Source organism: Streptococcus suis, assembly GCF_046032115.1.
Classification (GTDB): Bacteria; Bacillota; Bacilli; order Lactobacillales; family Streptococcaceae; genus Streptococcus; species Streptococcus suis_AJ.
Genome location: NZ_JARQOZ010000005.1, coordinates 1 through 57,671, shown reverse-complemented (window position 1 = coordinate 57,671; position 57,671 = coordinate 1). Strand labels below are relative to the sequence as shown.

General features: G+C 42.4%; 58 protein-coding genes and 1 pseudogene (1 of these 59 running past the window's edge). 14 read left to right on the top strand and 45 right to left on the bottom strand.

Features of this window, described 5'->3' with window-relative positions; translation table 11 throughout:
• From mltG to rsmH, 24 genes are all read right to left on the bottom strand, one after another.
• Positions 1-598: the beginning of an endolytic transglycosylase MltG gene (gene mltG, locus P7J36_RS02980; protein ID WP_408551098.1), read on the bottom strand. Its footprint begins 1,220 nt before the window's first position; the window shows 598 of its 1,818 coding nt (coding positions 1-598); its start codon is at positions 596-598; the stop codon falls past the left edge of the window.
• Positions 599-669: 71 nt separating this feature from the next.
• The gene (locus P7J36_RS02975; protein WP_024375822.1) at positions 670-1,155 is read right to left on the bottom strand and encodes a GNAT family N-acetyltransferase; all 486 of its coding nucleotides are present in this window, start codon (positions 1,153-1,155) and stop codon (positions 670-672) included.
• Between the two features lie 55 nt (positions 1,156-1,210).
• Positions 1,211-2,542 (bottom strand): UDP-N-acetylmuramate--L-alanine ligase, encoded by a 1,332-nt coding sequence (gene murC / locus P7J36_RS02970; RefSeq protein WP_029944131.1) that lies wholly within the window; start codon positions 2,540-2,542, stop codon positions 1,211-1,213.
• A gap of 1 nt (position 2,543) precedes the next feature.
• Positions 2,544-3,206, bottom strand: a complete 663-nt coding sequence (zapJ, locus tag P7J36_RS02965; RefSeq protein ID WP_044690367.1) for a divisome accessory protein ZapJ — start codon at positions 3,204-3,206, stop codon at positions 2,544-2,546.
• A gap of 78 nt (positions 3,207-3,284) precedes the next feature.
• Entirely contained in the window at positions 3,285-6,377 is a 3,093-nt protein-coding gene (locus tag P7J36_RS02960; protein WP_408551097.1) for a pilus expression-regulating Snf2 family helicase, read from the bottom strand.
• Positions 6,378-6,515: 138 nt separating this feature from the next.
• A complete protein-coding gene (locus tag P7J36_RS02955) occupies positions 6,516-6,824 on the bottom strand; it encodes a hypothetical protein (RefSeq protein ID WP_044767374.1) in 309 nt (102 codons plus the stop codon).
• A 1-nt stretch (position 6,825) separates the two neighbouring features.
• Complete coding sequence (locus P7J36_RS02950) at positions 6,826-7,164, bottom strand: MFS transporter (protein ID WP_408551096.1); 339 nt, start codon at positions 7,162-7,164, stop codon at positions 6,826-6,828.
• Positions 7,165-7,241: 77 nt separating this feature from the next.
• On the bottom strand, positions 7,242-8,552 hold the full coding sequence (der, locus tag P7J36_RS02945) for a ribosome biogenesis GTPase Der (protein ID WP_408551095.1): 1,311 nt from the start codon (positions 8,550-8,552) through the stop codon (positions 7,242-7,244).
• 18 nt (positions 8,553-8,570) lie between these two features.
• Positions 8,571-9,284: an NADPH-dependent oxidoreductase gene (locus P7J36_RS02940; RefSeq protein WP_408551094.1), complete on the bottom strand. Its 714-nt coding sequence runs from the start codon at positions 9,282-9,284 to the stop codon at positions 8,571-8,573.
• The gene (gene dnaI, locus P7J36_RS02935; RefSeq protein WP_044752054.1) at positions 9,281-10,180 is read right to left on the bottom strand and encodes a primosomal protein DnaI; all 900 of its coding nucleotides are present in this window, start codon (positions 10,178-10,180) and stop codon (positions 9,281-9,283) included. The genes P7J36_RS02940 and dnaI overlap by 4 nt, the downstream gene beginning before the upstream one ends.
• The gene (locus tag P7J36_RS02930) at positions 10,180-11,331 is read right to left on the bottom strand and encodes a replication initiation and membrane attachment family protein (protein WP_408551093.1); all 1,152 of its coding nucleotides are present in this window, start codon (positions 11,329-11,331) and stop codon (positions 10,180-10,182) included. The genes dnaI and P7J36_RS02930 overlap by 1 nt, the downstream gene beginning before the upstream one ends.
• Positions 11,318-11,809, bottom strand: coding sequence for a transcriptional regulator NrdR (gene nrdR / locus P7J36_RS02925; protein ID WP_408551092.1), 492 nt, complete (start codon positions 11,807-11,809; stop codon positions 11,318-11,320). Before nrdR ends, P7J36_RS02930 begins: the two co-directional genes overlap by 14 nt.
• Before the next feature lie 71 nt (positions 11,810-11,880).
• Complete coding sequence (locus tag P7J36_RS02920) at positions 11,881-13,011, bottom strand: AI-2E family transporter (RefSeq protein WP_002942701.1); 1,131 nt, start codon at positions 13,009-13,011, stop codon at positions 11,881-11,883.
• Between the two features lie 89 nt (positions 13,012-13,100).
• A complete protein-coding gene (locus P7J36_RS02915; protein WP_012027645.1) occupies positions 13,101-13,790 on the bottom strand; it encodes a response regulator transcription factor in 690 nt (229 codons plus the stop codon).
• A gap of 81 nt (positions 13,791-13,871) precedes the next feature.
• Entirely contained in the window at positions 13,872-15,299 is a 1,428-nt protein-coding gene (gndA, locus tag P7J36_RS02910; protein WP_002942698.1) for an NADP-dependent phosphogluconate dehydrogenase, read from the bottom strand.
• A 96-nt stretch (positions 15,300-15,395) separates the two neighbouring features.
• Positions 15,396-15,935 carry a YceD family protein gene (locus P7J36_RS02905; protein WP_408551091.1) on the bottom strand — a complete coding sequence of 180 codons (540 nt, stop codon included), beginning with the start codon at positions 15,933-15,935 and terminating at the stop codon, positions 15,396-15,398.
• Between the two features lie 9 nt (positions 15,936-15,944).
• Positions 15,945-16,862 carry a thioredoxin-disulfide reductase gene (gene trxB, locus P7J36_RS02900; RefSeq protein ID WP_002942687.1) on the bottom strand — a complete coding sequence of 306 codons (918 nt, stop codon included), beginning with the start codon at positions 16,860-16,862 and terminating at the stop codon, positions 15,945-15,947.
• Positions 16,863-16,875: 13 nt separating this feature from the next.
• Positions 16,876-17,100, bottom strand: a complete 225-nt coding sequence (locus tag P7J36_RS02895; RefSeq protein ID WP_002936682.1) for a DUF4059 family protein — start codon at positions 17,098-17,100, stop codon at positions 16,876-16,878.
• Positions 17,101-17,117: 17 nt separating this feature from the next.
• On the bottom strand, positions 17,118-18,461 hold the full coding sequence (locus tag P7J36_RS02890; RefSeq protein ID WP_408551090.1) for a DEAD/DEAH box helicase: 1,344 nt from the start codon (positions 18,459-18,461) through the stop codon (positions 17,118-17,120).
• Positions 18,462-18,540: 79 nt separating this feature from the next.
• Complete coding sequence (locus tag P7J36_RS02885) at positions 18,541-19,374, bottom strand: hypothetical protein (protein WP_408551089.1); 834 nt, start codon at positions 19,372-19,374, stop codon at positions 18,541-18,543.
• A gap of 92 nt (positions 19,375-19,466) precedes the next feature.
• Complete coding sequence (mraY, locus tag P7J36_RS02880) at positions 19,467-20,465, bottom strand: phospho-N-acetylmuramoyl-pentapeptide-transferase (RefSeq protein WP_408551088.1); 999 nt, start codon at positions 20,463-20,465, stop codon at positions 19,467-19,469.
• 1 nt (position 20,466) lies between these two features.
• On the bottom strand, positions 20,467-22,716 hold the full coding sequence (pbp2x, locus tag P7J36_RS02875) for a penicillin-binding protein PBP2X (protein WP_408551087.1): 2,250 nt from the start codon (positions 22,714-22,716) through the stop codon (positions 20,467-20,469).
• On the bottom strand, positions 22,716-23,039 hold the full coding sequence (ftsL, locus tag P7J36_RS02870; protein WP_002937992.1) for a cell division protein FtsL: 324 nt from the start codon (positions 23,037-23,039) through the stop codon (positions 22,716-22,718). Before ftsL ends, pbp2x begins: the two co-directional genes overlap by 1 nt.
• A gap of 10 nt (positions 23,040-23,049) precedes the next feature.
• On the bottom strand, positions 23,050-24,000 hold the full coding sequence (gene rsmH / locus P7J36_RS02865; protein ID WP_408551086.1) for a 16S rRNA (cytosine(1402)-N(4))-methyltransferase RsmH: 951 nt from the start codon (positions 23,998-24,000) through the stop codon (positions 23,050-23,052).
• A gap of 271 nt (positions 24,001-24,271) precedes the next feature.
• Between rsmH and P7J36_RS02860 the strand changes: the two genes are divergently transcribed.
• The 8 genes and pseudogenes from P7J36_RS02860 to P7J36_RS02825 all read left to right on the top strand — a co-directional run bounded on the left by P7J36_RS02860 (position 24,272) and on the right by P7J36_RS02825 (position 27,384).
• On the top strand, positions 24,272-24,460 hold the full coding sequence (locus tag P7J36_RS02860) for a helix-turn-helix transcriptional regulator (RefSeq protein WP_099810976.1): 189 nt from the start codon (positions 24,272-24,274) through the stop codon (positions 24,458-24,460).
• Positions 24,461-24,475: 15 nt separating this feature from the next.
• The gene (locus P7J36_RS02855) at positions 24,476-24,601 is read left to right on the top strand and encodes a hypothetical protein (RefSeq protein WP_408551085.1); all 126 of its coding nucleotides are present in this window, start codon (positions 24,476-24,478) and stop codon (positions 24,599-24,601) included.
• 17 nt (positions 24,602-24,618) lie between these two features.
• A pseudogene (locus P7J36_RS02850) lies at positions 24,619-24,843 on the top strand (DUF3278 domain-containing protein); the annotation flags it as partial.
• A gap of 71 nt (positions 24,844-24,914) precedes the next feature.
• Positions 24,915-25,115 (top strand): hypothetical protein, encoded by a 201-nt coding sequence (locus P7J36_RS02845; protein WP_408551084.1) that lies wholly within the window; start codon positions 24,915-24,917, stop codon positions 25,113-25,115.
• Positions 25,116-25,128: 13 nt separating this feature from the next.
• Positions 25,129-26,211: a DUF3278 domain-containing protein gene (locus P7J36_RS02840; RefSeq protein WP_408551083.1), complete on the top strand. Its 1,083-nt coding sequence runs from the start codon at positions 25,129-25,131 to the stop codon at positions 26,209-26,211.
• A gap of 10 nt (positions 26,212-26,221) precedes the next feature.
• A complete protein-coding gene (locus P7J36_RS02835; RefSeq protein ID WP_408551082.1) occupies positions 26,222-26,551 on the top strand; it encodes an MFS transporter in 330 nt (109 codons plus the stop codon).
• Positions 26,552-26,555: 4 nt separating this feature from the next.
• Positions 26,556-26,903, top strand: a complete 348-nt coding sequence (locus P7J36_RS02830) for a hypothetical protein (RefSeq protein WP_408551081.1) — start codon at positions 26,556-26,558, stop codon at positions 26,901-26,903.
• 52 nt (positions 26,904-26,955) lie between these two features.
• Positions 26,956-27,384: a NusG domain II-containing protein gene (locus P7J36_RS02825; protein WP_398582719.1), complete on the top strand. Its 429-nt coding sequence runs from the start codon at positions 26,956-26,958 to the stop codon at positions 27,382-27,384.
• A 41-nt stretch (positions 27,385-27,425) separates the two neighbouring features.
• On the opposite strand, the gene menA is transcribed toward P7J36_RS02825, so the two are convergent.
• From menA to P7J36_RS02800, 5 genes are all read right to left on the bottom strand, one after another.
• Positions 27,426-28,382 (bottom strand): 1,4-dihydroxy-2-naphthoate polyprenyltransferase, encoded by a 957-nt coding sequence (menA, locus tag P7J36_RS02820; RefSeq protein ID WP_408551080.1) that lies wholly within the window; start codon positions 28,380-28,382, stop codon positions 27,426-27,428.
• Complete coding sequence (locus tag P7J36_RS02815; RefSeq protein WP_408551079.1) at positions 28,375-29,424, bottom strand: FAD:protein FMN transferase; 1,050 nt, start codon at positions 29,422-29,424, stop codon at positions 28,375-28,377. Before P7J36_RS02815 ends, menA begins: the two co-directional genes overlap by 8 nt.
• A gap of 73 nt (positions 29,425-29,497) precedes the next feature.
• Positions 29,498-29,977, bottom strand: coding sequence for an FMN-binding protein (locus P7J36_RS02810; RefSeq protein ID WP_105150697.1), 480 nt, complete (start codon positions 29,975-29,977; stop codon positions 29,498-29,500).
• Positions 29,978-30,055: 78 nt separating this feature from the next.
• Complete coding sequence (locus P7J36_RS02805; protein WP_408551078.1) at positions 30,056-31,045, bottom strand: polyprenyl synthetase family protein; 990 nt, start codon at positions 31,043-31,045, stop codon at positions 30,056-30,058.
• An 18-nt stretch (positions 31,046-31,063) separates the two neighbouring features.
• A complete protein-coding gene (locus tag P7J36_RS02800; protein WP_408551077.1) occupies positions 31,064-32,956 on the bottom strand; it encodes an FAD-dependent oxidoreductase in 1,893 nt (630 codons plus the stop codon).
• A gap of 183 nt (positions 32,957-33,139) precedes the next feature.
• Between P7J36_RS02800 and P7J36_RS02795 the strand changes: the two genes are divergently transcribed.
• The 4 genes from P7J36_RS02795 to P7J36_RS02780 all read left to right on the top strand — a co-directional run bounded on the left by P7J36_RS02795 (position 33,140) and on the right by P7J36_RS02780 (position 37,425).
• A complete protein-coding gene (locus P7J36_RS02795; RefSeq protein WP_398582725.1) occupies positions 33,140-33,679 on the top strand; it encodes a Gx transporter family protein in 540 nt (179 codons plus the stop codon).
• A 270-nt stretch (positions 33,680-33,949) separates the two neighbouring features.
• Positions 33,950-35,299, top strand: coding sequence for a TrkH family potassium uptake protein (locus P7J36_RS02790; protein WP_024406622.1), 1,350 nt, complete (start codon positions 33,950-33,952; stop codon positions 35,297-35,299).
• 11 nt (positions 35,300-35,310) lie between these two features.
• Positions 35,311-35,976, top strand: a complete 666-nt coding sequence (locus P7J36_RS02785; protein ID WP_408551076.1) for a potassium channel family protein — start codon at positions 35,311-35,313, stop codon at positions 35,974-35,976.
• A 111-nt stretch (positions 35,977-36,087) separates the two neighbouring features.
• Positions 36,088-37,425: an MATE family efflux transporter gene (locus P7J36_RS02780; protein ID WP_408551075.1), complete on the top strand. Its 1,338-nt coding sequence runs from the start codon at positions 36,088-36,090 to the stop codon at positions 37,423-37,425.
• Between the two features lie 152 nt (positions 37,426-37,577).
• Here P7J36_RS02780 and P7J36_RS02775 read toward each other — a convergent pair whose 3' ends face one another.
• From P7J36_RS02775 to P7J36_RS02700, 16 genes are all read right to left on the bottom strand, one after another.
• Positions 37,578-37,961 carry a hypothetical protein gene (locus P7J36_RS02775; RefSeq protein WP_408551074.1) on the bottom strand — a complete coding sequence of 128 codons (384 nt, stop codon included), beginning with the start codon at positions 37,959-37,961 and terminating at the stop codon, positions 37,578-37,580.
• Positions 37,962-38,101: 140 nt separating this feature from the next.
• On the bottom strand, positions 38,102-38,359 hold the full coding sequence (locus P7J36_RS02770) for a DUF896 family protein (protein WP_002942632.1): 258 nt from the start codon (positions 38,357-38,359) through the stop codon (positions 38,102-38,104).
• Positions 38,360-38,368: 9 nt separating this feature from the next.
• Entirely contained in the window at positions 38,369-40,405 is a 2,037-nt protein-coding gene (glyS, locus tag P7J36_RS02765; RefSeq protein WP_408551073.1) for a glycine--tRNA ligase subunit beta, read from the bottom strand.
• A complete protein-coding gene (glyQ, locus tag P7J36_RS02760) occupies positions 40,405-41,322 on the bottom strand; it encodes a glycine--tRNA ligase subunit alpha (protein ID WP_002939388.1) in 918 nt (305 codons plus the stop codon). Before glyQ ends, glyS begins: the two co-directional genes overlap by 1 nt.
• A gap of 368 nt (positions 41,323-41,690) precedes the next feature.
• Positions 41,691-42,452 carry an elongation factor Tu gene (locus tag P7J36_RS02755; RefSeq protein WP_024380535.1) on the bottom strand — a complete coding sequence of 254 codons (762 nt, stop codon included), beginning with the start codon at positions 42,450-42,452 and terminating at the stop codon, positions 41,691-41,693.
• Between the two features lie 308 nt (positions 42,453-42,760).
• Positions 42,761-43,465 carry a B3/B4 domain-containing protein gene (locus P7J36_RS02750; RefSeq protein ID WP_408551072.1) on the bottom strand — a complete coding sequence of 235 codons (705 nt, stop codon included), beginning with the start codon at positions 43,463-43,465 and terminating at the stop codon, positions 42,761-42,763.
• Positions 43,466-43,647: 182 nt separating this feature from the next.
• Complete coding sequence (locus P7J36_RS02745; RefSeq protein WP_029179347.1) at positions 43,648-44,340, bottom strand: methionine ABC transporter permease; 693 nt, start codon at positions 44,338-44,340, stop codon at positions 43,648-43,650.
• Positions 44,341-45,405, bottom strand: a complete 1,065-nt coding sequence (locus tag P7J36_RS02740) for a methionine ABC transporter ATP-binding protein (protein WP_105114022.1) — start codon at positions 45,403-45,405, stop codon at positions 44,341-44,343.
• Positions 45,398-46,765 (bottom strand): M20/M25/M40 family metallo-hydrolase, encoded by a 1,368-nt coding sequence (locus P7J36_RS02735; RefSeq protein WP_408551071.1) that lies wholly within the window; start codon positions 46,763-46,765, stop codon positions 45,398-45,400. Before P7J36_RS02735 ends, P7J36_RS02740 begins: the two co-directional genes overlap by 8 nt.
• 155 nt (positions 46,766-46,920) lie before the next feature.
• On the bottom strand, positions 46,921-47,778 hold the full coding sequence (locus P7J36_RS02730; RefSeq protein ID WP_408551070.1) for a MetQ/NlpA family ABC transporter substrate-binding protein: 858 nt from the start codon (positions 47,776-47,778) through the stop codon (positions 46,921-46,923).
• 154 nt (positions 47,779-47,932) lie between these two features.
• Positions 47,933-48,622, bottom strand: coding sequence for a gamma-glutamyl-gamma-aminobutyrate hydrolase family protein (locus tag P7J36_RS02725; RefSeq protein ID WP_408551069.1), 690 nt, complete (start codon positions 48,620-48,622; stop codon positions 47,933-47,935).
• Positions 48,623-48,706: 84 nt separating this feature from the next.
• On the bottom strand, positions 48,707-49,588 hold the full coding sequence (locus P7J36_RS02720) for an ATP-binding cassette domain-containing protein (protein WP_408551068.1): 882 nt from the start codon (positions 49,586-49,588) through the stop codon (positions 48,707-48,709).
• A complete protein-coding gene (locus P7J36_RS02715) occupies positions 49,581-50,441 on the bottom strand; it encodes an ABC transporter ATP-binding protein (protein WP_408551067.1) in 861 nt (286 codons plus the stop codon). The genes P7J36_RS02720 and P7J36_RS02715 overlap by 8 nt, the downstream gene beginning before the upstream one ends.
• The gene (locus P7J36_RS02710; RefSeq protein ID WP_408551066.1) at positions 50,441-51,271 is read right to left on the bottom strand and encodes an ABC transporter permease; all 831 of its coding nucleotides are present in this window, start codon (positions 51,269-51,271) and stop codon (positions 50,441-50,443) included. The genes P7J36_RS02715 and P7J36_RS02710 overlap by 1 nt, the downstream gene beginning before the upstream one ends.
• Entirely contained in the window at positions 51,268-52,230 is a 963-nt protein-coding gene (locus tag P7J36_RS02705; RefSeq protein WP_408551065.1) for an ABC transporter permease, read from the bottom strand. The genes P7J36_RS02710 and P7J36_RS02705 overlap by 4 nt, the downstream gene beginning before the upstream one ends.
• A 90-nt stretch (positions 52,231-52,320) precedes the next feature.
• Positions 52,321-53,892 carry an ABC transporter substrate-binding protein gene (locus P7J36_RS02700; protein WP_408551064.1) on the bottom strand — a complete coding sequence of 524 codons (1,572 nt, stop codon included), beginning with the start codon at positions 53,890-53,892 and terminating at the stop codon, positions 52,321-52,323.
• Positions 53,893-54,185: 293 nt separating this feature from the next.
• Here P7J36_RS02700 and metE point away from each other — a divergent pair, with 293 nt between their 5' ends.
• Together metE and metF are read left to right on the top strand one after the other, a co-directional pair.
• On the top strand, positions 54,186-56,435 hold the full coding sequence (gene metE / locus P7J36_RS02695) for a 5-methyltetrahydropteroyltriglutamate--homocysteine S-methyltransferase (RefSeq protein ID WP_408551063.1): 2,250 nt from the start codon (positions 54,186-54,188) through the stop codon (positions 56,433-56,435).
• A 3-nt stretch (positions 56,436-56,438) separates the two neighbouring features.
• Entirely contained in the window at positions 56,439-57,299 is an 861-nt protein-coding gene (gene metF / locus P7J36_RS02690) for a methylenetetrahydrofolate reductase [NAD(P)H] (protein WP_105206862.1), read from the top strand.
• Positions 57,300-57,671: the final 372 nt, after the last annotated feature.

Here is a 57,671-nt window from a genome sequence, read left to right as displayed (position 1 = left end):
TAGCCGTTGTCTTTGGAGCTATAATTGTTTCTTCCAGTGAGATAACCTCTGTATCACCCGTTACAGCTGATACATCTTCCGTTGGAAATTCCAAAAATGTATCTTCCAAAGAAGACTTCTCTGAAAGGACAGGCTCAACTGGTTCGGAAACCAACGAGCTTGATGGAGCCTCATCAAATTCTACAGTATTAGCAGCTACAAGGTTTCGTAGCTCTTCCAAGTTCCGCTCCACCGTATCTTGAGGAACCGGACTTGAAATGACTTCTTTTTCAATCTCAAAAGTCTCTGGAGTAGCCAAAGTTTCTGATGTTGGCTCTTCAATACTTTCCGTCATCACTTCTGATTCTTGCTGTTCTTCTGGCAAGTATGAATCAGGAAAAGCAATACCTTCTACTTTTACAATTTCAGGCTCTCTATGGAGGGCTTTTTCTTCGGCAAGACTAGGCTGGAGCTCGTTGATAATTTCGTTACGCTTATCAACAAGAACATCCGCTGATTGTTCCGCCAAACGTTTCACCTTCAATTCTTCCAAATCTCGTAAAATTTGAGCGCGGAAGCTTGAAGACTGCGTGTTTTTTTCATTCGTATCCTTTGTCACGCTGTTACTCCTTTCACACAGTTACTATACATTATATCTTAAAGGCTTATGAATTGCAAGAACTTCCCTTTCTACAAGGCTTTCCAGTACATATCACTCCACATTTGTCCTCCAAATTGCGACAAGGAGGGGCCAAAGTCTTCAAACTGGTTCATTTCATAGTAGCCAATCAAATACTCCTTACAGGTTAGAGCAATGCCTTCAAATCCTCCCGCTAAAGCCACTTCTTTTATGGCTGCCAACAAAAGAGTTCCCACTCCCTGTCCCTTATAGGTATCCGCTACGGAGAGACTGGCAATAGCTAGGTGACCGCCTGTCGGCATGTCACTCTCTGTCAAGTAAAAAATATCGTCTGTAACAGTCTGCGAAACAGAGGGACAGGATAATAAATATCCTGCTATTTCCCCATCGTGTTCCATTATTAAACAGGTTTTACTCAAAGCATTCAGATAAATGGCAAGAACAGACTCAGCTATCCGTTCCTCTTTAGAAAAATTGGCATTTTCAATCAAAACAACTTGTTCTAAATCCGAAGGAGTAGCAAAACGAATTTCCATAATTTTCTCCCTTATATAGCGGAAAAACAGGGGCCATAGGCCTCCGTCTTTCTTTTTATTGGACGTTATTTGTAAGATTTGACAAGAGTCTTTCGAAGGAATATTCATAGGACTGAATATCACCAGCGCCCATAAATACATATACTGCATTGTCATGGTCTAAAAGTGGTGAAGTGTTTTCAACTGTAACAAGTCCACCTTTTTTGTTGATTTTAGCCGCCAAATCTTCTACCTTAACCTGACCATTGTCTGTTTCACGCGCTGAGCCATAAATTTGAGCAAGGTAAACTGCATCTGCTCCATTCAAAGCATCTGCAAACTCATCGAGAAGCGCAATGGTACGAGTGAATGTATGTGGTTGGAAGATGGCTACCAACTCCTTGCTAGGATACTTCTGACGTGCCGCATCAATGGTTGCAATGATTTCCGTTGGATGGTGAGCAAAGTCATCAATGATAACAGTATCATTGACAATTTTCTCCGTAAAGCGACGTTTGACACCTCCAAATGTCTTCAAGTGTTCTGCAACCAGTTGCAAATCAAATCCAGCAATATAGAGATTAGCAATAACAGCTGTTGCATTCATCACATTATGCTTGCCAAAGGTTGGAATTTGGAATTCTCCCAACTCTTCTTCACCATGGCGAACTTTGAATTGTGAACCACTTGTAGAAGGCTTCAAGTCATAGGCAACAAAATCATTATTGTCTTCCAAGCCATAATAGTAGATTGGAGCATTTGCCGTGATACGACGAAGTTGCTCATCTTCACCAAAAACGAAGAGAGCTTTTTTTACTTGCTTCGCATAATCATTGAAAGCATTGAAAACATCCTCTAGACTAGTGAAATAATCTGGATGGTCAAAATCAATATTGGTAATGATGCTGTATTCAGGATGGTATGGGGCAAAGTGGCGTTCGTATTCATCGGATTCGAACACAAAATACTGAGCATTTGCCGAACCGCGACCAGTACCATCACCAATTAAGAAGGTAGTATCTGTGATATTGCGCATAACATGTGCCAATAATCCCGTTGTGGAGGTCTTACCATGGGCACCAGCAACACCGAGGCTCGTAAAACCTTTCATAAATTCACCTAGAAATTCATGGTAACGTTTGTAGGTATAGCCCTGGGCATCAGCATAAGCGATTTCCACATTGTTATCTGGACGAAAAGCATTACCAGCAATCAATTCAACATCTGCTGTAATATTTTTCTCATCAAACGGTAAAATCTGAATCCCAGCTTGTTCAAGCCCACGTTGTGTAAAGTAGTATTTCTCTACATCACTACCTTGAACCTTGTGCCCCATTTGATGCAACATAAGAGCAAGTGCGCTCATACCTGATCCCTTAATTCCGATAAAATGATAGGTTTTTGTCATGTTATCCCTCTTCTATATGTGTCAAATTCAATTCTTGTGCCACTTGGCGATCTCGTTGTTGTCTGCGCTCAGGATAATTGTAAACCTGACTCTTTCTTAAAAAGTCATACGAATTTTTCTTTATAATCTGCTCCTGTTCTCTATCTTCTTTCTTCAAAGAATAGACAGCTGGCATATCAGCGAGAATATAGTCTGTCTGACGTAGGTTGTCCGCCAAACGTGTCAACCGACCTGCCTTAGATTCAGTTGTTGAAACGACAGGAGGTTTCACCACAACTTTAGCTGGTGCTGGTTTTTCATCTCTTAAGTAGGTTGCTGATCGTTTTTTCTTCAAGTCTTCTCTAGCCTGTTCGCGAGCCAACTGCCCCTGTGTTTTCACTGGAGAAGGCTTCGTTTTAGTCAGTTGCTGAAGGCGTTCCTTGCGAGAATAATGGCTTGGCTTAGCTTCAAACAGAGGAGGCAGGAGCTCATCTTCCGTTTGTGCTACTGGTTTTGCCGACGCAACTCGCTGTGAATCGGTAGACCAGCTAAATTCCTTTTCTTGATAAGGTCCCCTGATATTGCTAATCAGGTCGCTCTCATCATATAAACTCATAATTGGATTTTCTCCAACTAGTACCTCATCATCTGCGACTAGTGGAAATCTTTTTTCATGTCTAATCATAAGTCATCCTTTCGAACCCTTATTATACCATACTTAGGCCTTATTTCCTAATTCTACGCTGAGTCAACTGATTCCATATCACTCAATCCCTAAAATCTCACGAATATCCTCAACCGTCAAATTCGCTCGGCTTTCATTGCCATCAAGGACTGTTTTGACAAGGTTCTTTTTATTTTCTTGTAATTCTTGAATCTTCTCTTCGATTGTCCCTCTAGTAATCAGGCGATAGCATTCAACCTTTTCAGTCTGCCCCATGCGGTGAGCCCGACTGATAGCCTGTGCTTCCACGGCAGGATTCCACCAAAGGTCAACTAGGATGACTGTGTCTGCACCTGTCAAATTCAAGCCAACGCCACCTGCTTTCAAGGAAATGAGAAAGGCATCTCGACTTCCTGCATTGAAGGCCTGTGTCATTTCTTGGCGTTGGTTAGCAGGGGTTGAACCAGTCAAAGTATAGGATGTCATCCCAATTTCTTTTAGCTGTTCTTCTATTTTTTCCAGCATATTTCTGAATTGGGAGAATATCAAGACCCTGTGTTCACCTTCTTTTAGCTGCAAGAGTAATTCTTTCAAACTATTAAGTTTGCCACTCTCACCACTAAACTCTTCCATGAAAAGGCTGGGTGTATCGCAGATTTGACGTAAGCGAGTAATTCCTGATAGGATTTCTATCTTGCTACGATTGATTTGAGCATCATCTGCGCCAGCTATTTGAGTCCGCATTTGTTGAAGCTGGGCTAGGTAGATAGCTTTTTGTTCATCTGTTAGTTCATTAAGCACATTGACCTCTATCAAATCAGGCAATTCCTGAAGAACGTCTTCCTTATGACGTCTGAGAACGAAGGGTTGAATGGTCCGCGCAATGTCCTTGGCTGCTAATTTACCGAAGTCTTGTTTGCCTGGCAATAAACCTGGTAAGACAATTTGGAAAATGGACCAGAGTTCCGTCAAATGGTTTTCAATCGGCGTACCTGAGAGGGCAAAGCAATTACCAACCTCAAACTCACGCAGTAGCTGTGCAATCTTAGATTGGGCATTCTTCATGACCTGAGCCTCATCTAAAATGAGGTAGTCAAAGCGTTCCTGTTTATAGAGTGCAACATCCTGTCTGAAGGATGGATAGGAGGTAACTAGGACTTGGTGACCATTGGCAATGATCTCTTCACGCTGGTCCTTGTTTCCATGGACAACAGCCACATCTAAACTTGGAGCAAACCGCTTGCACTCATCTAACCAGTTATAAATCAAGCTAGACGGTGCCAATACTAAAACTTTGGAATCTTTTGTCATCCGACTGGACAGAAAGGCGATAGTTTGCAAGGTCTTTCCAAGCCCCATGTCGTCAGCTAAAATTCCACCAAAACCATACGTATCCAGCATAGTCAACCACTTAAGCCCTGTCTGCTGATAATCCCTAAGCGACGTTGTTACTTCCACAGCAGGAAGCGGGAACAAATCTGGCTGAGCTAGATAGCTTGCCATTTCCTCAAATTCCTTGGAGAAACTGACTTGGTTGAATTGTGACAAGGATTGAGCCAATTGGTAACTGGCAAGAGCATGGACTTGTACCTGCCCCTCCTTACCATGACGGGCCCGCAGATAGATTAAGGTTTGACTGATTTTCTTGGTTTCCTCATCAAAAACAAATACCTTACCGCTCGGGCTAGTATAGTGATCCTCTTGATTCAACAAGGCTGTAATCGCCTGATCGATTTCAGATTGTTCAATACCTGATAAGTCAAACGAAATATCCAAAAGTGAGCCGTTACGCACAATTTCTAATTGAGGTTTGGCTTCAATATATAAAGCCTGGAGCTTTTCTGCTAGATGAACCTGCCCCATTTTTTGTAATATAGGCAATTGTTGTTGGAAAAATGGATAGAGCTCCTGCTGACTAAGAGCTGCTCTCTGGGCATGATATGTCCCCCTAAAGCCAGCTAGACGAATAGCCTGATAGACCCTCTCCAAATGTTGGAAATGGCTGGCAAAAGGCAGGAGAGCCAAATCCTCTTCACTCCTTACCTGACGTCCATCAAAATCCAAAACCAATTGGAGTGATAAACTTTCATTTGCCTCCATCTGAATATGAAATTCTGGCTTGAAATCATGAATGATAAAGCGTTTAGGTGCCTTAACAGTCCCAATTGTCTGCAAATCCAGCAAGCTTAAAGCCAGACGATTTTGGTCAGGGAAATCCACCTGCACTTTTCTCAAACCTGATTCGGTTGGAACAAGTTCTGAAATTTGGTAAATCAGATGTTCTTGATGGCGATTGACACTATAAACCGTGCCATTTACTAAGAGATAGCGCCCATGAAAAAGAGGTCGGACTGTTTTTTCGTGAATAACCATTTCAATCATCTGCGTGTGAACGGTCACCTCAAAATGATAAAGCCCTTCCTCCCCTGTCAACGGAAGAACCATCAAGGAGGAATAGGACTGCTGTTGATAGGAAAAGTTAAAATGTTCTAGCTGATTTAACAGCTCCAACCCCTCCTCAAAATAGGCTTGTGGCAGACGAAAATGTCGTCCAAAATGAGTAAGAATATCCGAATCTATACCAACTTTCTCTGGTACCAAGGCCCAGAGAAAATCCAGGAGAGCCTGACTTGGTTCATCAAAATTTTCATAAGTAACTTGCTCATAATAATTTTTACCTATCTGATAGTGACCGTTGGCTTTCACAATGCGCAAAAAAGCTCCGATGTCCCGCACAATGTACGAACGTGTATCTGGCAAGCGGGTAATTTTCAAGGTCCAATCTATCTGACGATCATAAGGCAATAAGCTCCCTTCAACTGATAACTGATACTTAAGCCCCAGTTCAGGTTCTGGCCGCAAAATTTCATCTAAAAAGAGACCGCCAAAATATGTCCGACGGACGGTTTCCTTATGTTGTTCACCATCTTCTTTCAAAGACTGCTTCATATCCTTGCCTGAGGCATCATTTTTTAAAAAATACTCCGTGGCAGCTAGGTGTTGACAGTAGCCCTTACTTTGAAATAACTGGCAACTACACTGTAAATCGCTATCTGCATCGCCATAAGTAAAGCGCTCACCAGCAATATCCAGCACCATCTTTCCATTCTCACTATGAAGAACAGTCAGTTTTCCAGCCTCGTACAAATCAATTCCTTCTTGGCGAATCCGCCCTGGCATCATGCGACCCATTCTAACTCCTTTATCCTTCAACCAATCATCAGCTCTTCTGTAAAATATATCTAAAATATTATCTTTTCATTATAGCATATTTTCAATTTGAATTGTTTAAATAGGTATCAAAAAACACCAGTTGGTAAACTGGTGTCTCTAATGAATAGCTAAATAATAAATCGTTGCTTGACACATTTTCAAAATTGTTTTTCCGCTTTTCCAAAGCCAAAATAGGGCAAATAGCAGGAAAACAACTGCCACTACTACGTTAATCAAGCCTTTTCCATCCAAGAAAAACTTGAAAAAGAAGACGGTCACACAAGTGAGCAAGGCAAGGAGTAAGACATGAATCAGAACTCCCAACCAACCTAGCCAGTAGCGAATTCCAAAGGGAGGATGTTTCTTTTCATCGAAGTCTGCTAGACCAGTCAAAAACTCAACTAGCAACTCACCAAAAAATTCCATACTAGACTTCCTTTCCGACCTGTCGATAATATTTGGTTCGTCGAATCATCATCTTGATAGCTTTAAAGGAAAGTAAGGTTAGCATACTAGCCACGAATAGACAAAAAAGGAATGTCACGACCAGTGGCAGTTTATACTGATTATTGACCATAATCGAACCGCCTGTATAGGCGATAAAATAGGATACCAAAGTCACAAAATGGAGCCAGATACAAGCTGCTAATCCCAGCCAATACCGAAAGCCAAAAGGTTTATACTGACTATCTTCATAGAAAATAAAATAAAAAGTGGAAATAGAAAGCAGTATAAAGAACAATCGCCAAATCGGAAACGCTACCATAAAATCACCTCCTAGTCCCATTCTAACATATTTGCGAATAGTTGCAAAGAAAAAAGAGGTTGCCCTCTTTTCATTTCTTACTTCCGTTTCCGTGCAATCAAGTGAATCGGTGTACCTTCAAAGACAAAGGCCTTGCGGATTTGATTTTCCAAGAAACGCATATAGGAGAAGTGCATGAGCTCTTCTTCGTTGACAAAAACCACAAAGGTCGGTGGCTTGGTCGCAACCTGAGTCGCATAGAAAATCTTGAGGCGTTTACCTTTATCAGTCGGTGTTGGATTGATAGCAATGGCATCCATGATGACATCGTTAAGAACAGCCGACGGAATACGGGTATTCTGGCTTTCACTAATAGCCTTAATCATCTCAGGCAACTTGTGCAAGCGTTGCTTGGTCAAGGCTGACACAAAGATAATCGGTGCGTATGATAAATACTGGAACTGGTCACGAATATCATCTTCCCACTGCTTCATGGTGTGGTTGTCTTTTTCAAGCGTGTCCCATTTGTTGACCACGATAATCATTCCCTTACCAGCTTCATGGGCAAAACCTGCGATGCGTTTGTCATACTCACGAATGCCTTCTTCTGCATTGATAACCATCAATATGACATCCGAGCGTTCAATGGCACGCATGGCACGCATAACAGAGTATTTCTCGGTATTTTCATAGACCTTACCAGACTTGCGCATCCCTGCAGTATCAATCATGGTAAATTCTTGACCATCTGGGTCTGTAAAGTGCGTATCAATCGCATCACGAGTCGTTCCGGCAACAGGCGACGCAATCACGCGCTCTTCACCCAAAATAGCGTTAATCAAACTGGATTTACCAACGTTTGGACGACCAATCAAGCTGAACTTGATAATATCTGGATTTTCTTCTGCTTCCTGAGCTGGTAGGTTTTCAATGATAGCGTCCAAGACATCCCCTGTTCCGATACCGTGTACAGAAGATACTGGATAAGGATCTCCAAGACCAAGCGAATAGAAATCGTAGATGTCATTACGCATTTCAGGGTTATCGACCTTGTTGACAACCAAAATAACTGGTTTGTTTGTCTTATAAAGGATACGCGATACATACTCGTCAGCATCCGTCACACCTTCTTTGCCTGATACGACAAAGACGATAACGTCCGCTTCATCCATGGCGATCTCAGCCTGATGCTTGATTTGCTCCATGAAAGGTGCATCCACATCATCAATACCGCCTGTATCAATCAAGGAAAACTTACGATTGAGCCACTCACCAGTAGCATAAATACGGTCACGGGTCACACCTTCAACGTCTTCTACGATAGAAATGCGTTCCCCCGCAATACGGTTAAATAAGGTTGATTTACCAACATTGGGACGTCCAACGATGGCGATAGTTGGTAGAGCCATAGCTCCTCCTCTTCTAGTTTACAATAATTTATTTTTTTCTAATACAGCCCTCGTTTCAGGCTGCTCTGGCTGACCAAACTGGGCAACCATACGCTCCGACCAAGTTTCTGTCTGACGGGCACCTGCATAGTCTGTCTGAACTTGGTCGTAGGCTTGGATGACTTCCACGCCTTGCTCCACATATTCTTCCTGGAAGACAATAGCTTCACTTGCCAAACGTGGTTTGACAGGATGGTTTTGGGCTGGTCGACCCAGGGCAATGCAGAAAATTGGATAGGTATAATCTGGCAAGTTGAACAGCTCTGCTATTGCCAAGGCCTTATGGCGAATCATACCGATGAAGACACCACCATAACCCAGGCTTTCAGCTGCTAAAAGGGCATTTTGCCCTGCCAGAGCCGCGTCGACTGAAGAAATCAGGAGATTCTCTGTTCCTTTGGCATCAAAGTCTGAACCATGGAGTTGAGCCGCCTTGCTGGCACGATTATGGTCGCCCACAAAAACCAGAATGGCCTGAGCCTGTAAAATAGCTGGCTGAGGCACCAAATCATAGAGAGCCTGTTTTTTCTCCTCCGACTGCACCACAATGATGGAATAAGACTGGAAATTCTTCCAGCTAGAGGCCGCTCGCCCAGCTGAAAGAATAGCTTGCAGATGTTCCGCCTCAATCGGCTCTTCCGTAAAACGACGGACGGAAGTATGGTTCAGCATCAACTCAATGGTTTCATTCATCTGCGGTTATTTCCTTTCAAATGCAAATCGCGAGCCAGATAGCGAATCCGCTCCATAACCCGTTTGGCCTGCCAGGTCTCATCACCAGACTTGCCAGATGCAAAATGTCGCTCCAAATCATCAAAGGAGAAATTGGACGTAAAGAAGGTCGGTAGATTCTCCTGCATACGGTATTGCAGAATGACCTGCAGGACATCGTCTCGTACCCACGGACTATGTTGCTCCGCTCCGATGTCATCTAGCACCAAGACCTGAGCCATCTTGATTTCATCAATTCGCTCCTTGACAGAACCATCTTTGATAGCATTTTTTATATCGACAACAAAGGTCGGATAGTGGAGCATAGTGGTTGACTGAAGATGAGTTTTGGATAACAAATTGGCTAAATAAGCCATCAAATAACTTTTACCAATACCGAAATTTCCATAGATGTAAAGACCTTTTGGCTTTTCTTCAAACCGCTTGACAAAATCCGCAATGGCTAACATGACTTCCACACGATTTTCATCGCTCTTATCAATATCCGCCACAGTTACATTTTTCAAACTCGCTGGCATATTGATAAGCTGGATACGGTTCTTGATAGCTTCCAAACGGCGGTATTCGACCAATTCTTCTGTCTCCAGATAGGACACATCCGCATAGCCCTCATTCATGACCAAAACTGGTTGATACCCCTTAGCAATATAGGATTCATCCTGTTTGACAAATAGGTCACGCTGACTAATATATTCCAAAAACTTTGAAATGGACAGAGTAATTTCCTGCTGGGTCAATCCTTCTTTTTTGATAAAAGCAGCGACTTCAGGATCACTCACTATCTCCTGATAGAGTTGCTGATAAGATTTTGGACTTGGATTAGTTGCCTGCGACAACCTGTCTTGAACTGATTTCATCAGCTACCTCCTTTGTTTTCCATTTCTTCTAATTCACGATAAAGGGCAGCCAGCTTGGCTTGACCTTCCTGCGTTTGTTCTTGCTGAACCTCTTCCTTACTCCACTCAGGCACATTGGTTTTGGTTTCTGGCTTGGGTCTACTTTGTGGTTGACCAGCTTTCAAATCCCTGAGATAGACAACAGCTGCCTCTGCACTACCAATTCCCTTGTAGGAAAAATCATTGCCCAGCTTCATTGCGTATTTTTCATTCAGATTGGCTGAGTCCACCTTGTTAAAGGTATAGAGAACCAAGACATTGATAACTTCGTCAAGCAGACCCAAATTGGCCAAATCCGTCAAACATTTTCGTTCTGTTGCGGTCACTGCTGCCTTCCGTTGCTCCTTGATAAAGGACAAGAAGGTTAGGCTGGATTTTGATTTCGCTTCACGAACAATGGCTTGTTCTTGGACAGTGAGGTTGGCGCTTTCTGTTGGCAATGACTGACGTGACTGCTGCAAGCGTTTGGTCGAGATCGTCTGTCCAATAGCTGTTGCTTTAGCCTGACGATAGGTTTCCAACCAGGTCCAGCCTGCCTGCTCTGCTATGTAACTAAGCGCAATAATATCCTCAGCTTCATCCTGAAAAAGAAGCTTATCCTTGGCCATCAAGGCCTTGAAGGCAGACCAGTCAAAATCATGTTTCGGTTCAAAAACAACTGGAGCCTGCCCATCCATGGTAAAGACCTGAGAAAATGTTTTTGAGATATTCTGTTCCTGATTGGGTAGGTGAACAAGCAGATTCTCCATGCTTGACTCCCCAATCTTCCTCGCCAACAAGTTCTTATACAAGGGTTTCGCTAGAAAACTTTTTACGGTCAGAGGGGCTTGTAGCGCCAAACCTGTTAATTCTTCTGCACGATAGAGTTCTAGGAGCCCCATGGCAGTCAGAATATCCAGAGCCTTCTCCAAACGATTCATCCCAAAATCCATGTGATTGAGAATGACAGTCCATTTGTAACGTCCTTGCCCTTGATCGGCAAAACTATAAAAGTAATAATAAAGCGCTAATGCATCAAAACCGATAATCGGCTGGTAGCATTGGCTAAGACTGACAATATCAGGTGTAAACGGGCTGATTTTTATATAGGCAAATAAATCATTTGGTTTCATCTTTTTTTCCCGGTTTTACCTTACTTCCTTTGGAAATCATCTGCTTAAGCAAATTTTCTAGCTCTCCAACATCTTTGAAAGAACGATAAACCGATGCAAAACGCACATAGGTGATTTCGTCTAATTCAACCAATTCTTCCATGACCAGATTCCCAATAACATCCGACTCGATTTCACTCTCCCCTTGAGCCCGAACTTTTTGCTCAATCCGATTGACTACTTCATCGATATCATCAGTCGAAACAGGACGTTTTTGAGCAGATCGAATAATCCCATTGAAGATTTTCTCCCGTGAAAACTGCTCTCGCGTTCCGTCTTTTTTGACAACAACAAGGGTCTTCTCTTCAATCCGTTCATAGGTAGTAAAACGCTGACCGCATTGATCACAGGAACGACGACGACGAATGGTATTGCCATCTTCAGCCTGACGACTATCAATGACACTTGATTTCAAACTCTGACATTTTGGACAACGCATACTCTTTCTCCTACATTAACTTTATCACTTCAGTATAGCATAAAATTAACAAAAATAAAAGAAAGCGAGAATTACTCACTTTCTACCAATAATTCATCTTGCTTCTTCAATCGACTGGCAACCCATTCACGAACCAGGCGGTAGACAACCGCAAAAATTGGGGTAAAGAAGACCATACCAAGCAAGCCAAACAAATTTCCACCAATCAAGGCTGCTGCTAGGGTAAAGAGAGTCGGAAGACCAACTGATTGACCAACCACGCGCGGGTAAATCACATTCCCTTCAATCAACTGAAGAATCTGGAAGAGTACGATAGACCAGAGTGCCAAGAGCGGATTTTGTACCGCCACAAAGAGAGCACTAATCAAACACGCTGAAAAGGGACCGATATAAGGTACAAACGATAGGACCCCAGCCAAAATACCAGCCATGCTGGCATAAGGAATTCCTGAGAGCGAATAACTAACAAAGACAAGTGTCCCAATGATACACGCCTCAACAATCTGACTCATCAAGAATCGGTCATAGGTATCAACAATAACTTCTCCAATATAGTTCACTACTCTGACAGCCTTCTCCGGCAAGGTAGCCTGCAAGAACTTTCTCGTCATCGCCTGCAAGTGTTCCTTGCTCCCTAAAATCGCTAGAGTGAAGAAGAAAGCCATTATCAACGTCATAGTGTTCGAAAAAATCCCCGTCACATTGGACACCAAGCCAGATAAAATCGGTGTGACCAAACTTGAAATAAGTGTTAAATTCTTCAACTGATCCAAAAAGCTGGCAATCTGGTCTCCGATTTGTCCCGACAAAAGACCATTTGATTCAAGAAAATTAGTTAGGGCATTTACCGATTTTGGAATGGCTGTGCTACTAACCGAAACCAGTTCTGAAACAGTCGTCACCAATGTAGGAAGAACAATCACCACCAGTCCTGTCACAATTAAAGCAAATCCAATTAATACTCCAACAATTGCCAAAGACCGCTTGGATTTCTTTAAAAAAGAAATTTTTTCAAACTGATCTTCTAATTTTTTCATGGGAACATTGAGAATAAAGGCAAAAATAGCTCCAATAAAAAGCGAATTCATACTACCTAATAATTGTTGAATAGCCCCATAAATACTAGACCAGTTGAGAACAGCTAACAATGTCGCTCCAGATAAGAGTATCAATATGACTTTTTCTTTAAATGATGTATTCATAACTTTTCCATTCTTACTTATTGGCTATTATTTTATCACACGCTTATAGAAAAAGAAAGAGGGAAAGCTTCCCTCCTCTCTACTCTAAATCAATCGCGCATGGCATATCCGACACCACGAACTGTTTTTATATATGAATCTTGATGTGGCAAATCCAGTTTACCACGTAGATAGCGAATATATACATCGACGACATTGGTCTCAGAAGCCGCTTCATATTTCCAAACACGCTCAAGAAGTTGTTCTCGACTAACAGGCTCTGGGCTATTCATTAAGGTCGCCAACAGATCATACTCTCGGCGGGTCAAATTAATCAATTCATCACCTCGAGTCACTGTTCGATTTTGAAAATCAACCTTCAAATCACGATAGGCCGCATGCATGTGAACCTGCTTACAGTTATTGTCAATAAAATCACGACCACGAAAAATCGCAGAGATTTGCTCCACTAAATCACTGATGACAAAGGGCTTCACCACGTAGGAAACAGCATAAGAGAGGACTTCTTCCCCATATTGACTAACTTCTGTCGGCTCAACTACCACAATCATGACCGTGGCTGGTTTTATCGCTAATAGTTCTGTAGCCAATTCCTTGCTGGACATGTCTGAAAGCTGAAAACTCATCAGAATCAAGTCAAAATCCGTTTCATGTGCCAAGGACATAGCCTCTTTCCCTGTCGATGCATAATCAACAAGATAGTCTTTTTTCTGCAATTCCATGGAAACAAAATGCGAGAGATTGCGTTCTTTACCAGCAATCAAAATTTTCTTAGCCATTATCCATCCTTTTCTATTCTTTCAAATGGTGTAGGAATCGTATTATGACTAGAAAGAAGGGCGCTTCCACGCCCATCTTTTCTATTTTGATTCGCTATACCAGTCGTAATGGAAGATTCCTTCTTTATCTTTACGGTTATAAGTGTGAGCACCAAAGTAGTCACGTTGTGCTTGAATCAAGTTCGCTGGCAAGTTTTCAGCACGGTAGCTATCGAAGTAGGTAATAGCTGCTGAGAATGTTGGTACAGGAACTCCTGCTTGAACTGCCAAGGCAACAACATCACGAACTGCCTGTTGATACTTAGCTGTTACATCAAGGAAGTACTCATCCAAGAGCAAGTTTGCCAAATCTTCATCACGTCCGTAGGCATCTGTGATTTTTTGCAAGAAGCGAGCGCGGATGATACAACCTGCACGCCAGATTTTTGCAATTTCACCAAATGGCAAGTTCCAGTTGTTTTCTTTAGATGCTACGCGCAATTGTGCAAAACCTTGTGCATAAGACATGATTTTTGAGAAGTACAATGCTTGACGAATTTTTTCTACCAATTCAGCCTTATCGCCTTCGTATGCAAACGGAGCTGGTTTTGGAAGGACCTTGCTTGCTGCCACACGCTCATCTTTGTAGGTTGAGATATAACGAGCAAATACGGATTCTGTAATCAATGACAATGGCACACCCAAGTCAAGTGATGATTGACTTGTCCATTTACCAGTCCCCTTGTTACCAGCTGCATCCAAAATGTAGTCAACGATTGGTCCATCTTGACCTTGGTCGTCTTTACGTTTCAAAATATCTGCTGTGATTTCAATCAAGTAGCTATCCAATTCGCCTTTGTTCCACTCAGTAAAGATGTCAGCCATTTCATCCACTGACAAACCGAGTAAGTGTTGCATGAGGTCATAAGACTCCGCAATCAATTGCATGTCGCCATACTCGATACCGTTGTGGACCATTTTTACGTAGTGACCAGCTCCATCTGGACCGATATAAGTCACACATGGTGCTCCATCTTCTGGTGCTTTTGCTGAAATTTCTTCCAAGACATCTGCCACCAATTCGTAAGCTTCTTTTTGACCACCAGGCATGATAGATGGACCTTCAAGGGCTCCTTTTTCACCACCAGATACACCTGTACCGATGAAGTTAATACCTGAGTTTGCCAATTCTTTTGAACGACGGATAGTGTCTTCGTAGAAAGTATTACCACCATCGATCAAGATGTCACCTTCATCCAAGTGTGGCAAGAGCGCTTGAATGGTTGCATCGGTACCAGGACCAGCTTGAACCATAAGCATGATGCGACGTGGTTTTTCGATAGATGCCACAAAACTTTCCACATCGTAACTTGGTACCAAGTTTTTACCTGGGTTGCTTGCAACAACATCTTCTGTTTTATCAGCAGAGCGGTTGTAAATGGCTACTGAATAGCCACGTGATTCAACGTTAAGCGCAAGGTTGCGGCCCATAACAGCCATCCCTACAACACCAAAATTTGCTTTAGTCATTTGTTTACTCCTCTAATTTGTATCTCTTTTATTATACACCGAAAGCTTAAAATTGACAAGAATTTTCAGATAATTTAACTATCTTGCCAATCTGAGTTAGTCCTCATCGCCAAATAACCCTTGTAATTGGGCAAAAGGACTATTGGCCTCTTTTTTCTCTTGAGCTTTTTGTTGAAAATCTTCCTCAGTCATTAAAGCCCAAGCTTGACCATATGGTAGTTCCTGTCCAGCTTCTTCTTCAGGTGTCAAGACTTTGATTGGTATAGCCAGTAAAATATTATCTGCTACACTCTCATCAAGGACAATGTGATCATCTTCTACTACCAGTACCATATCTTCATCAATCAGGTCTTGCTCCTTAAGAATAGCTTCATTGGCTACAAAGAGTTCATTGACGTCTTGCTCTTCATGTAACAGGACAGGTTGCAGAGAACGACTGGATGCCAAGGTAATATCATAAGTCATCTGATAGTCCAAGAAAAAGAAACCTGATTCAAAACGGACATTTCCAGTGACTTGGACTGGCGACAAGCCTAGAACTTCACCATTTCGAGCTTGCAATTCTTCCTGTAAATCCAAGGTTTTATCAAAGGAGATTCCATCTGGATTTTTCTGAATATCGTAAATATGAAACATTGTATTCCCCTATTCAGCTAGTTCTGTAATGTAGTTATAGACTTCTTGTCCAGCAACTGCACCATTTCCTACTGCCGTTGCAATCTGACGAAGTTGATTTTGACGAATATCACCGATGGCATAGATGCCTGATTGAGTCGTTTCCATCTTTTCATTAGTGATAACCCAACCAGCTTCGTCTGTAATTCCTAGGTCCGCAACTGTATCAGTCATCGGATCCAGACCGACATAGATAAAGACACCACCGAAATCAAGTTCACTAACTTCTTCAGTTTTCACATTTTTGATAACCACGCTTTGTACACGTAAGTCATCGCCCTTGATTTCTTCGACTACGCTATCCCAGATGAAGTTAATTTTTTCATTAGCAAAGGCGCGGTCCTGGATGACTTTTTGAGCACGAAGTTGATCACGGCGGTGAACAATTGTCACAGACTCCGCAAATTGCGTCAAAAAGAGAGCTTCTTCGACCGCAGAATCTCCACCACCGACAACCAAGAGTTTTTGTCCACGGAAGAAGGCACCGTCACAGACTGCACAATATGAGACACCACGGCTATTGTAAGTATCCTCACCTGGAATACCTAACAAACGGTGTTTTGCCCCCATGGCTAGAACGACTGTCTTTGTCTCCAAAACACCATCCTCAGTGATCACTTTCTTAATTTGTCCTTCTTCTTCAATACGGACTAGGGTGCCAAAAATATGGTCCACACCGAATTTTTCCAAGGGTTCAAACATTTTTTCAGCCAAGGCTGGACCTGAAATATGGTCATAGCCTGGATAGTTTTCAATTTCCGCGGTATTGTTCATCTGACCACCATAAATACCACGTTCCAAAAGAGCTACCTTTAAATTGCTACGCCCTGCATAAAGAGCTGCAGTCATCCCCGCAGGACCCGCACCAATTACAACTGTATCGTACATATACTTTTTCCTTCTACGCTTTAAACATTAATAAGATTCCCACTACTCCAAAGGCTGCAATGGGAATTGTCATCACATTAATCATCAACAAATCAAACAAGAAATCTTGTCGTTCTTGCAAGGTTTTATCCACACCCTTTGTCGCACGCCAGATAAACCAGACCAGACTAGAAGTGATAATCAACAAGGAAGCTATTAGCAATCCTTGTAAATAAAAACTTAGAATGTTTTGTAACATCTTTTTCCTCGATTACTTTAAAAGGTTTGACGCTTGGCTTTACGTTCTGCACGACCCTTTGCACGCGCCTCAACTCGCTTGGTCTTGCGACGTTTTTCATCAACAGCCCATTGAATTTTCTTCTTGTAGCCTGGTTTGACTTTTTTCTTTTTCTTCTTGACCAAGCCAATCATTTCCAAATCTAGTTTTTCACGAGATTTTTCACGGTTAGTACGGCGGTCACGGTCGTAGGTATCGACAAATTCGCCATTTTTCATTTCTTTTGGCAAAAATTTGATATTGAGTTTTTCTAGCTCTCGAATATCTGCATCATCACTTGGCTGATAAAGGGTAATGGCAATACCTGATAAACCATTACGACCTGTGCGTCCCACACGGTGGACAAAGAAGGAAAGATCTTGAGGAATTGCATCATTGATGACATGACTGACGCCCTCAATATCAATCCCACGTGCTGCTAAATCCGTTGCAACAATGTACTGATAGTCCAAGTTCTTCACCTGGTTCATCATCCGCTTGCGCTCACGTGGAGGAATATCCCCATGAATCTTTGCGACACGAAGACCGTTCGCAGTCAAATAGCTATGCAATTCATCTGCACGTGTCTTTGTATTGACAAAAATCATGGCCAAGTAAGGTTGCATGAGCTTGGTTACTTCCAAGATTTGAGCATTACGGTCACGCCCCTTGGTTGAAATCAGCCAGTTTTCAATGGTATCTGAAATGACCGTATGGGTCTTGATTTGTTCCATGACTGGATTGGACAAATATTTTTTCAAAAACGGTTGGAGTTTCTGCGGAATGGTCGCTGAAAAGACCATAAATTGTAAGTCTTTTGGCAGGCTGCCAGCAATCTTATCAACTGTTTCCAAAAAGCCCATGTCCAAGGTCATATCTGCCTCATCCACCACAAAGGTTTTGGCTTTATGGATGGCAAGGTCACCTGATTTGACCAAATCATAGATACGCCCTGGTGTCCCAACAACAATGTGAGGCTGGCTAGCTTGAAGCTTGTCAATTTGACGGTTCTTATCCGTACCGCCAACATAATTGGTCACACGAACTTCGATGTCCGAATGACTAGCCAACTGGCGTGCCGCTTGATAAATCTGAGTAGCCAGTTCACGAGATGGGGCTGTAATAACAGCCTGAACTTGGTCCAATTCCTCATTTAATTTTTGGAAAATCGGGATCAAGAAGGTATGGGTCTTACCCGAACCTGTTTTTGATTCCCCTATCAAGTCTCTCCCTGACAAAACAACAGGAATCAATTTCTCCTGAACTTCTGTCGGCTGGACAAAGTTAATTTCTTTCAAAGCCTCCTGAATATAAGGCTTGAGTTTCATATCTGTAAATTTCATAGTTCCCTCTTTAGTTGTACTGCCCTCTATTATAGCACGATTTAGGTGGACAAGCAAAAAGGACGGATACCCGTCCTAATCAACTCTCGCTTGCTTCAGTAAATTCTGCCTCAATAATTCCAAGTTCCTTCTCTTCTTCCAAACTTGCTTTAAAGGCTTCCGTGAGTTCCAATTCGCCATCAAAATCACCATTTATTTTTTTCACAAATGTGTCTGCCAACATCCCTCCCATGGGCTGGAAGGTAAAATAGGTCAAACCTCCTGAAATCAGACCACCCAAAATAGGGACTGCATTGGCAATGGTCTTTTCAACAGTCTTTTTGGTAATTTTCACACCAATCACTGCGGCTACCTTTTTCACCAAGGGATACCAAGTTGTCTTGGTCAAAGCCTGCATAGCTACTTTTTTACCGATATTAGCTCCGACTGTCTTGGATACTTTATTGAGAAGAACTGCTGAACCACCTGCTCCAAACATGACACCAATGTAGGCAATAATGCGGATTTGAACCTCTTCTGAAATGTCATTCCCTTCACCAACAAATAATTCATCTTCACCAAAAAGATAAGCGATTTGTTGCGACAAATTCAAGGCAAAACCGAAATACTGAGCAATATCCGCAGTCCCCGCTGCTACTGCTGTAAATGGATTGCCCGGCAAACCAGCTGCGAAAGAAATCAAAGATGTTTTCGTAGTCATATCATTAATGATTTTTTCAGCTTCCTTACGCAAAGCTTTTGTAGTGAAGACCACCGTTGGTCCATCCGCAATAATTTTATCTAGATAGGGACTATCTTTAAAACGAGTCTTCAAAAATTCTTCCCGATTGACTTTAACCATAGGAAGTTGACTAGCAGCTGTCATGGTTTGAATAACCACTCCATATAACTGTTCTTGATTGAATTGTTCCATTTTTATCCTCCACCAATTCTCTCTCTATTTTACCCCCCCCCCGACCATATTTGTCAAGGTAAAAAAACAGCATTTCTGCTGTTTCTGAAATTCTATAGATAAAGAATAGCTAGGGTAATCAGGCTCATGACAAGTCCGACTGACCATAGGAAGAAGTCAACCTGCCACTCGCTCCATTTTTCAGCTTTTCCGGTCAAACCTCCGAGCTCTAAATGGTGATGGAAAGGAGTCATACGGAAGATACGACGCCCTTCTCCAAAGCGTTTTTTGGTGTATTTGAAATATGAAACCTGCAACATAACAGATGATGTTTCAATAACATAGACCAGACCTATTAGAAGAAGAGTCCATTCTTGACGGAGGGCAATGGAAATAGTCGCTAGCATGCCACCAAGTGCCAAACTTCCCACATCACCCATGAAAATCTTGGCTGGTTTACGGTTATAGACGAAGAAACCGAGCAAACCACCAATCATGGTTACACAGACCAGAAGAATATCAAATTTCTGCTCATTGTAAGCAATGACTGAGTAAGCTAACAAGCTGATAACAACTGAGATAGAAGCCAAACCATCAATGCCATCAGTCAAATTGACTGCATTAGAAAAACCGACTAACCAGAATAAAACAAATGGTAGATAGAGCACTCCTAGATTGATAATATGCCCAAAAACATTAAGTTCACCACCACCTGAACCTCGTACATGGACAAAGTAGAAAACTAGTCCACCCAAGATTTGCAAGGCTAGCTTTTGTTTGGGATTGAGTCCCTCATTGATTTTACGGAAAATTTTCAAGAAATCATCCAAAAATCCAACTAGTCCATAAAGGGCTAGAATGAAGAGAATGCCTAAGACACCACCAGTGAGCATTTGAAAACTAGCTGCAAAAATAAATGTAACCAGAATAGCAACAACTAAGAAAACTGTCCCTCCCATTGTAGGAGTTCCTGCCTTAAATTGATGTTGTTTCACATCCTCATGCATCTGCTGACCTTCGATGCGTTTGGCTTGATAAAAGGTAATAAAACGAGGTATCAGGATAACCGTTGCTATAAAAGCAACTACTCCCGATAAAATTGTAAATTGCATATTAGTCTCCTAAAGTAACTGTTATATTCTTAGTTTTGTTTAGCTTTGTACCAACTTCGACACTTTGATCAATAACTTTCGACCCCTGACCTTCATAGGTCACTTCAATGCCGGTCCACTCAGCAATCAAGTCCATATTCTCTTTTGTAACAGCGTACAAATCCGGCATCTCTTCAAATTTATTTGTTAGCAAAAGAACCTGCTGATTAGCTGCTACTGCTGTCCCCTTCTCTACAGAAGCTTGTTTGATTTCAGATCCATTCCCTAAAATGATCGGTTGCACTAAGTTGCGACGCAGTTCTTCAGCAGTTTCACCAGGAGATTTTCCAACAATATCAGGCAATCTATACTCCGTCTCTGAAGCAACCAATGTCAAAGAAGGTGCTGGTGCATCCAGATTCAAGTTATCTTTTAATAGCATCGCTTCTTTTAATGTTGGACTGATAATACTGTCCCAAGAGAGAACACTTAAGACTTCTGGCTGACGAATGGTCACATACATAATGAATTCAGGATTTTCAGCAGGAATCATGGCGACAACCGAGTTGGTATAAGCACCCTTGATATACCCCTGACCATCTTCGCTGGCAATTTCGGCTGATCCTGATTTCATGGCTATATCATACCCGTCCACTTGTATTGCCGGTCCTTGTAAATCATGTGAGTAAAGTGTTCCAAAAATAGGGTCCGTACCAACATTTATCATGTAACCTAATGTCTCATCTGCCGCCTGTTCAGAAACTGGATTCCCGACTTCTTCTTTAGATGAAAGCCTTGCAGTATCAGTATTCGGATTGTATAGTGCTGAAATAAATTTTGGTTCCAACATTATTCCATTATTTGCAATCGCAGAGAAACTTCGAAGCATTTGCACTTGATTGGCAGAAATACCTTGACCGAAAGTGGACATGGCAATAGTTACAATATTATCCTCAGGTACCAGACCCGGCGCCTCATCCCCCATTCCGAAACGTGTCGGATAACCAAAACGGAACTTGGTTAGGTAATTCAGCCACTTCTCATCCCCCATCTGCTGTTGGAGGAGGGTCATACCGACGTTACTTGACAAAGAGAAACCTTGGGCATAATTCAGGGTTACCGCAGATTGACCAGCGTTTAAAGTCCAGTCATTGATTTTTGCATCTGCAATTACGTATTCATTATTTGTGTAATATTCATTTGGATCAAATGTACCATTATCAATTGCAGAAGCTACTGTCAAAACCTTCATGGTTGATCCCGGCTCAAAGGCTTCTTGGTAAAGTAACGAACGCTCTAGCAAACCTTCCTCACCAAGACCTTCTTTGGTATCCGAATCATAACTTGGACGTTGCGTTGTAGCAAGAATTTCACCCGTTTTGGCCGATATCAACGTAGCATTCGCATATCGCCCTTTGGCTTTATCGAAGAAGGTATTCATATTGGTTTCAAGAGAACGTTGCAGATCGGCTGAAATTGTCGTATAGACATCCTGCCCATTTACTGTCTCCGTTTCAACCTTTTCTGTCCCAGGTAGGACACGGCCTTGGCTATCTTTCTCGTAGATAACTTTTCCGTCTTGACCAGCCAGAATATCATTCAGATAATATTCCAAACCACTCACACCCTGTAAACTATGACTACCATCCTTGTTTTCAATCGGATTAGCTAACCCGACAAAAATTGAAGCAAAATTTCCATTCGGATACATCCGTCCTGGACTAGCGTTAAAGGCAATCCCTTCAATACCTGCCACCTTCATCTCTTCTTGGATTGAGGACATCGTACTATAGGAGATATTCTTACCTAACGTCCCAAAGTATACCTGCTTCAGTTCAGGTTGATTCAGCTGCTCCATAACATAATCTGTCTCCATTCCGAGATGCTTTTTAAAGATTTCTGCTACTTTGCTGAACTGAGAAGACTGCACATACAAAACTTTTTTCAGTTCTGACACATATTCTGTGTCAATGATGGCATAGACTGTATAGGTCGTTGAATCTTCTGCAATAGGAATTCCTGTACGGTCGTATATCGTCCCCCGTTTAGCTTGAACGGTAACTTCACGCTGGTGTACCGCATCAGCTCTTTCTGACAAATCCACCCCAAATTTACTATCGGTGCCGATAATATAGGCAAAGTTGATTAAAAAGAGAAAAAAGACGAAAACCGTCAAAAGAAGTAGACTCTGTCCTACTCTTCGACGATTTTTTGACGGAACATATCGTTTTTTCAAGACATACCGCAAGAGTTTATTATTTCTTCTGGGCATTATTCGGCTACTCCAATATTGTCATTATTAAAAGTTAATCCAGCTTTTTCAGCAATTTCCATCAATCGTGCTGAACGTGTCAATTCATTGACAGCTTGCTTTGCATCGTTGATTTCAATCTGTTTTTGGCTAATATCTTGATTGACTTTGGCCATCCCAGATTGAAGCTGCAAAAGCCGCGTTTGCATAAAGATAATTCCTATGGCAAGGGCTAATCCAGATAATACGATGCTTGAATAGAAGGCTTTTTCTACACGTGTGAAGGTTCTAATTTTATCACCGATAACCCGCATAGTGGCTTCTCTACGTTTTTCTTGCAACATAGACTCTCTCCTATTTATGTACTTTCTTAGCTACACGCAGTTTGGCTGAATGCGCGCGATTATTTGCCTCTAATTCTTCTTGACTAGGTAAGATAGGCTTACGATTGACCAATTCAAGTGGCGCCTTCAAGTCATCTGGAATAAAAGGCAAGCCTTTTGGCACATCAATAGTGCTGGCTTCCTTAAAGAGTTGTTTGGTCAAACGATCTTCTAAAGAATGAAAAGTAATAACAGAAATCCGTCCATCCAGAGCCAAGAGGTCAATGGCCTGCTGGATAGACTCATCCGCTGCACCTAATTCATCGTTGACCTCAATCCGAATAGCTTGAAAAATCTGCTTAGCAGGATGCCCCTTCTTCTTGAGTTCCTTGGCTGGCTTAGCTGACTTAATCAGTTCTGCCAACTCAGTTGTCGTTTCAATAGGTTTGACCGCACGCGCCTGTTCGATTTTACGAGCAATCTGTTTGGAAAATTTATCCTCACCATACTTGAAAAAAATCCGTACCAAATCATGGTAATCATAGTTGTTGACCACATCATAAGCCGTCAAATGTCCCTCACGATTCATCCGCATATCAAGCGGAGCATCTTGTTTGTAAGAAAAGCCACGCTCCCGCTCATCCAACTGTGGACTGGATACTCCTAAATCATAACAAATCCCATCAATCTCTGTTACGCCTAGCTCCGCCAAGCGAACCTTGAGATTGCGGAAATTATCCCTGATAAAGGTGACTTGCCCCTTTTCAATATAGGAAGCCAAACGCTTGTGGGCGTGGTCGATTGCCGTCTGATCCTGGTCAAAGGCATAGAGATGCCCCCCATCTGTCAACTGACTGAGCAGGTACTCGCTATGACCTGCTCCACCCAGCGTTGCATCTACGTAAATTCCGTTTGGCTTGATGTCTAACATATCGACTGTCTCATGCAAGAGAACAGTTGTGTGATTAAATTCCTTGCTCATATCTTATCTATTGTACCACAAAATAAATCAAAAAGATGTTGCAAACTTTTTACAAAAAATGTGTCAAATATAGTTGACAACATTTCTCGATAGGTATATAATAATATTACAGAAAGATGTCAGATATAGTTGACATAACCAGGGAGGCCTCCCACATTTTTTTTACAGTTATATGTCGGATATAATTGACAACATTTTAAAAGGATAGTCAACCTATCCTCTCATTTTTAGACAATTGTGTCAGATATAATTGACATAGAAAGGAGGGCACATGAACCGTGTCAAAGATTATCGCCTACTGCTAGGTATTTCTCAGCTGAATCTGGCCAAGGCCATCGGCGTATCCAGACAGACCATCAACATGATTGAAAACAACAAATACAATCCCTCGCTAGACCTCTGTATTAACTTAGCCAAAGCTTTACAGACTGACCTCAACAGCCTCTTTTGGAATGAATAGAAAGGAAGAAAAAACATGAAAAAGAATATACGTCAAGCTCTTATCTCTACTCTTATTTTTATCCCGCTCTTTGTCCTCTTTCAGCTTTGGGGCAATCTACTTCTTAGGACTAGCCTACCTACCACTCATTTTTCGTCGTAAGTAAATAGGAGTATCGTATGAAAAAAGAAACCTTTCAAGATAAATTAATCAAACGATTTTACGGTATCGCAGGGCCCTTGGATGAATTTCGCCACAAAGAAGCCTTCCGACTAGGCAATACCTGCTTTATCCTGCTCTTTTGGGGCACCATGGCTCTTACCCTACTGGCACTCGCTCTATCCAAACGCTACCCAGAAGTCGTTGCCTATGGCTACCCCGTTACTCTGCTCCTAGCCTACCTACCACCCATTTTCCGTCGTAAGTAAGATTGTCCTAAACAGCACCATTTGAAATGAATAGAAAGGAAAATATCATGAAAAAGAATACACGTCAAGCTCTTATCTCTACTCTTATATTTATCCCGCTCTTCGTCCTCTTTCAGCTTTGGGGCAATAGCGGAGCAGACATCATGCATATCATCAGCCAAGCGAAATTCTGGGTGCAACTGCTGATTGCTGGAACAGTCTACTTTCTTGGACTAGCTTACCTGCCACTCATTTTCCGTCGTAAGTAAATAGGAGCATCGTATGAAAAAGGAAACCTTTCAAGATAAATTGATTAAACGCTTTTACGGTATCGCTGGTCCCCTTGATGAATACCGCAAACAAGAAGCCTTCCGACTAGGTAATACCTGCTTTATCCTGCTCTTTTGGGGAACCATGGCTCTTACCCTATTGGCACTTGCCCTATCCAAACGCTTCCCAGAAGTCGTCGCCTTTGGCTATCCCGTTTCTCTGCTCCTAAGCTATCTAGCAACCAGTTGCTACATCATGTATAAACTCCGTCACAGTCAACTGGACAGTTTAGATGTAGAAGAACTGACTAGCAAGGAACAGAAACAACTCAAGGGTGCAAGTTTCAAATTCGCTCTCTATTTTACTACCGTTATGTACATTTGGGATGTTGTTTTTGGTGCCTGGATGGAGGGGCTCAATCCTCTCGACCACCTATTTGACCTCCGAAAAGTCCTGGCTGCCTGTCTAGGTGGTGTTTTCACGGGCATTCCTATCGAAATCATGCTTCGCAAACGCATGAAAAAGGCAGAAAAACTACCTGTCAGCTCTGCTATTTCCAAAGAAGAACCCAAGTGGCTCCAAAATATGATACGGCACTTCTATGGTATCCGTGGTCCTTTAGACGAGTACCGACGGACCAGGGCAGACGCTATTGGCGGTCATGCTTTCATCTATCACTTCTACTTCCTTGCTCTTGGAAATGCTGTCGCCTACTTCCTAGCTATCCGCTATCCTGTGGAGGTTGCCACCTATTATCCAATGACAATTGCTCTCTTTAGCTTTATCTTGCTAGGTGTCGTCAATATGCAGACCCTCCATGCTGACTTGCCCCAGTATGACTTGGATGAACTTAGCCCTGAGGAAAGACGAGCTCGGCCCCTTAACCCACTTCTTTTGGGACTGGGAGTTGCCCTGCTTTCAACAGTTTTTGCTGGAGTGGCAGACCTCTTTAGCCTCAATCTTCCCCTAATGGCCTCAATCTTGCATACAAAATCCCTCCTCTTCGGTGGTCTGATGGGCCTCTTTGCTAGCATTGCCCTGTCTGCCATTGCCTATCTGCAAAAACTGGACGCAGAACCCACCAAGAAAAAATAAGGAGCTGCCTATGAATAAACCTTTAACTCCCAAACAAACCTGTAAATTTTTTGTTCTATTTTATGGTTTATTTTCTGCCTTCTTCATCTACTCTTACATGGTCAATGAACCGATTAGCGGTTCATTCTTGCTCATGCTACCGACCATTCAGATAATCAAATCCTATAAAACAGCCGAAGAAAAACACTACTTTATCATCCAAGCCGTCTTTGCCCTGTTTGCCATGACCTTGACTTATTCTGTAGGCATTTGGCTAGGGCATGTCAAGCCACTTGCCCTCATCCTTCCTGCTGGCTTTGTCATCGCTATTCTTTATCGACTGTATTTCAAAAAGGAGTAAGCTGATGAAATTTGACAAACCGAAATTTATTTTCACTTTGATTGTTCTCTCCTATACAGTAATTTGCAGCCTGTATATACATAGCTATTTGACTGGGGACACCCCACCAATCTTTATCTTACTGTTCACTATTCTTCCAATTTTAAATAGTGACTGGCAAACTACCAGCCCAGAAGCAAATGCTGTCCAAAAAGCTATCTATCTTTATCGTAAACCACTGCTCTGGTTTCTCTTTGCAGGTTTTGCCCTAACTTTCTCCATTGGATTTTTCACTGGGAAAATCCAGCCACTGCAAGCTGGATTCTGGGGAATGTTAGCCATCCTACTCTTTGTTGGACAATTAAAAAAGTAATCCACATTCAAGATTTTACAAAGCAAATTTTTTTCTATACAATAGACTGTATATGACAATCAAATCTATTCTCAAACAACTCAAATTATTTGATTATATCTTAATCGGATTCACACTCATCTTATCCTTTCTTCCAGCAATTTTTACCTATGCACATCTGACAACAGATACAAATGAGAGAAAAACGATTGCCTATGTCCGCATCAATGGTGAGGTGGTCGACCAATTTGAATTAGCAAAGGACACACCACATCAAGAAAAGACCTACTATCCCAATGAAGGGCAATACAACATCATTGAAGTTGATGGCGAACGCATTCGGGTCAAGGAAGACAATAGCCCAGACCAAATTGCCGTTATGACCAGCTGGATTAGTCAGCCGGGCGAATTATCCGTTTGCCTACCACATAACCTGTTGATTGAAATCAAATCCGTTGGCGGAGAAAGCACTGATGAAGAAGAACTCATTTTACCACTATAACAAAGAAGACACAGCCTGATGAACGACTGTGTCTTTCCTTTTTAGAAAATAAGGGCTAAAGCAAGTATCACCACATATAGCAGCGCAAAGAGTACAAAACTCTTTACTGCCTCGATAAAGGTTTCCCGTTTGACTTGCTTTTTCAAAAATGTTTCTAGACTCTTATAAGCAGGCCAAACACCGCTTAAACCGATCAGTGCCCAGATTGGTAAGAAGCCAGTCAGACAGTAGATTATCCACAGCAACCATGGTAAACTTGCCAAGACGAAATACAATTTAAGAGCATTTTTCTTACCAATATAGTAAACCAAAGTATAACGATGGTTGCGAATATCTTCTTCTAAATCACAGGTATTGTTGGCCAACATGATATTGGCAATCAGGGTTACCAAAGGAAGGGACATGAAAAGAATGTCTATTATTTTTGTCCAAGAGAATTGCACGGCCATCCACTTGCCGCTCACTTGGCTGGTCAGTAGCAAATCTGGTTGCTGAATAAATACAGCAAGAAAGAAGATACCAAATCCCATGGTTACTCCAGAGAAAACTTCACCCAGTGGCATTCTCGAAAGCGGAATAGGTCCAAAGGTATAAAAGATACCAATGAGGAAACAGAGAGCGCCCATCGGTAGGAGGAGCCAGCTGGTCCGCCAAACAAGCACCAATGAAATAACCACTGAAAAAATAAGTAGGGCAAGGACGATTCCAATCATCTGACGGAAATCTAGGGAGAATTTCCCAATCACATTACTTTCCTGACGATAGGTTTCATCCTTGGCCTTGTGGTAATCCATGCTATTGTTGATGGCAGTTGTACACATGTCAAAGCTAAGGACTGCCAGAATGAACAAAAGTGTATTGAGCCAGTTAAAGGTTTGATAGCGATAGATAGCCCAGAGGATTCCTAAGGTCATTGGAAAAACACTTGCTACCTTGGTCTTCATTTCAACAAACTCTAGAAATACAGGCAAACTGAGCCCTTTATTTGATTTATTCATTGACAAGATGATACTCCTCATTCGTTAATTCAAAGCTTTCTTTCAAGCCATCACTCAGATGAACGCCTTGCTCCTTATCAATGAAAACAGCTTCTACACCATCCAGCTGATTAATAAAGTCAAGACCTTTGTCCACACCTAGTAAGAAGAGAGTTGTGGATAAGGCGTCTCCCTTAACAGATGTTTTGGAAAAGACTGTCACACCTGAAATATCGTTTTCCACAGGATAGCCAGTTTTTGGATCCAGAATATGGTGATACTTGACACCGTCCACCTCTAAGTAGCGCTCGTAAATACCTGAAGTAACAACCGAGTCATGTGTTCCTGGTACAGAACCAACTGTTGCACCACGCATCTGGTCTGGGTCTTGAACTCCAACATTCCAACCATTTTGTGTCGTTGGCGAATTCCCCATAACCACTACATTCCCGCCTAGATTGATGATAGCAGTCGTAATCCCCTTGCCGGCAAACAATTCTCTAACCTTATCCGCAATGTACCCTTTAGAAATCGCACCTAATTCTAGCGTCATTCCTTCTTTGATAAAGACGGTCTTCTTCTCCTTATCTAAAGTAATGTCTTTATAATTGATAAATGGCAGAGCAGCTTTGATTTCTTCATCACTCGGCTTACGTGCATCCTCATCTCCAATTTTCCACAGATTGCTCACAGCTCCAATGGAAATGTCAAATAGCCCCTGACTTTCTTTACTCATGTCAATAGCTGTTTCAATCACTTCAAATGTACGTTCATCCACCTCAACAGCTTCTTTTCCCGCAGCCTGATTGATACGATAGACATCTGCCCCTTCCAAGTTTGTGGACAGTAGGCTTTCCATCTCCTTGATATAGGAGACAGCTTCATCCATCACTTCTTCTTGGTCTTCATGATAGATACTTAATTGTACAACAGTGTGAAGCAAGCTTTCACTACGTGTCAATGGCGTCTTCACAACTGGTAAGCTTGCTGATTGAGATTGTCCACAAGCTACCAACCATACTGTGACCAGTACCAGCCCAAGTAGTCGAATCAATTTTTTCAATAGATTTTCCTCATATAAACAAGAAGACACAGTTGCGACTTGAAGCCCCTGTGTCTTATCGGTATTGACTAAATTAGTCAAGAGTTACAGTTTCTGTATTTCCTTCAGCAGCTGCAGCAAGAAGGGCTTCTGTGCTCTTCTTGAAATCATTTGTAGTCTGTGTTGCACCTGAAACAACTTCAACAGCTGAAAGATCTTGTTCTTTTACCAAAGCAGCATTGAGTTGTTCAATTGCTTCACCAGCAGAAACTCCTGCTTTGTCCTTCATGTTTTTGTTGTATTCTTCGTTCGTAGACTTCAAGCTACCATCCTCCGCTTCGTAATCAAACTTAGACTCGCTAATTTTACCATCTTTAACTGTCAAAGTGTGAACGATTTTATAGCCGTAATCGTCCTTACCTGACTCAGCTTTGTAAGTACCATCTTTCAAGGTAGCCGTTGCTGCAGAAGAAGACGACGTTGAAGCCGATTCTTGTTTAGAACCGCAAGCAGCAAGTGCAAAGACCGCACCTAGAACGACCAAACTTTTCAAGACAACTTTAGTTGTTTTCATAACAATACTCCTTTTGTAAAGTAAATAGTTTTATATTTATAATGATATACCGAATAAACTAAAATGTCTAGTTATTTTTTAAAAATAATGACTAAAAACTATTGCCACCAAATTTTGCATAGATGCAGTCGATAACTGTGGTATTCTATCTGCAAAACTCATCATTTTTTCCAAATAGCTAACAATCAGTTTCTCTGTTTTGACAATAGCATGTGTTGCAAATAGCTTATCTATAATCACATCTAATCCCTCTTGACTAGGGGTTTGAATGTAGTTCTGTAAGTGCTGACGAATAGAACGATCCTCACTCATCGCAAACAAAAGTGGTGCTGTGTAAATTCCATTTTGAATATCTTGCAATCTGGGCTTACCCGACTTTTCAACATCTAAGCGGTAGTCAATCAAATCATCTCGGATTTGAAAAGCCATACCCAGAGCTTGACCAGCACGAAAGGCTAAATGACTGTCCTTCTTAAATTGCCCTGGGATAAAGCTGCCCAGCTGACATGCTAAACCGAATAAAAAGGCTGTTTTCCCTTGAATTTGCTTGAGATAGGCTTTCATCGTCATTTGGGTATCAAATTGATTGACCAACTGAGACAACTCTCCACGAAGAATAATTTCTAGGAGCTTATCGTTGCCCAAATCCAAGTCATTCTCCGTCAACTCCTGCAATCGAAGTCCTTTCCCAAGCAAGCGTCCTGAGTAAGCCAGAAGATAGTCTCCCGTATAAATAGCGATTCGGTTTGAAAATTGTTGATGAGCCGCCATGACTCCCCGCCGTTTATCCGCGCCATCAATCACATCGTCATGAATAAGAGTCGCCAGATGCAGAACTTCTAAATGGGCAGCAAAATATAGCTTTGAACGGCTAATCTTTCCTTCCGTCATTTGTGCAAAGAGCAGACAGAGGCCGGCACGCAGGTATTTCCCTGGCGCCTCTACATATTCAACAATCTTCGCTGTAACTGCTGGATGCAGGACCATCATCTCAGATAAGATGATGGATTTTACCTCTTCAAGTCCCCTCTCAATCTCAGGATAGGTATTCCAAATTTGATGTACCACTAACTTTCTATATTTCCTTTATTTTTTATCCTTGATACGGTAAATATGCTTCGGCTTTCCATAAATCTTCTTGTCTAGGAAACGACCCAACCATGGCATGATCCAGTAGTCTAGACCGAAGGCTCTACCCGCACCGTTCATAAGAGAAATAGCTGCTGGGATGAACCAAATATTTACCCAGTAGAACATGCCTGACAGGCTGAACATAACTACCAAAGCAACGGTTGCAGCAGATACAATCCATACAAAGGCACCAGCAATCAAAGCCAGACCAATACCGATTTCTGCTACTGTCATAAATTTTTGCATAAAGAGTGCTACTTCTTGGTTTGGCATCATAAATTCCATGATAGTAGCAAACCAATCAGGCATTTTGTCCAAAACAGCCATCGGTGCTTCACCATAGGCATAGCTCAAACCAAAAATTGGTTCAGCAGCTTCTGCCGCAGCAGTTGCCGCTTGTGAGGCACTTGAAACCGCCTCAGCAGCAGATGCACCAGATACTGGATCAGCTAACCAAGGGAATGGGAAGACAACTTGATCCCCAAACCATGATGTTGTTCCAAATAAACCAAAGGCTTTCTTGATACCTTCGTAAAGCCATACAGAACCATAGAGAACACGCATTGGAACAGACCAGAGAAGATTGCCTTTTCCAGAAGTATGACCTCCAAAGATATTTCGCTTATTCTTAATATCGAAGAATTCATGGCGAACATAGGAGCCCATATAGAAGAAACTGCGAATGGTAAAGAAATAAAGCAAGTTGACCATGTGTTTGACAGCCATGGCCAAAAAACCAGACATATGGTATTTTTCCATCAAGAAGGCAACACCATAACGCGAACCGATAGAGACCATGAAGCCATCGTATTTGCCTTTGTAGCGATGTTTTTCGCCACCATTGATGGCTGCAATAATATTGCTTGCTGCAGTATGACCTGTTTGCTCAGCCGCTTGTACAATCTGTGGAGTTGGTTTTCCTTCTGATTCTTCAAAGTAGACCAAGTCACCTGCTACATAGACATTTTCCTTGCCTTTCGCTTCCATGAACTCATTGGCTACCAAACGACCAGCACGCGCTTTTTCAATGCCAAATTCACTTGCATCAGAATTTGCTTGAACACCAGCTGTCCAAATAGATGTGTAGGTCGGAATTTGACGACCTGATGAAAGTGTCAAGCTATCTTCGTGAACACTTGCTACACCATCACCAAGCACCAACTCCACACCTTTTTTCTCAAGATATTTACGAGCCTTGACTTGTTCTTTTTCAGTGACCATCGCCAAGATATTTGGCGTTGCTTCCACAACCTTAAGTGAGAATTCTTTCGGATCCAACTTGAACTCACGCGCCAAAATTGGTACCCAATCAATCAACTCACCAATCATCTCAATACCTGTGAAACCAGCACCGATAACAGTAAAGGTCAGAAGGGCACGACGTTTGGCTTCATCATGCTCGCGCATGGCACGATAGCAGGCGTCAATCATATGTTCATGCAGACGCTCAGCCGCTTCGATTGACCAAAGGGTAAAACCATGTTCCTTCACACCTTTGACACCAAAGTCATTAGCCTCACCACCCATTGCAAGGAGCAGGTAATCAAAATCTAGGGTTTGGTGCTCTGCTACGACTTGTTTCTTATCATAATCAATCTCTACGACCTTATCCGTCACCAACTGGACCTTAGGATATTTTTTAAAGATACGTTGAAGGTCATACTTGATTGCATTGGCTTCTACACGCCCAGCCGCAACTTCATGCAACTCTGTCATATAGGTATGGAAAGAGTTCTTATCAATCAAGGTAACTGTTACATCTTGATCCTTTTTAAAGGTTTTTCCTAGCAATCGAGCTGCTGCAATCCCCGCATAACCAGCACCGACAATCACAATATTTTTCGTCACAATGTTTCCTCCTTGTGAAAACCAAAACAAATTACATGTTTCCATTATAACGTATTCCAAGATAGTTGACAAGCTAATTTCAATAATTAGTAATATATAACAGACAAAACTTGCCAGAGTGAATAAAAACAAGTATGATAGTAAAATAGATAATCGACTAGAAAGAGTTTTTTCTCTACACCCATGAATTCTAAACGTCAAACACTTAACTTTATTACGATGCTGGCAGCTCAGGCAGTTGTCATTTCTTTGATTGAACGACTCATCACCCCCCCATTTGCTTTTGCTCCAGGTGCCAAGCTAGGACTGGGAAATTTGATTAGCTTAATTGCTATTTTTACCCTCCCTACAAAGGATAGCCTAAAGGTTGTCGCACTACGCTTGCTCATCTCAACCTTTCTGGGAGGCACCTTTTCAACCTTCCTCTATGGCTTTGCCGGAACTACTTTGAGTTATGTCGGAATGCTCTCTGCCAAGCAGCTCGGTCCAAACCGTGTCAGTCCTATTGGAATTTCTATTCTGGGCGGGATGTTGCACAACCTTGGTCAGCTTCTTGTTTTTGCTACCATTGCCCGTTCTTTCTATGTCCTCAACTACCTGCCAATCCTCGCTTTTACAGGAATTTTATCAGGCTTATTGGTCGGACTGGCTGCTACCTACCTCCTCCAAAAGGTCGGACCTTTACATCACTATCATCAACAAGTCTTAGCAGAATGGAAATAAATCTCCCTAGGTCAACTAAGGAGATTCTTTTTCTGGTCCGCACCACTTTTTCATTGCCCATAATAATTTCCCCATAACCCCGTTGTCACAAATAAAATGAGCCACCTGAGCTACCTCATGTAAACACCACTAATAAAATCTATGGTAATTAAAAATAATGAAGCTTTCAAGAAGAGAAAAAATCAGGTTCTTTACGTGTTTTAGTCGTACATTTTCTTTCTTTTGTGCTACAATATCTTCATCTTTTATTTTTTGAGCAAAGGTAGAATTATGTCACCATTTAGGATCAAACTTTCTCCCAGTCAGCGAATCATTATCAGTTTCTTATTCGTGATTCTGACTGGATCAATTTTACTAAGTCTTCCCATCTCACAAATTAGCACCTCTACAGCAAGTTATTGGGATCATCTCTTCACATCTGTCTCCATGGTTTGTGTAACAGGGCTATTTACCAAAGCCGTTGCTGAAACCTATTCTACTTTTGGACAGATTATCTGTATGATGCTAATCCAAATTGGTGGTTTGAGCTTGATAGGATTCATCGGTCTCTTCGCTTTACGCGGTGGTCGTAAAATGAATTTCATCAATATGGCAACCTTACAAGAGGCTCTAAACCGATCTGACACAAAATATTTTCGTAGCTTCCTCAAATCAGCTTTTGGTTTTACCTTGGCGGTCGAAGCCTTTGGAGCCCTCTTACTTTCCTTCCATTTTGTACCTGAATTTGGATGGGCGAGAGGTTTATTCACCTCGATTTTCGTAGCTATATCAGCCTTTTGTAATGCTGGTTTTGATAATTTTGGTGCAACTAGCATCATGCGCTATGTGGATAATCCTCTGATTAACCTAACATTAGCCAGTCTCATTATTATGGGAGGTCTTGGATTCTCGGTTTGGTTTGACCTTCAAACACAAATCGGGCAAAAACGTAGCCTACGAAAACTAGGGTTCCATACAAAGATTGTTCTAGGCCTAACAGCCATTATACTAACCCTCGGAACTCTGACAACCTTACTCACCGAATGGAACAACCCTTCTACTATCGGGCAACTATCATTTGGCCATAAATTATTAGCCAGCTTTTTCCAGACGGTCACCATGCGAACCGCTGGTTTTGCCAGTATCGACTACACGAAGGCTGAACCGATCACCCTCTTGCTCTATATCTTTCAGATGATGCTTGGCGGAGCCCCAGGTGGAACAGCCGGCGGTATTAAAATAACCGCCTTCCTAACCTTAGTGCTCTATGCTCGTAGCGAGATTCTCGGTCTCCCTCATACCAACTTTATGGGACGAACCATCGATAACCTCAGCATCCGCAAAGCTTTTGCGACATTCTCAGTCTTCCTTCTCATGTTCATCATCGGGCTCTTCGCACTTGCCCTAACAGATGACCGACAACCACTTCTATTTTTAATGTTTGAGGTCATGTCAGCACTAGCCACTGTAGGTGTTACAGCCAATCTGACTCCAAGTCTAACCATGGCCGGTCAAGCAGTCATTATGGCACTCATGTTCTTCGGCCGTATCGGTCCACTTTCTATTCTCGCAAGCCTTTCTGTTCGAAAATTATCTAAAACCGAAAGTCTTCAATACGCAAAATCATCTATGCTTGTCTAAAAGGAGAAATCATGCCAAACTATACTATCGGAATTCTCGGTCTGGGAGTTTTTGGTACCACCATTGCAAAAACATTACACAATTACGATTGCAATATCATTGCTATTGATAATCATGAGCAACGTATCAATCATCTAGAACCTGTTCTCACGCGCGGTATTGTCGGAGACATCACCGATCGCTCGCTCTTACGCGCAGCAGGAATCGGTAACTGCGATGCTGTTGTTGTAGCTACTGGCGAAAACTTGGAATCCAGTGTTCTTGCTGTTATGCATAGCAAGGTCCTAGGCGTTCCTATGGTCATTGCCAAAGTTAAAGGAACAACTGCGAAAGAAGTCCTTCTCCGTGTCGGTGCCGATAAGGTTATTTCTCCTGAACGTGAAACAGGTATTTCTCTAGCAAAACAATTACTCCACCGCGACACAACCAGCCTCTTTGAGCTCGAAGGCAATGTTTCCATTGTCGAGTTTCACCCGCCAGTAAAATGGATTGGCAAAACACTCGGCGAATTAAAACTCCGCCAACATTATAAACTCAATATCATCGGTTACCGAAGTGGCGAAAATCAGGAATTAAACATCCAACTGACTCCTGACTATGTCTTCAAATCTGACGAACTCATCTTAGCAGTAACAGACCATAATACTGTCGATCATTTTGAAGAGCTGACAAATTAAATAACAAATTTACGACCTATACTCCGTTCTCAGGAGAAATATTTTATCCCTAGAAAGCCTACTAGACTATCATTTATCTAGTGGGCTTATCATCTGTCAAAAGGAGACGTTATGAATGATTTAACCAAAGGAAAACCGATTGCGGTCATCTTACAATTCGCTATCCCCTTGTTGATTGGATCTTTTTTTCAACTGGCCTATAATTTTGCTGATTCCATGATTGTGGGGCATACTTTGGGAAAGGATGCCTTTGCAAGTGTCGGTTCGACAGCCAGCCTGATTTTTTTAATCATCGGTTTTGCCCAAGGTGTTACCAATGGATTAACCATTATTTCTGCCCAACGCTTTGGAGCTGGCGACTTAGAGGGGCTTAAAAAATCTTTTGTCCACGGACTCTTCTACGCTTCCCTCATCAGCCTTTTACTAACAGTCTTAGCCTTAGCTTTTTTGAAACCTATCTTGGTCTTAATGCAAACACCTGTGAGTATCATCGACCACTCCCATGCCTTTCTAACGGCCATGTTTGGAGGATTGACCTTTACTATTTTTTATAATTTCCTGTCTTCAGCCCTACGCAGTCTCGGAAACTCTAAAACACCTCTACTGGCTCTAGTTATCGCTTGTTTTATCAATATCGGTCTGGATTTTTTCTTTATCTTAGTCATGGACTGGGGCGTTTTCGGAGCTGGCTTTGCAACTATCCTTGCCCAAGCCTGTTCGGTCCTCTTTCTTATTTTTTACATTATCCACAAGGTACCTCACTATCATATTGGACTAGCTGATTTAAAATTGGATAGGGATAATCTTAAGAAACATGCCCAGCTTGCTTTTCCAATGGGATTTCAAGCCAGTATTATCGCCATCGGAGCCATGACCCTACAGTTTATGGTCAACCAGCTAGGAACAGATGCCATCGCTGCCCAGGCCATTGCTCTGCGTACTGACCAGCTGGCTATGCTACCTATGGTCAATCTGGGGCTGGCTATTGCAACCTTTACAGCCCAGAACTACGGCGCCAAACTCTACGATCGGATTCGAGAAGGGGTGCGCCACTCCCTATTTCTGAACATTGCTTGGGCTATTCTATTTGCGGTCATTCTCATCTTGGGCAATCGCTTCTTCTCTGGTCTCTTTCTGCCAAATGCCAGTCAAACAGTGCTGGACTTGGCTCTTGTTTACTACATCATTAACGGCTCTTGTTACTGGATTGTTGCTTCCCTCTTTATTCTTCGTAGCTTTATTCAGGGACTTGGCAAGGGCTTTATCCCAACACTAGCAGGCTTTGGAGAATTGATTTTCCGAGCAGCAGTCGCCATCATCGGCATGCAGTATTTCGGTTTTTATGGGACTGCCGCCGCAAACCCTGCTGCCTGGATCGGAAGTATCATCGTTCTGATTCCAAGTTCCATCATCTTTATGAAAAAATTAAAAGCTGGACAAAGTATTTAGAAAAGAAAACGCTGGGCTCAAGCCCAGCACACTTCTCAGAGTTCGTGTCAACATCTCAGCGCAGTGGTTGATTGGCAGATTTGTTCGTGTTTCACACTCCAAATCTGACCTAATCAACTGTGCGGGGGTGGGAAGACGAACTCTTTTTTAGACTAGTCGAGTTCTTTCCCACTCCCAAAATAATATTTCCTTAGGAATTGGATATGAAGGAGATTCCAAAGCATAGCATAGCTAATCGCCACTACAAAAGCTATGCCATATTGCCAATTAAATTCCATCACAAGGCTGACAAAAAGGATGATTCCAAGAAGGAACAATAACAAACTACTTGTCTTTTTCTTATCCCACTTAAAATAGGCTAACAAGGGTTGGTCAGGACAAGCTCGCACTTCCTTGAACTGTTTGAAACTAGCTCCAAGACTGGCTCCTGCCACCCCTATAATTGCACCACAATAATAGTGAGGAAGGACGTAGACCGACAAATAAGCGACCGTAACATAGGCAAGCACCAACAAGGTGTACATCAGTTTTTTCATGACCAAGCCCTCCTGAATCTATTTATCTATATCTATTTTATCATTTACAAACTAAGTAAACAAGTAAATACATGTTCTCAAAAGCACAAAAAAAGACTAGAAAACCTAGTCTTTTACTTGTTTTTTTTAGCAACACAAGTTTAGGAATTGGGATCATCCAAACTACGGCCATGCAAGCCTTTTTCACGTTGGACTTGGCGGAGTTTCTCTGGCGTCACATCGTTACCGTCTTCATCAACCAGTTTAATCCCCTCAATATGATGACGGATTGCTCGACGATACCCCTCAATATATTCTTCCCTTAGCTGAGCCTGTTCAACTTTTTCCTCTGGTGTCAAGGTACCAGCTTTTTTCTTTTTAGCCAATTCATTGATACGATCGATTTTTGCTTGTTCCATGTCTGCCTCCTACTTACTATTCAAGAGATTGAAGACGGCCACTGCGGAAGCCTTATCCGCCAAGGCTTTCAATAAAGCCAAACGGTTGGCTTTAACCGCCGCGTCGTCTACCATGACCATGGTATTGTCGAAGAAGGCCGCGATGACTGGGCTGAGAGCAAAGAGTTTGTCCAAGTTACCCGCCATGTCTTCTGTCAACTCCAAGCCTGTCACTGCATCAGCAAGGGCTTTTTCCTGGTCGTTTTCGAAGAGGGCCTGGTCAATGACAGTCGCCTCCGCCTTTTCAGCCAAGTTGAAGACCCGTGACAAGTTTTCCACGGCTTCCTTGTAGTCAGCCTCTTTTGATTTTTGGAAAATAGCAGAGCTGGCTGCCAGCTGTAGTCTGACTACAAAGGTTGAGCTGGCAAGTACAGCCTCACGGATGTCTTTCGGAATCGCCTTATCCATCATCTTCTCCACACGGGCACGGATAAAGTCCATCACAGCTGGCTGGTTGTCATAGGTCAAGCTAGCAAAGTTCAAGCTGTAGAGCTCCGAAATCAACTGATCCAATGGAATTTCCCAACCAAATGCTTCCAAGATCCGCACGATACCCTGTGTCGCACGACGAAGAGCGTAAGGGTCGTTTGAGCCAGATGGAATGAGACCTACTGAGAAAAAGGATAGAAGGGTATCAAATTTGTCAGCCAACGCCAAGACCGCACCAACCTTGGTTTCAGGAAGGTCACCTTCTGCAGAGTTAGGAAGATAGTGCTCACGGATAGCTGCTGCCACCGCAGGTTTTTCCCCTGCAAGAAGGGCATACTTCTCACCCATAATCCCTTGTAATTCATCAAACTCGCCGACCATACCTGTCAAGAGGTCAAACTTGTAGATGTCCGCTGCACGTGCCACATCCGCTTTTTCATCCGCAGACAAGCCTGCCAAGTCAGCCAGTTTTTCTGCGATGACTTTGGTGCGTTCCATGTGCTCGTAAAGTGAGCCGATTTTCTCATGGAAGGTCACGACTTTGAGGCGTTCCACCAAGTCAGCAATCTTGAGTTTTTGATCCTCACGCCAGAAGAACTCACCGTCTTCCAAACGTGCCACCAAGACTTTTTCATTTCCTTTGATGACATTGTCAAGGTACTGGTCGTTACCGTTACGGACAGAGATGAAGTTTGGCAAGAGTTTGCCAGCCTTATCACGCACCACGAAGTAACGTTGGTGATTTTTCATGGAAGTCACCAAGACCTCTTCTGGTACTTCTAGGTACTTGGTGTCAAAGGAACCCATGAAAGCAGTTGGGTACTCGACCAGGTTGAGAACTTCATTGAGCAGGTCTTGGTCAATCTCAACGGTCACATTGTGTTTGTCCTCGATAGCCTTGATTTGCTCGACGATCATATTTTGACGCTCTGCAGGGTCTGTAATGACAAACTGTGCACGCAAGTCTGCCTCGTAAGAATCTGCACTTGCAATCTCGGTTTCATTTCCAAGGAAACGATGACCACGGCTGATGCGAGCTGACGAAATGTCCAAGAAATCCATATCCAATGATTCGTCGTCCAAGAGAACGGTCAAGGTGTGGACAGGGCGGATGTAGGCGAATTTGTTGGATGCCCAGTTCATGCTGACAGGGAAGGTCATAGCCTTCAAAACCTCTGGAATGCCCGCCAAAACTGCCTTTGCTGGCTGACCAGCTTCATGTTTAGTCACGTAGACATACTCTTCACCCTTGATCTCGCGGAATTCGATGTCTGCAGTCGTCAAGCCTTTGCCACGGACAAAACCTTCTGCCGCCTTGGTGAAGTTTCCGTCTGCGTCCAAGGCAATCTTCTTAGCAGGACCCTTGAAATCTTCGGTCAAGTCTGTCTGTTGGTCTGCCAAACCACGCACACGAACAGCCAAACGGCGTGGTGTTGAAAAGACATCGATGCTATCAAAAGCCAAACGGTTGTCTGTCAAAAAAGTCGCCATGCGGTCACGCAACTGGTGCATGGCTGGGGTTACGATGTAGGCAGGAATTTCTTCCAAGCCAAGTTCAACAAGTAAATTCTTTGTCATTATTCTGCGTCCTCCTTCAACAGTTCTGCTCGCGTTGCTTCATCTAAAAGTGGGAAGCCGAGTTTCTTCCGCTCTGCCACAAAGGTTTTGGCAACGACACGGGCAAGGTTACGGATACGGGCAATGTAGCCTGCACGCTCGGTTACAGACACAGCTCCACGGGCATCCAACAGGTTAAAGGTGTGAGAACATTTGAGCACATAGTCAAAGGCTGGGTGGACCAAGCCTTCCTCCAAAGCCCGCTCTGCTTCTTTTTCAAACTTAGTAAAGTTTTCAAGGAGCATATCCTGATCTGATACTTCAAAGGAATATTTTGAATGCTCATATTCTGGCTGGATAAAAATTTCGCCATATTTAACACCGTCTGCCCATTCGATATCGTAAACGGAGTCAACTTCTTGGATGTAAGAAGCCAAACGCTCCAAACCATAGGTTACTTCGGCTGTAACTGGACCTGTCGCCAAGCCACCAACCTGTTGGAAGTAGGTAAACTGCGTGATTTCCATACCGTCCAACCAGACTTCCCAGCCCAGACCTGCTGAACCTGTTGACGGATTTTCCCAGTTGTCCTCAACGAAACGAATGTCGTGCTCCAAAGGATTGATGCCCAAACGCTCCAAAGATTCCAAGTAGAGTTCTTGGATGTTAGAAGGCGACGGTTTCATAACCACTTGGAATTGGTGGTGCTGATAGAGACGGTTTGGATTTTCCCCGTAACGACCGTCCGCAGGACGACGTGAAGGCTCAACATAAGCTGCATTCCACGGCTCCGGACCAATCGCACGCAAGAAAGTGTACGGGCTCATAGTCCCCGCACCCTTTTCCGTATCGTAAGCCTGCATGAGCAAGCACCCCTGCTCATTCCAAAATTGTTGTAAGGTCAAGATAATCTCTTGAAATGTAAGTTTCTTTGACATATTCTTCCTTCTTTCTATTTTAAATGCTCTTGCGACGTGAGCCTTCCTAGCCGATACCGCTAGGAAAGGCGAACTAGTACAGCGTCTAGCTCAATCGTCCTAGCGATGAGCGTGTGGCAATTCGACTGAAAGGAGACTATGCCACTGACGCTGTGGAATGTTAATTTTTTAGACATATATTTCCTCTTTCTATATAAATTGATTGCGACGTGAGCCTTCCTAGCCGATACCGCTAGGAAAGGCGAACTAGTACAGCGTCTAGCTCAATCGCCCTAGCGATGATCGTGTGGCAATTCGACTGAAAGGAGACTATGCCACTGACGCTGTGAAATGTAAGTTTTTTTGCCATAAGTTACTCCTGTTTCTTTTTAAATTTCTTTTTCTAATAATTCTTCCTGCACAAACCAGTTGAGTAGCGAAATGCTTTGGTCTGACTGCGCCCATTTATGATAGGTTTCAAAAAGTGCTTGGACCGAACCTACTTTCTCTACTAACTGGTCAATCGTGAGAAAACTTCGCCAGTACTCGTAAAAAATACTCGCGTAATCTCCTTCGTAAGTGGATTTTCCAAAAGCATCCAAGGAATGCCAGCCGTGTTTTTCTTGAAAGAGGTCAACCAAGAGCTGATTACAGAACCGCTCTTGAGCAAACTCTTCTTCTGTCAAAAAATACTGTCTGCTGATGTACTCGACCATGCCCTCTTCAAACCAGATGTTTGCATCATAGTCCGCAAAGTCATCCAGAAAAAGGTCTGACCAATGCGCCAGCTCATGACCGATAATTTGCAACAGATGATTTTCCGACAAACCTTTGTAGTGAGCACTCAATGTCTGCAAGTCTGGGCTGTTCTCGTAGCTATCTAGTTGATGCTGGTAAATCTTTTTCCAAACTGCTAGGTCTGGTGTCATGACCATGCGGATATCATTAGTGTAGGCTGGTACGGGACTTTGGCCAAGTAATTTTCTTGCGGCTTCTTCATTTGCCCAGATAAGGGCTTGGGGCAAATCACGAACTTGATATTCCTTCCTTAGAAAATGGATATAGTCATGCCATTTTGCCTCGTATTTTGAGACAAATTGCTGATAGTTAAACAGCTGTTCTTGGCTATCCACTAGATAAAAATTCTTCATATCCTCTCCTTCATCTCTGGTAAAACAGAAAAAGAACCACATTCTCTTCCCCTGTCAACAGACATAGGGGCGTTGAGAACGCGGTTCCACCCTAATTTATTACTTCATTTGTATGATTTTGATTGAGTCAGATATGGTCACGACTAGGAAAGTGCCAATTATTTCAAGACTGGCTTGGCTTTCACTCTCCCAAGCTCGCTAGACAGGCTTTTGAAACAACCTTCTTTCATGCTTAGTATTGTAGCAGAAAATTCAGTATTTGTCTAGAAAGACCACTATTTATCCGAACACAATCCCACTGACAAATCCTACAAGGCTATTACAGGCCTATCGCAATCTAGTAGATATTTTTCTGGTACTACTCCCAAGAATTTTTCTGCGTGTTGACTGATAAAATCAAGGGCATTTTCCAAATCTTCTACTCTATCAGAATTGACCAACTCCATGACCAAGAAAGCATTCTTTGTCTCATCCGTAATCATGGTTCGCTCACCATCGCGCCAATTGAAACAGCGACAAACGGCGCCTTTATCATCCTTATAGCAAACTTCACCTGGTAAGGTTGGTTGATTGACCTCATCTCCAATCAGATAGAACTCATCTCCACCCTCGGTAACTGTTAAATGTAAATCGCCTACAAAAGTATCTATATCTTCTGCACCACATGGAAGACCGAAACGCAAACTTGCTGCATTATAAATATCCACTAAGGGCGAGATTGTCGAAACTGGACGGTCACTAGTAGAACGCTTCAAAAGTGCTTCAATACTAGAACGTGCACCTTTTTTAGTTTTGAATTTTTGATAAGCTTGGCGATACATTTGGATGACTTCATTTTCACTAAAAGTATCTTCTGTAAGAAATTTCTGGGCAATTTCATTACTTTCTTCCAGTAGTTTCACTAAATCTTCTGGTGATTCTGATGGCGCTTTATACCCCTTCAATAATAGAACTCCAATTTTAGCGTCTGGAAATAGACTCCAAAAAGATGAATCAACAACAAATTGTGACATATTCTTACTCCTTTTTTATACAAAATCAGCACCCTATGAACATCTTCAAAGACCTAACGATGTTCATAAAATGCTGATGCATGACTACCCGGTGGCAGTAAATATTTGGTTGCTTTCATTGTATATTATTGCTATTAAAAATGCAATTAATAAATCAAAATGCGAAATGCCTGATTTCCTTACTATCTATGACTAATCTTTCTGGTCAAGAAATCACCAATAAACTGAATAGCAAAGATGATAACCAAAATCAAAAATGTAGCGAGGAAGGTCACATCGTCATTGTAACGCAAGTAACCGTAGGAAAGGGCAACTTGTCCCAAACCACCTGCTCCAATAGCTCCAGCCATAGCTGTATAGCCGACCAGGGAAACTAGGGCAAAGGTCGTTACCCGAATCAAGTCAGGCAGACCCTCACGCAGATAGACAAGGACAATATCCCAGAAAGTCGCTCCTGAAGCCTGAGCCGCCTCAATGACACCACGATCCAATTCTGACAAGACCACCTCAACCTGACGGGCAAAGAAGGGAAAGACTGAAAGAGCAAGAGGAACTAAAGCTGCCTCCGTACCAATCGTTTTCCCAACAATAATTTTTGTCAAAGGAGCAATGGCCGCCAACAAAATAATGAAAGGAATGGCACGGAAGATAGAAGCCACCTTATCCAAAATCCAGTAAACCGTCTTATTTTCAATGACACCCCGAGGACCAGTCAATACCAAGAACAAACCAGATACCAAGCCCATAAAGCCACCAAAAGCAAAGGAAACAAAGGTCATATAGAGGGTCAAATTAAAATGTGTTAACCAACCTGTCTGACCATCCCAGCCCAATTTATAAATATCTGGAAAATTCGTTTGAATCCATTCTAACATCTAGTTTGCTCCTTTCAAAATCGTCACTTCCACACGCGCCTCCGTCACTGCCTCAATCGCACGGTGCAACTGACCAGGCTCGCCAGAGAGAATAACTACCATCTCACCGACTGGCGTATGGTCCAAAATCTCAATATTGCCATACAAAATATTGGCAGATACTTGATAGAATTTATACAAATCATTAACAATGGCCGTATCCGTATTGGAACCAGCATACTTGAGTTGCACCAAAATACTATTCTCAGGCAAATTCTGAACAATATCCTGCTGGTAAATTTTCACCAAGGCTTCATCAATTCCTGTTGCTGTTTTGATGAAATCCTGGGTCAATTCTTCTTTTGGATGAGAGAAGATTTCCAAAACTGAACCTTCTTCAATCAAGCGACCATCCTGCATAACAGCCACACGGTTACAAATGTCTTTTACAATCTGCATCTCGTGGGTAATCATGACAATGGTCAAGCCCAATTTTTCATTCAATTCCTGCAAGAGTGCCAAAATCTGTTTAGTCGTTTTCGGATCCAAGGCAGAAGTAGACTCATCAGAAATCAAGATTTTAGGGTCATTGGCCAAGGCACGGGCAATGGCAACACGTTGTTTTTGACCACCAGACAACTGAGCTGGATAGTTTTCAGCACGGTCAGAGAGCCCAACCAAGTCCAACAACTTAGCAACTTTTTCTTTCTTCTCCTGTTTGCTCAAGCCAGAATGCTTGAGGGCAAAAGCTACGTTTTCTTCTGCCGTCATTTGAGCCATCAGATTGAAATGCTGGAAAATCATGCCGATTTCACGGCGTTTGCTTCGCAATTGAGCTGGGGTAAGTGTGACCTTTTCTCCCTCGTAAATTACATCCTCATCAATAGTAATTTTACCCGCTGTCGGCACCTGCAACAGATTGATGACACGAACAAGGGTAGATTTCCCGGCTCCAGAATAACCTACGATACCGTAAATATCTCCTTGATTGATATGGATGGTCACATCCTTTACCGCTTCGATGGTGCGTTTTTTCTGCTGGAAAGTTACATCAATATTATCTAGCTTAATCATTTCCTTACTCATAACTTGCAATTAACTCCTCTACTAATTCAACATGGCTATAGTAGTCAGCGATGCTGACATTTTCATCGCCGGCATGGTCACGGCTATTGGCATTTCCTAGACCAAATCCTGCAATCGGCACACCTAGAGCATGAAAAACTGTGTGCATAGGGCCTGTCCCAGGAGAAGTCGGCAAGACAGCAACTCCTTCTGGCGTCAATTTTTTAGCCAATTCAATCACATTGACAATGGCAGGATGGGACATATCACTTCGGTAGCTCATTTCCCCCAAAGTAAAGATAACCTCAACTTTTTCAAAACCATGCTTGTCCAAATGCTGGCGAATCTTGTCCAAAACATCGTGTGGCTCCAAACCAGGAACCAGACGGACCTCCATTTTTGCAGAAGCCTGAGCTGGTATGATAGTCTTAACACCCTGTCCAAGATAACCAGTTGACAAACCTTCAATAGTAATTGACGGCTCAAAATACAAACGTTTCAGGAACGCACGACGATCTTCTACCAGGGTTGGAAGAGTCAAGCCATAAATGTCTTGCATGGACTGACTGGTTGCCAGTGCAAATTCTTCTACCAAGGCCAATTCACGATCATTGGGCTCTTGCACCTGCTCGTAAATGCCATCTACCAGAATTCTTCCATCTGCAGCCCGCATGGATTGAAGCGCTGATAATAAATACCAGCTTGCAGAATCAATGACACCACCATAGGAAGAATGAATATCCAAGTCAGCTGATTTGACCTGAAGATCAAAGGTCACAATTCCCTTGTTTCCCCCAGCAATCTCTAGCTGATGCAGGCTATTGCGATGCCCTTGTTCCCAAACCAACAAGTCAGCACCAAGCAAGTCTTCCTTGTATTTGGCAAGGTACTTATCCAAGTCGACAGAGGCTGACTCCTCTGCCCCTTCCATAATAAAGAGTACATTGACTGGTAGATGACCGTTTTGTCTAGCCAGGTATTTTTTCAAGGCTGACAGACGAGCTGTAATATGCCCCTTATCATCGTCTACCCCGCGACCATAGATATAGCCATCGGAAATGGTCAATTCAAAGGGGTTCCCCTTCTCCCAGACCTGATCGGCATCTGCTGGCACTGTATCGTAGTGGTTATAGAAAATCAAGGTTTTGGCATTTGGGACTGTCGCTGCAAACTTAGCCATGACAAAAGGTGCTGCATAACTGTCATCCAGAATAACCTCCGCCCCAGCTTCTTCAAACATCTCTTTCAAGTAAGTCGCCACATCCAAGAGACCAATCTGCTGAGCAAAAATAGATTTCTTTGAAATCAAGACCTTCAACTTTTCAAAATAGTGCTGAATAATCGCATCTTGTTTAAAGGCTTGAACTTTACTCTCTGCCATACTTCCTCCTCATACTCAATGAAAATCAATCAAATCTGCTAACCAAAATCAAAAATTATCTCGCATTTCTGACTCTGGTTAAAAGATTTTTCTTACCTCTATAAAAACAGATAGAGGGCTGAACAATTCTGTCCAGTCCTCAACCTATTTGCTTCTTACCAAACTGGCTCATCCATACCATCTGAAGTTTCTTCAATAACTGTTTTCACTTCATCTGTGTGGTATGCTTCAATAATTTTCTTAATCGCTGCTGCTTGGTCTGAATCTTCCCAATCGCTACGAGCTGCAATCAAGTTATACCATTGTGATGAATTTTCATCTTTTTGCTCTTTGTAAAGGGCATTTTTGTAATCCAAGCCAGCTTCCAATACGAATGTATTGTTTACGACTGCTGCATCAACTGAGCTAAGAGAGCTTGCTGTTTGGCTTGCATCCAACTCAGTAATTTTCAAGTTTTTCTTGTTTTCAGTAATATCAGCAATCGTTGCTAATTCTGTACCAGATACTCCAACCTTGATCAAACCAGCTGCTTGAAGAAGGTAAAGGGCGCGACTTTCGTTTGTTGGGTCGTTTGGAACAGCAATTTCTGCACCATCTGGAATTTCTTCTACTTTAGCGTATTTGTTTTTGCCGTCAGCTGTACCTGAGTAAAGACGGATTGGTGAGATATAGGTATCAGCAATCGCAACCAAGTCTTCACCATTTTCTTCATTCCAGTTATTCAAGAAGTTATGATGTTGGAATGCGTTGATGTCAACTTCGTTTTCTGCAACAGCCTTGTTTGGTTGTGAGTAGTCTGTAAATTGAGTGAATTCCAATTTCACCTCATCACCAAGAATTTCTTGGATTTTGTCCCAACGAGCTTGCTCTGAGTCGCTCAAGCTCATCACACCAACACGAACCGTTGTTGCTGATGAATCAGATGAAGAGCTAGAAGACGAGCTACCACATGCAGCAAGTACACCTACTGACAAGGCAGCTGCTGCTAAACTAAATAATTTTTTTAATTTCATAAGAATATCTCCTTAATTTATTGAACTGAGACTATCTTAACACAGAAAAGTCAATCTGACTAATTGGCTTTTTTTATAGAGTGTTATAAGTTTTAATTATAACAAATACCCTTGCAATTATAAGAATTGATAATAAAAAGAGGGAATCCCCTCTTTAAAACACATCCACCAAATATTGAAACAAGTCCCTATGCTGTTTGCAGTCATTGTATAGAAATTCTGGGTGCCATTGAAGACCAAACAGGGCCTGCTTGCCCTTACTTTCATAGACCTCAATCGTACCGTCTCTCGGATCCAGACCAGTTGCCACCAAACCAGGTGCCAAATCTTTGATCCGCTGATGATGGAAGGAATTAATCGAACTTCCCTGTGCAAATAGTTGACTGACACGACTTTTTGGTTTGACCTGCAAACGATGTGAAGTTCCTTCAATACCATCTTGCCAATGATCCACCACTTCCTGCTCCAAGCTACCACCAAGTGCGACATTGAGCAACTGCATGCCACGGCAGACAGCAAAAATCGGTTTCCCTTGGCGGAGTGCTTCCTTAATCAAAGCCAACTCAAATTCGTCACGCTCCAATAGGTAATCATCACTATCAATTAACCGTTTTTGCCCATACAGACTTGGGTCAACATGTTGACCACCTGATAAAATTAACTTATCAATCATGTCGATATAGTCTTTGGCTAAATCCGGAGTTCCCATCGGGATGACCATTGGGACACCGCCTGCTTGACGAACACTGTCTGCCAATTCACGTGCAACTGTCACGTAAACTCGACCAGATTTTGTTGGAAATTCTTGTTCATTTCCAGAAATTCCAATAATGACTTTTCCCATAAGAAACTCCTTTCTGTGATTTTTTACATTGTAACACGACCAGCCAAGCCTGTCTAATATAGAAGTTTTATGGGCCGATAAAAATTATTTATCAGTGGCCTTTAGTACGAAGTGCTCCTTGCCTACTTCGGTCCACTCACCCACCGTCACGAAATCCTTTAGCAGCCCTGTTTGTGACAACTCTTGCAATTGTGCTCTTGCCTGAAGAGGATCTAAACTCAAGTTGGATTGTAGCAGATAGCGGGTGTAGGGATGCTGGGAATTTTGAAAAATATCCTGCGCAGGTCCAATTTCTACCAAGCTGCCCTTGTACATGACCGCAATCCTATCAGCAAAATGCCGCACCAAATTTAGGTCATGAGAAATGAAAAGATAGGTCAAGCCTAAATCTTCTTGAAGCTGGTTAAGCAAATCCAATATAGTTGCCTGAATGGAAACATCCAAGGCTGAAGTCGGTTCGTCACAGACGATAAATTGCGGATGAGATACAACTGCCCGAGCGATTCCAATACGCTGACGTTGGCCTCCACTAAAAGATTTTGGGCGCTTATGTACAGCATCACCCTGTATGCCGACTCTTTCTAGCATTGCCAAAGCCCTCTCTTCTGCCTCCTTCTTTGGTAACAAATAAAGCGGTTCTTTGACAAGTTCTAAAGCTGATAGATAGGGATTGAGGGAGGAGTAGGGATCCTGGTAAATCACCTGAAGCGCTTGACTGTTTAGTTCCTCAGCTGTCAAACCAGGAAAGTCTACCTGTCCCTGACTTGCTTTTTCCAGTCCCAAAACAATTTTAGCCAGTGTCGATTTACCACTGCCAGATTCACCAACCAGACCGAGTGTCTCACCTTTATAAATGGACAAATCAACCCCATTTAAAGCATCGACGCTCTGTTCTTGACCTAACCAATTCTTCTTGGAATAGGTCTTTCTCACATCTGAAACTTGTACCAATACTTCTTTAGCCATTTTTCTCCTCCTTTCTCACCCAGTGTTTTGGACCAACTTGAACCAACTGACTATCATCACTATCAGCCGGTACAGGACCATGACTTGCTTCTAAGCGGGCTGCTTTCAACAAAGATTGCGTATAGGGATGCAAAGACTGTGCAAAAATCGTATCAACAGGCGCTTGTTCCACCACCAGGCCATTTCTCATCACGTAGACCTGATCACAAATACCAGCAATGACACTAAAATCGTGACTCACAATGACAACTGTCAATCCTAATTGCTCTTGCAATTCTTTCAGCAAAGCCAAGATTTGAGCTTGAATTGTCACATCTAATGCTGTTGTTGGTTCATCAGCAATTAACATGTCTGGCTTGGTCAATAAGGCCATGGCAATCATGATCCTTTGACGCATCCCACCTGAAAACTCAAAAGGAAATTGTTTGAGACGGAGTTCTGGATTAGAAATTCCTACCTTATCCAACATCTCTAAAATGGCCATTTCCCGCTCTGCCTTGGTCAATGTCGGCTGAAATCGACGAAGAACTTCCCGTAAATGAAAACCAACGGTCCGTAATGGATTCAAAGAGGTCATTGGATCTTGAAAAATCATAGACAAAGGCAAAACCTTTGGATTACGTACTTGCTTTCCATCCATTTCAAATCGATCATAGCTTGCTTCTAAGCCTTTTGGTAAGATCCCCATCAAGGATTTCATTGTCAAACTCTTACCCGAACCAGATTCTCCAACAATTCCAACAATTTTTCCTTTGGGAATGGAGAGATTAATCCCTTTGACGAGAATGGTTTGCTCTTTACTTTTTTGATTGATGATGGCGAGGTTACTGATTTCTACCAAGTGTTTTGACATTAGAACACCTCTCTTTCAAGGCAATCACGGATCAGATCACCGATGTTGTTAAATGAATAAATAGTTAATAGAATAAAAATTCCCGGTAAGATCGCCATATGTGGAGCACTCTGTAAGGTAGACTGGGCATTTTGCAAAAGACTACCCCAAGATGCTAAGGGCTGTTGAATCCCCATCCCTAAGAAACTAAGAGCTGATTCTGTCATTATGGCTGATGAAATACTGGTTGACGCCGTTACAATCAGGGTCGGTAAGATTGCTGGCAGGATGTGCCGCCAAATAATCCGTGGTTTCTTTAAACCGATAAAGGCTGCATAGCCAACATAATCTGCCACCTTTGCTTTTAAGGTTTCAGCTCGTAACATCCTAGCAATACTCATCCATGAAAAACCACCAATCACAATGATAATCGTAGATAAACCAGGCTTTAAAAAGACACTGAGAACAATCACCAAGACCAACCATGGAATGGATGATAGCACATCTACTACCCTCATAATAGCGTTGTCCCATTTTCCTCCCAGATAGCCTGCTGTGATGCCAACCAGACTTCCAATAGTCACTGATGCAGCCATTGCCAACAAGCCAACTAAAAGAGAAATTCTTCCTCCATAAATAACACGAATAAAGTAATCACGCCCTACTTGATCGGTTCCAAACCAATGCTCCGCACTAGGCCCTTGGTTCATTTGACTGACATCCGTTACATTTGGATCAATAGGAATCAATGGAGCAATGAGAGATAAAATAATCAAGAAAAGAATAAAAAGAAGAGAGAAAAGATAGAGTGGCGAACTCTTCAAAGTCTCCTTTAATTGCTTAAGAATCATTGACCCTCTCCTCCTTTCCAAATACGTGGATCGACGACAGCATAGAGAATATCTGATAAGAGATTCCCTAGAATAACTAAGGTTGCAGATAAAAGCATGACAGCCATAATCACTGGATAGTCCAAACTCTTAGTAGCCGCTGTCAAATAAGGACCCACACCCGGCCAAGCAAAAATAGTCTCTGTGATAATAGCACCTGTTACCAACATCGGTAAGGCCATCCCAACTTGAGTCACGACTGGAATTAAAACATTGCGGGCTACATGTTTTCCAAAAATTTCAAACCGATTGGCTTTGAATGCTTCTTGAACGGTTACATAATCCTTTTCAACCTCTACAATCGCTGATGCTCGAATAAACCGAATCAACTCAGGTAAAAATGCCATGGTCAATGTAAAATATGGTAAGGCAAAATGAGCTAGAAAATCCAGAACATCTCCTTCCTTTCCCAAAGTGTACATTCCGATAAACGGAAACACCCGCCACTTATAACCAAAGAAATAGATTAAAATCATGGCAAACCAGAAAGTTGGCACTGCAATACCCACGGATGCAAAGGCATCGATGGCCTTATCCGTCCATTTGCCACGTTGGGAAGCAGAAACAAGCCCAAGTGTAATGGCTAAGACAAGAGCCGTCACATATGCCGGTAAAACCAAGGAAATCGTATTAGGAATTTTTTCAGCCAAGTCTGCCCCAATCGAATGTTGAGTCAATAGCGAAAAACCTAAATCACCAGTCACAATCCCCTTCAACCATACAAAATATTGAACTAAAAATGGTTGATCCAAACCATATTTTACCTTCAACAAATCAATCTGTTCTTGACTCATATTGGGTGTCGTCATTGAATCAATGACATCAAAAGGCGCTAACTGAATCAATGAAAAGACAATAAACGAAATCAAGAGCAAGAGGGGAACGGCCTGTAAAATTCTTTTTATAATATAACGAAACATATAACCTCCAAAAACGCGAAAAAGAGGGGAGGAGTTCCAGCTTTTGCCACTCCTTCTCCTCTTTGCTGGTCATACCAGCAGACACGACGTTTATTCAATTGTTAATTTAGATGGATCTTCAAATGTGTAGATTGGAATCAAGCCAGCTTCTTCAACATTTTTCACACGGTTGTTGACAGCCAGTACTTTCTTATTATCTACGATAGGGTAGATGGCAGCTTGATCAGCCAAGGTCGCTTGCAAATCATCATAGATTTGTTCACGTTTTGTTTGATCCAATTCAACAGCACCTTGTTCAAAGAGACTGTCTACCTCACTTGACGCTAATTTGAAGTAGTTTGAAGCACCGCCAGTTTTGAACAGACGAGCATACTGATCAGGGTCATTTCCCATGATATAGCCACCCAAGAAGAGGTCATATGCTGTAGAGCCTTCTTTTTTCAACTCTGTAAAGAGTGCTGTAGAATCCCCACCTGCCAATTCAACTGTCACACCAATCGCTGACAATTGTTGTTGAATCAAGGTTGCCTGCAAGGTTTGGGCTGCATCTGAAGATGAGTAACCAAGATTCACAGTTAGGTTGCTGACGCCTGCTTCTGATAAGAGTTGTTTGGCTTTCTCAACATTCTGCTCATATTTCTCAACATCTTCCGTCACATATGGATTGGCAACAGGCAAGAATGAATATGGAGTTTCATAGTATTTCTTATCCAAGTAAGCCGCTTGGTTGAACTCTTCTTTATTCAAGGCATAGAGCAAGGCTTGACGAACTTTTACATCCTTCAATTCTTCCGTTGAAGTATTGAGACCGAGGTAACCAACACGGTTTTCACTATAAGCATAGGTTGTAATGGTATCCGTGCTCAAATCTTGAATATCAGAAGGGAGCACAAAGGCAGCATCTACCTCGCCAGTCTGGAGTGCTACTTTAGTGGTGTCTGCACTTTCAATGATACGCAAGACAAGGTTATCAATCTCAGCTTTTCCTTTATAGTAATGTTCATTGGCAGCAAGTTTGATATACTCACCGTGTTTGTATTCTACAAATTTATAAGGCCCTGTTCCGACTGGCGTTGCAGTCAATTGGCTTGCTGAGAAATCCGCTTCATCCTTGAATACATGTTGAGGAATGATATAGGTTTCCGTCACAATATTGTCCAAGGCTGGGGCTGATACAGCAGGAAGAACAAACTTCACAGTGTAATCATCTACTTTCTCAACTTTTACTGGCTGACCGTTGATGTATAGACCATCAGATCCACCATTTTCTTCTTTGATTTTTTGCTCGTAGGTAAAGAGAACATCGTCAGCAGTAAATTTTTCTCCATCAGACCATTTAACATCCTGACGCAGTTTTACAGTAATGCTCAGACCATCTTCGGCAATTTCATAAGAATCCGCCAATTCATTGACATAGGTACCATCAGCCTCTACTCGAATGAGAGGTGAGTAGATAAAGTTTGTCAAGGTCAATCCCCAACGATCGCTTGTATTGATAGGGTTGGTTGAACTTGGGTCTCCATTGATTGCATAGGTAAATGTTTCCGTGTCTGCTGATGCATTAGAGCTTGATGCTGTGCTTGATGAGCCACCACTTGCACAAGCTGCCAAGGTTAATACTGCTACCGTAGAAAGTAAGCCTGTTAGCCACTTCTTTTTCATAGAACTTCCTCCAATTTCAAAAAGTAGTACTAGTCTATCAAGGATTTGCAACTTTGCCCAATATATAAAATTTATGAAGCCATTAAGAAAAACTATAGCCAGTCAAATGAAGCTGATTAGCTAGGATATAAAAAGAATTTTTGAAGGCTATATATGGAAGTGATTTTTTAAAAAAGAAATTTTAACAATCTGATATAGTTAAAAACTATAGCATCCTCTAATTTTTTACAATTATACAAGTGTTTGGATTTCTGTTAGGATAAGAGCATAGAAATATTTTTGGAGGAAATCCTATGACAACAACTATTATCGGCTTCCCACGTATCGGAGAATACCGTGAATTAAAATTTATCACTGAAAAATACTTTAGAAATGAAATTCCACAAGAAGAGCTTTTAGCGGCAGCAAAGGACCTGCGTGCCAAGCACTGGACTATTGTTAAACAAGCTGGCATTACTGAAATCCCAAGTAACGACTTCTCTCACTATGACAATGTTTTGGATGCAGCTGTTCTCTTCAACATCGTACCAAAAGCCGTTCAGGAGCTTGACTTGACTGACCTTGAAAAATATTTCGCTTTGGCGCGTGGTTATCAAGGAGACAAGGGTGACGTTCGTGCTAGACCAATGAAAAAATGGTTCAACACTAACTACCACTATATCGTTCCAGCTATTGAAAAAGACACAGAAATCAAACTAGCTGGTCACAAGATTTTCGACGAATTCCAAGAAGCAAAAGACTTGGGTATCACAACTCGACCAGTCCTTATTGGTCCGTTCACTCTCTTGCAACTGACAGATTTTGAAGAAGGTGTGAAAGCTGAAGATGTAGCAGATAGCTTGGTTGCTGCCTATGGACAAGTATTTGCAAAATTGGCAGAGCTTGGTGCTGAAAAAATCCAGTTAGACGAGCCTAGCTTGGTCAAGGATTTGACTGCTGAAGAAAAAGCCCTTTTCCTAACCATCTACCAAACACTTTTGGCAGACAAGAAAGGCTTGCAAGTCCTTATCCAAACCTACTTCGGAGATGTGCGTGATATTTACACTGAATTGACAAACCTACCTGTTGATGCCATCGGTCTTGACTTTGTAGAAGGTAAGGAAACAGCTGCACTTGTTGCGACAGGTTTCCCAGCTGACAAGACCCTCTACGCTGGTATCGTCAACGGTAAAAATATCTGGCGCAACAACTACGAAAAGAGCCTAGCTGTTTTGGATGCTATTCCAGCTGAAAATGTCGTCATAACAACTTCTTGCTCCCTTCTTCATGTACCATTTACAACTGCTAATGAAGAATTTGAGCCTGCTATCCTCAACCACTTTGCCTTTGCAGTTGAAAAATTGAGCGAATTACGTGATTTGGATGCCATCCGTAACGGTCAAGGCGAAGTTGCTCTCACAGCTAACAAAGAGCTCTTTGCCCTTGAACGTGTGGGGCGTGACACAGCACTTGCTGACCGTCTTGCAAGTTTGACCGACTCAGACTATACACGCCTACCAGTCTTTGCAGAGCGTGAAGCCATTCAACGCGAGAAGCTAAACTTACCACTTCTTCCGACAACAACGATTGGCTCTTTCCCTCAAACCAAAGAAATCCGTAGCACACGCTTGGCTTTCCGTAAAGGAAATATCTCAGAAGAAGAATACGATGCATTTGTTAAAACTCAAACAGATGAGTGGATTGCATGGCAGGAAGAAGTTGACTTCGATGTCTTAGTTCACGGTGAGTTTGAACGAAACGACATGGTAGAATACTTCGGCGAAAACCTGTCTGGTTATCTCTTCAGTAAGAACGGTTGGGTCCAATCATACGGTATGCGTGGGGTAAAACCACCAATCATCTGGGGTGATGTAACACGCTTGAACCCAATTACTGTTAAATGGTCTAGCTATGCTCAAAGCCGTACAAATAAACCAGTCAAAGGGATGTTGACAGGACCTGTAACCATCCTCAACTGGTCTTTCCCTCGCGAAGACATTTCTATCAAGGAATCAACCCTTCAAATTGCCCTTGCTATCAAGGAAGAAGTTCTCGACCTTGAAGCGGCAGGTATCAAGATTATTCAAATTGACGAAGCAGCCCTTCGTGAAAAATTACCACTCCGCCGTAGCGACTGGTACAGCGAGTACCTTGACTGGGCAATCCCTGCCTTCCGTTTGGTACACTCAACTGTTGCACCAGATACACAAATTCACACTCACATGTGCTATAGCGAATTTACAGACATCATTCCAGCTATCGACAACATGGATGCGGATGTGATTTCCTTTGAAGCTAGCCGTTCAAATCTTGTTATCCTAGATGAACTCAAGGCTAAAAACTTCCAAACTCAGGTAGGTCCTGGTGTCTATGACATCCACTCTCCACGTGTCCCTACCGTTGATGAAATTGCACACACTATTCAAGCCATCCTTGCCAAAGTACCGAAAGAAAAAGTTTGGATCAACCCAGACTGCGGACTAAAAACGCGTGGCGAATCAGAAACAAAAGCTAGCCTTATCCACTTGACCCAAGCAGCTAAGGCAGCCAGAAAGGAACTCTAATTTATGATTGGTCAAACCCCAAGTCTCTCATTTGAAATTTTTCCTCCAAAACCAGAAGTAGGCAATGAAAAGATACTCCTAACACTTGATGAGATGCAGGGTTTGGCCCCTCATTTTATCAGTGTGACTTGTAGCAATAACAATCTTAACGTAGAAGAAACGACTGTTAAATTGGCTGACCATGTACACAACGAGTTACATATCCCAACCATTGCCCATTTACCAGCCGCCTACTTAACCAAAGAAAAGGTTCGGTCTGTGCTGCACTCTCTTGATGAAATCGGCGTTCACCAGATATTAGCCCTTCGTGGCGACATTATTGAAGGTATTCCCCCTAAAGAGGACTTCCAGTATGCAACTGACTTGATTTCCTTTATCAAGGAAGAAGCTCCACATTTTGACATTATTGGAGCCTGTTATCCAGAAGTACATCCAGAATCACCAAACTCTGTCTCAGACATCAAAAATTTGAAGAAGAAAGTTGATGCCGGTTGCTCAACCTTGGTCACGCAACTCTTCTTCGATAACGAAGCATTTTATAACTTTCAGGAGAAATGTTCTCTCGCAGACATCGAAGTGCCTATTATCGCAGGTATCATGCCTATCATCAACAGGAATCAGGCACTTCGTCTCTTGAAAACTTGTGAGAATATTCGCCTCCCTCGTAAATTCAAGGCCATCTTGGAAAAATACGAGCACAATCCTGAATCCCTACGTGCAGCTGGCCTAGCCTATGCAGTTGATCAGATTGTCGATTTGGTAACCAATGATGTCGCAGGTGTCCATCTTTATACCATGAATAATGCAGAAACGGCTCGCACCATCCATCAAGCAACTCATTCGCTATTCAAACATTATAGTTAGAAAACTCCCCCTGAGCCCAAGCTCAGGGGTTATTCTATGCCCTGTGACTCTCAAAGACTACTTGATCATTTTCTACCCCATCATGACATTAATCCAGCAGATGTCTAGGTATGTGACATCTTGCTTACAATAGTGAATAGCCATTTAAAATACAGTCACAAGGAGTAAAAATGGCACTAAGAGAAGACAGAGAATCGATGAAATGGAAAAATAAAGTCCAACCGTTTTCAATTTACAATGTTCTAGACAGTATTTTTTAACTGAATCACGTTGATTTCCATATATTTTAATCGTAAATCATGACCACCCGTCAAACGGGTGGTTTGAACAAGGGCTATAAGCCCACATCACCAGCCAGCGCCTAAAGACGCT

Excerpts from the sequence above, each read along its gene's own strand:
- P7J36_RS02830 (WP_408551081.1), top strand. The coding sequence starts at position 26,556 with ATGAAATTTGACAAACCGAAATTTATTTTCACTTTGATTGTTCTCTCC.
- P7J36_RS02740 (WP_105114022.1), bottom strand. The coding sequence starts at position 45,405 with ATGAGTAAGGAAATGATTAAGCTAGATAATATTGATGTAACTTTCCAG.
- P7J36_RS02860 (WP_099810976.1), top strand. The coding sequence starts at position 24,272 with ATGAACCGTGTCAAAGATTATCGCCTACTGCTAGGTATTTCTCAGCTG.
- P7J36_RS02920 (WP_002942701.1), bottom strand. The coding sequence starts at position 13,011 with ATGAATACATCATTTAAAGAAAAAGTCATATTGATACTCTTATCTGGA.
- menA (WP_408551080.1), bottom strand. The coding sequence starts at position 28,382 with ATGAATAAATCAAATAAAGGGCTCAGTTTGCCTGTATTTCTAGAGTTT.
- P7J36_RS02825 (WP_398582719.1), top strand. The coding sequence starts at position 26,956 with ATGACAATCAAATCTATTCTCAAACAACTCAAATTATTTGATTATATC.
- P7J36_RS02975 (WP_024375822.1), bottom strand. The coding sequence starts at position 1,155 with ATGGAAATTCGTTTTGCTACTCCTTCGGATTTAGAACAAGTTGTTTTG.
- metE (WP_408551063.1), top strand. The coding sequence starts at position 54,186 with ATGACAACAACTATTATCGGCTTCCCACGTATCGGAGAATACCGTGAA.
- P7J36_RS02950 (WP_408551096.1), bottom strand. The coding sequence starts at position 7,164 with ATGGTAGCGTTTCCGATTTGGCGATTGTTCTTTATACTGCTTTCTATT.
- glyS (WP_408551073.1), bottom strand. The coding sequence starts at position 40,405 with ATGACAAAGAATTTACTTGTTGAACTTGGCTTGGAAGAAATTCCTGCC.
- P7J36_RS02890 (WP_408551090.1), bottom strand. The coding sequence starts at position 18,461 with ATGAAATTTACAGATATGAAACTCAAGCCTTATATTCAGGAGGCTTTG.
- P7J36_RS02790 (WP_024406622.1), top strand. The coding sequence starts at position 33,950 with ATGTCACCATTTAGGATCAAACTTTCTCCCAGTCAGCGAATCATTATC.
- P7J36_RS02885 (WP_408551089.1), bottom strand. The coding sequence starts at position 19,374 with ATGGAACAATTCAATCAAGAACAGTTATATGGAGTGGTTATTCAAACC.
- dnaI (WP_044752054.1), bottom strand. The coding sequence starts at position 10,180 with ATGAAATCAGTTCAAGACAGGTTGTCGCAGGCAACTAATCCAAGTCCA.
- P7J36_RS02915 (WP_012027645.1), bottom strand. The coding sequence starts at position 13,790 with ATGGCTAAGAAAATTTTGATTGCTGGTAAAGAACGCAATCTCTCGCAT.
- P7J36_RS02715 (WP_408551067.1), bottom strand. The coding sequence starts at position 50,441 with ATGTCAAAACACTTGGTAGAAATCAGTAACCTCGCCATCATCAATCAA.
- P7J36_RS02700 (WP_408551064.1), bottom strand. The coding sequence starts at position 53,892 with ATGAAAAAGAAGTGGCTAACAGGCTTACTTTCTACGGTAGCAGTATTA.
- P7J36_RS02705 (WP_408551065.1), bottom strand. The coding sequence starts at position 52,230 with ATGTTTCGTTATATTATAAAAAGAATTTTACAGGCCGTTCCCCTCTTG.
- P7J36_RS02960 (WP_408551097.1), bottom strand. The coding sequence starts at position 6,377 with ATGGGTCGCATGATGCCAGGGCGGATTCGCCAAGAAGGAATTGATTTG.
- P7J36_RS02845 (WP_408551084.1), top strand. The coding sequence starts at position 24,915 with ATGAAAAAGAATACACGTCAAGCTCTTATCTCTACTCTTATATTTATC.
- metF (WP_105206862.1), top strand. The coding sequence starts at position 56,439 with ATGATTGGTCAAACCCCAAGTCTCTCATTTGAAATTTTTCCTCCAAAA.
- P7J36_RS02810 (WP_105150697.1), bottom strand. The coding sequence starts at position 29,977 with ATGAAAACAACTAAAGTTGTCTTGAAAAGTTTGGTCGTTCTAGGTGCG.
- murC (WP_029944131.1), bottom strand. The coding sequence starts at position 2,542 with ATGACAAAAACCTATCATTTTATCGGAATTAAGGGATCAGGTATGAGC.
- P7J36_RS02785 (WP_408551076.1), top strand. The coding sequence starts at position 35,311 with ATGCCAAACTATACTATCGGAATTCTCGGTCTGGGAGTTTTTGGTACC.
- P7J36_RS02755 (WP_024380535.1), bottom strand. The coding sequence starts at position 42,452 with ATGAAGAATTTTTATCTAGTGGATAGCCAAGAACAGCTGTTTAACTAT.
- P7J36_RS02895 (WP_002936682.1), bottom strand. The coding sequence starts at position 17,100 with ATGTTACAAAACATTCTAAGTTTTTATTTACAAGGATTGCTAATAGCT.
- P7J36_RS02905 (WP_408551091.1), bottom strand. The coding sequence starts at position 15,935 with ATGTTTCATATTTACGATATTCAGAAAAATCCAGATGGAATCTCCTTT.
- P7J36_RS02775 (WP_408551074.1), bottom strand. The coding sequence starts at position 37,961 with ATGAAAAAACTGATGTACACCTTGTTGGTGCTTGCCTATGTTACGGTC.
- P7J36_RS02780 (WP_408551075.1), top strand. The coding sequence starts at position 36,088 with ATGAATGATTTAACCAAAGGAAAACCGATTGCGGTCATCTTACAATTC.
- P7J36_RS02710 (WP_408551066.1), bottom strand. The coding sequence starts at position 51,271 with ATGATTCTTAAGCAATTAAAGGAGACTTTGAAGAGTTCGCCACTCTAT.
- glyQ (WP_002939388.1), bottom strand. The coding sequence starts at position 41,322 with ATGTCAAAGAAACTTACATTTCAAGAGATTATCTTGACCTTACAACAA.
- ftsL (WP_002937992.1), bottom strand. The coding sequence starts at position 23,039 with ATGTTGCAAGAAAAACGTAGAGAAGCCACTATGCGGGTTATCGGTGAT.
- P7J36_RS02745 (WP_029179347.1), bottom strand. The coding sequence starts at position 44,340 with ATGTTAGAATGGATTCAAACGAATTTTCCAGATATTTATAAATTGGGC.
- P7J36_RS02955 (WP_044767374.1), bottom strand. The coding sequence starts at position 6,824 with ATGGAATTTTTTGGTGAGTTGCTAGTTGAGTTTTTGACTGGTCTAGCA.
- P7J36_RS02720 (WP_408551068.1), bottom strand. The coding sequence starts at position 49,588 with ATGGCTAAAGAAGTATTGGTACAAGTTTCAGATGTGAGAAAGACCTAT.
- nrdR (WP_408551092.1), bottom strand. The coding sequence starts at position 11,809 with ATGCGTTGTCCAAAATGTCAGAGTTTGAAATCAAGTGTCATTGATAGT.
- P7J36_RS02735 (WP_408551071.1), bottom strand. The coding sequence starts at position 46,765 with ATGGCAGAGAGTAAAGTTCAAGCCTTTAAACAAGATGCGATTATTCAG.
- P7J36_RS02840 (WP_408551083.1), top strand. The coding sequence starts at position 25,129 with ATGAAAAAGGAAACCTTTCAAGATAAATTGATTAAACGCTTTTACGGT.
- P7J36_RS02725 (WP_408551069.1), bottom strand. The coding sequence starts at position 48,622 with ATGGGAAAAGTCATTATTGGAATTTCTGGAAATGAACAAGAATTTCCA.
- rsmH (WP_408551086.1), bottom strand. The coding sequence starts at position 24,000 with ATGAGCAAGGAATTTAATCACACAACTGTTCTCTTGCATGAGACAGTC.
- P7J36_RS02930 (WP_408551093.1), bottom strand. The coding sequence starts at position 11,331 with ATGAAACCAAATGATTTATTTGCCTATATAAAAATCAGCCCGTTTACA.
- der (WP_408551095.1), bottom strand. The coding sequence starts at position 8,552 with ATGGCTCTACCAACTATCGCCATCGTTGGACGTCCCAATGTTGGTAAA.
- P7J36_RS02795 (WP_398582725.1), top strand. The coding sequence starts at position 33,140 with ATGAATTCTAAACGTCAAACACTTAACTTTATTACGATGCTGGCAGCT.
- P7J36_RS02855 (WP_408551085.1), top strand. The coding sequence starts at position 24,476 with ATGAAAAAGAATATACGTCAAGCTCTTATCTCTACTCTTATTTTTATC.
- P7J36_RS02835 (WP_408551082.1), top strand. The coding sequence starts at position 26,222 with ATGAATAAACCTTTAACTCCCAAACAAACCTGTAAATTTTTTGTTCTA.
- mraY (WP_408551088.1), bottom strand. The coding sequence starts at position 20,465 with ATGCAATTTACAATTTTATCGGGAGTAGTTGCTTTTATAGCAACGGTT.
- P7J36_RS02770 (WP_002942632.1), bottom strand. The coding sequence starts at position 38,359 with ATGGAACAAGCAAAAATCGATCGTATCAATGAATTGGCTAAAAAGAAA.
- trxB (WP_002942687.1), bottom strand. The coding sequence starts at position 16,862 with ATGTACGATACAGTTGTAATTGGTGCGGGTCCTGCGGGGATGACTGCA.
- P7J36_RS02730 (WP_408551070.1), bottom strand. The coding sequence starts at position 47,778 with ATGAAATTAAAAAAATTATTTAGTTTAGCAGCAGCTGCCTTGTCAGTA.
- P7J36_RS02750 (WP_408551072.1), bottom strand. The coding sequence starts at position 43,465 with ATGTCACAATTTGTTGTTGATTCATCTTTTTGGAGTCTATTTCCAGAC.
- P7J36_RS02940 (WP_408551094.1), bottom strand. The coding sequence starts at position 9,284 with ATGAATGAAACCATTGAGTTGATGCTGAACCATACTTCCGTCCGTCGT.
- zapJ (WP_044690367.1), bottom strand. The coding sequence starts at position 3,206 with ATGATTAGACATGAAAAAAGATTTCCACTAGTCGCAGATGATGAGGTA.
- gndA (WP_002942698.1), bottom strand. The coding sequence starts at position 15,299 with ATGACTAAAGCAAATTTTGGTGTTGTAGGGATGGCTGTTATGGGCCGC.
- pbp2x (WP_408551087.1), bottom strand. The coding sequence starts at position 22,716 with ATGCCCAGAAGAAATAATAAACTCTTGCGGTATGTCTTGAAAAAACGA.